This window comes from Bacillus mobilis (assembly GCF_001884045.1).
Classification (GTDB): domain Bacteria; phylum Bacillota; class Bacilli; order Bacillales; family Bacillaceae_G; genus Bacillus_A; species Bacillus_A mobilis.
Map to the genome: position 1 here is coordinate 1 of NZ_MACF01000051.1, position 57,671 is coordinate 57,671.

Below are 57,671 nucleotides of genomic sequence, written 5' to 3' on the forward strand. Positions count from 1 at the left end.
GTAGCGCCCGTGTTACCTTGAGGCCCTTGAGATCCAGTGGCACCAGTAGCGCCCGTGTTACCTTGAGGCCCTTGAGGTCCAGTGGCGCCAGTAGCACCCGCTGGCCCAGTAGGTCCAGTAGGTCCTTGAATGAATGAAGCAGAATTAACTAAAGCAGTTTGTAATGCTGCTATTAATTTAAGAAGCTCTTGAAGTGTGCAAGGGTCAATTCGGAATAGTTTTGTAATGTATAGTAAATAATTAATTAGATTTTGAAGCTCAATAAATACAGCGCTTGCTACGAAGGTTGGATTTTTTAATATAGTTATTAAATTTTTAATAATAGCTAACCCTTGTGCTTTCAGGGAGGAAGTAGCGTCTAGTGAACAAATAAATTTACTTAGTAAGTTCAATGTATCGATTAGATCTTCAATATTTTGAGGAGATGGATTTGCGAAAAGTTTTGGAATTATTTTTGTTAGATCGATAATGATTGCGCGGAATGTTCTAAGTTGTGCCTTAGTAACTGGGATGGATGGAGTATTTGGGATTCGTCCGGCGCTACTTGGAAAGCATGGTTTGGAGAATTTGTTCTGACTGTCGTTAAAATGAGACATTAAATCTCTCCTTTCTCATGAGGATATGAACGAAACTCATCATAGTAGATGCAAAAATTAGTTAAATGGTCATAGTAAAATCGTTTGTTTAAAGAAAAAATAGAAAAAACGCCTTAGGATAAGGCGTTTTTTCTATTTTCTGCGTATTGATAATATCGTTTGAGTGAAACTTTTGATTTAAATCCAACTAGTTTTATAATTTCTGATTCTGGAGTTTCTTTTTTTATTAAGTTTAAAATATAGGTGTTACGAAAGTGTTGTCCTGAGATTCCTTTACGTAAATTAGCTCTAGATACTTCAAGGCGAATCATTTTTTGGATAGCGATTTCTGTTAATCCCTTTGGTGCATCATTTTCGTATACCCATCTGTATGTTCCGCGATTAAAATCAAAGGCAATAAATAATGGATCATTACTATGGTATTTTGGACGAACGGGCTCTGGGATGCTTTTGTAATAAGTATATAGTTGTTTTTTGTCTTCGCTAGTCAATGTAATTGTTCTTTCTATCCCTGCGGTTGCTGGGATAGATAATGTGTTCGTTTCAAAGTGGACGTGCTGCATAGTTAATGCTGTAAGATCCTGTAAGGATAATCCGTAGTCGATTAATAAATTTAAAATAGCGATATTACGATCCATTAATAAAGGGCGCACAGGACGCTGTTTTTCTGAAAGTCCTTCTAATGAAGTGACTATATGTTTTAATCTTTTTTCTTCATCAGATGAAATGAAATCCTCATTACGAAGTGTGCGGTCTGGTTGAATAGAAATTTCCATGTTCTTTAATGGATTAGGGATGTTTAGAAAGTGATGCATTCTATTTAATACAATAAATACACGGTGCATCGTTTTCTCTGAGTAATGTCGATTCTTTTTTAAGTCGGAAAAGTAATCTTCATAGTCTTTTGTACAAAGTGTAGCCCATATATTACTGGAAGGGAGCTTTTTGTTTTTTTCTAACCAATGTCCGAAATCTTCAATGTCATAAACATAACGTTTAATGGTTGAAGGTTTTCGGCCTTTATTCAATAAAAAAATAGAAAAGGCTTGTATTGTATCATGGAATTCCGTTGTCTCCATAGTCCCACCACCTTCATTATTTCTTATATTATAGCAAACTTTTCTGAAAATAGTCATTTGCAAGGGAGACAGGAATAATAATATTTGGTGAGTGGATAAAGTGAAATTTTAATCAGTGGGGTATTTGTTCATCTCCCTTGATTATTAGTTGAACCAATCGGGCATTTACGGGTAGCTATCTCTCGTCTAACTTCCTCACGTTTACTGAATTTTGAGGTGGGAGTCTTACTGCTTGTTCATGCAGGATAAAATGAGGTGATTGTATGGAACAATCGATGCGAAAGAAAAATAATAATCAAATTAACATTGTGTTAAATCATCGAAAGAAAATTTCTTTACCGGCCGCGGAAAATAAAACGGTAATTTCAAGTGAAACTACTACGAAACATGAGATGCTGCAAAGAATTGAAGAAGAGATGGGAAAGCTCGTTGGGATGGATGATATAAAAAAGATAATAAAAGAAATATATGCTTGGATTTATGTAAACAAAAAAAGACAAGAAATAGGGTTGAAGTCTGAGAAGCAAGTACTCCACATGTTGTTTAAAGGGAATCCAGGTACAGGGAAGACAACTGTTGCTAGAATGATAGGGAAATTGTTGTTTGAGATGAATATTCTATCAAAAGGGCACTTAGTTGAAGCTGAACGTGCGGATCTTGTAGGAGAATACATCGGTCATACAGCTCAAAAAACAAGAGATTTAATAAAAAAAGCAATGGGAGGTATTTTGTTTATTGATGAGGCGTATTCATTAGCGCGAGGGGGAGAGAAAGATTTTGGGAAAGAAGCGATTGATACGCTAGTGAAACATATGGAAGATAAACAACACGGTTTTGTATTGATTTTAGCTGGATATTCAAGAGAGATGAATCACTTTCTTTCATTAAATCCAGGTCTGCAATCCCGTTTTCCGTTTATAATTGAATTTGCGGATTACTCGGTGAATCAGCTGTTAGAAATAGGGAAGAGGATGTATGAAGAACGTGAATACCAGTTATCGAAAGAGGCTGAATGGAAATTTAGAGATCACTTACATGCTGTAAAGTACTCATCGCAAATTACATCGTTTAGTAATGGAAGATATGTACGGAATATTGTTGAAAAATCGATTCGTACACAGGCTATGCGCTTGTTGCAAGAGGATACGTATGATAAATATGATTTAATTGGGATATCAAGTAGTGATTTGATGCTTGAAGAGGAGACGCACAGTACGTAAACTGTGCGTCTGTTTTTTGTATAAGTGCTGTTACTCTTTTTTTGCTTTGTCTTGATAAGATTTATGGAAACGTTCCATTTTAGCACTTTTTTCGTGTGCAGAATTAGGATCATGCTCAATTTGACCCACTGAGCTTTTTTGAGCACCTTTATTAACATGGTTTGTCATTTGTATTCACCTCGCTTTGAAGATTAGTATAAACATTATGTAAAGAAAAACTCGTTAGAAAAGAAAAACCTCTTTACGTTCTGTAAAGAGGTTGGATTGCTATTTATGCACTGAACGTTCGTTTGTGTCTATACGTCTATGCGGTAAATGCCATTTGTAGTGAATAGAAACCATGCGGAAGCAAACAATTAAAATGAATAAGGTGTATAAAGCCCAATCACTAACAATAATTTGAGCGCCGATTAAGAAACCTGCTAGAATCGTCCAAAAAGCATATACTTCAGCTCGAAGGACGAGAGGTTTTCTACGGGCTAAAAGATCGCGGATAATACCGCCGCCAATGCCAGTTAAAACAGCTGCTACAATTGTAGCGCTAATTGGTAAATTTAATTTCTGAGCATATAATGCTCCTTGTACGGCAAATGCTGATAAGCCGATAGCATCAGTGATGTTTTCCCACTTTTTCCAGTGTCTAATTAATTTATTTGGAAAAAGAAAAATAATTGTCATTGATAAAAGTGCGATTTGGAATAACATGTCTTGTTGCCAAAACGCGACAATCGGATAACCGATTAATAAATTACGAAGGGCACCTCCCCCAAATGCGGTCGCCATTCCTAAAATATACACCCCGAAAATATCATAATCCTCTTCCATTGCAACAATGGCTCCGCTTAGTGCGAAAGCAATTGTGCCTATGATGCTAAAAATCTCCCATGCCATGAATTTTCTCCCCCGCTAACTAGATGAAATGTGCTTCCTCTGCTATTATATTAGAAGGTTTAAATTTCGAAAAGGATGAGTGAACATATTTGATGGAAGAAAAAGAAAAAGTCATATTAGTGGGCTGTCAATTGCCGCAAGAAGATGATGAAAAATTTACGCATTCCATGAAAGAGCTTGCATCGCTAGCGAAGACTGCGCGAGCAGAATTGTTAGTGTCTACAACGCAAAAACGACCGAAGTTTCATCCGGCGACGTATATAGGTAAGGGTAAATTAGAAGAGCTTACAATGTTAACTGAAGAGTTAGAACCGGATGTTATCGTATTTAATAACGAATTAACGCCGAGTCAAATTCGGAATTTATCCTCGGTATTAGATGCGAGGGTAATTGATCGAACGCAACTCATATTAGATATTTTTGCGCAACGTGCGAAGTCGAGGGAAGGTAAGCTTCAAGTAGAATTAGCTCAGTTGCAATATACAATGCCGCGTCTTATGGGGCAAGGATTGTCTTTATCACGTCTTGGTGGTGGTATTGGGACGAGGGGACCAGGTGAGACGAAACTAGAGACGGATCGTCGTCATATTCGATCACGTATTGATGAAATAAAGAAACAACTTGCAGTTGTTGTGGAACATCGGAAAAGATATCGTGAGAGAAGAAAAGATAATAAAGTATTTCAAGTTTCGTTAATAGGATATACGAATGCGGGAAAATCTACGTTGTTTAATAGGTTGACGGAAGCTGATACATTTGAAGAAAACTTGTTGTTTGCAACGCTAGACCCGACGACAAGGAAAATGCCGTTACCTTCTGGTTATACAGTATTACTAACTGATACGGTTGGTTTTATACAGGATTTACCTACATCATTAATTGCGGCTTTTCGTTCGACATTAGAAGAAGCTGGTGAAGCGGATGTTATTTTACATGTAGTTGATTCTGCAGATCCTAATTATGTAGGGCATGAAAAAACAGTAAAACAATTATTGTCAGAACTTGAAATTAATCATATTCCTATTATTACGTTATATAATAAAAAAGATGAATTACATCAAAACTTTATTCCGTTTCCGAAAAGTGACTTCTTAATGACTAGTGCTTTTGAAGAAAAAGATTTATTACATATAAAAGAAGCGATAGAAACGAAAATGAAGGAAGAAATGAATTGTTATCAAGTGGAAATTCCTCCGAGTGAAGGTAAGTTGTTAACGTTATTAAAAACGGAAACACTTTTAACAAAGATGGAGTTTTTAGAAGATAAATTTGTATATGATTGCGTAGGGTATATTTTTGCTCATTCATCGCTTAATGTGCAATTAAAGAGATTTTTAGTGGAAGAAGGAGAAAATAAAAATGTTTGATCGTTTGAAAAATGGAGAAAAAATTGCTCCAATCGTAAAAGAAGTAGAGAGCCAAATTACAGAAGTACATAAACGTGCGGATGAAGTAATTGAAAGTAATCAGTTTCGTGTATTAGAAAGTTTTCGTAAACATAAAATTAGCGATTCGCATTTTATTCCGACAACAGGTTACGGTTATGATGATATTGGCCGTGATACGTTAGAAAAAGTGTATGCGGATGTATTTGGAGCGGAAGCTGGTCTTGTTCGTCCACAAATTATTTCAGGTACGCACGCTATTTCTACAGCGTTATTCGGAATTTTACGTCCAGGAGATGAGTTATTGTACATCACTGGCAAGCCGTATGATACGTTAGAAGAAATCGTTGGTGTACGCGGAAAAGGTGTAGGTTCATTTAAAGAATATAATATTGGTTATAATGCAGTTCCGCTTACTGAAGAGGGGCTTGTTGATTTTGGAGCTGTTGCGGCTGCAATTCATAGTAATACGAAGATGATTGGTATTCAGCGTTCAAAGGGCTATGCTACTCGTCCGTCATTTACTATTTCTCAAATTAAAGAGATGATAGCGTTTGTTAAAGAAATTAAACCAGATGTTGTTGTATTTGTAGATAATTGTTATGGCGAGTTTATTGAAGAGCAAGAGCCATGCCATGTTGGTGCAGATTTAATGGCAGGTTCGCTTATTAAGAACCCTGGTGGTGGAATTGTTAAAACTGGTGGTTATATCGTTGGTAAAGAACAGTATGTTGAAGCGTGTGCATATCGTTTAACATCTCCAGGGATCGGTGCGGAAGCAGGGGCATCTTTATACAGTCTACAAGAAATGTATCAAGGTTTCTTCTTAGCGCCGCATGTAGCGGGACAAGCGCTAAAAGGTGCAATTTTTACAGCTGCATTTTTAGAGAAGTTAGGAATGAATACATCACCAGCGTGGAATGCGCCAAGAACAGATTTAATTCAGTCTGTTCAATTTGATGATAAAGATCGTATGATTGCATTTTGCCAAGCAATTCAATATGCATCTCCGATTAATTCTCACTTCACTCCATATGCCAACTATATGCCGGGTTATGAAGATGATGTAATTATGGCTGCGGGAACGTTTATTCAAGGTGCAAGTATTGAATTGTCAGCTGATGGTCCAATTCGTCCCCCTTATGTTGCTTACGTGCAAGGTGGGTTAACTTATTCACATGTGAAGATTGCGATTTGTTCTGCAATTGATGCATTAATTGAAAAAGAATTATTAACAATTTCTTAAGGGGAAGCTGTCGATTTCGACAGCTTTTTTCTTGTGAAAGTAATGATTTATTTCATTAGAAAAAAGAATGAAAAAATTTATAAAAAATCATGTAAGAAAAGCTAACATCTATTGACACTAAACATAACATGGTATAAAATGAGAAGCAGTTAAGGCGAAGGAGGAACTGAAACAATGAAAGAAGATAGACGTTCTGCCCCGCTGTTTCCTATTGGTATTGTTATGGATTTAACACAATTATCTGCACGTCAAATTCGCTACTATGAAGAGCATAATCTTGTTTCTCCAACCCGTACAAAGGGGAATCGTAGATTATTTTCATTTAACGATGTAGATAAGTTGTTAGAGATTAAAGATTTATTAGATCAAGGCTTGAATATGGCTGGTATTAAACAAGTGTTACTAATGAAAGAAAATCAAACAGAAACAGTGAAAGTAAAAGAAGAAACGAAAGAAATTTCAAAAACTGAGCTTCGCAAAATACTTCGAGATGAACTACAACATACAGGTAGATTTAATCGGACTTCATTGCGACAAGGTGACATTTCAAGGTTTTTTCACTAAAGAGAACTGATTCTGAAGGTGTTTAGAGGGACTAAGGAGGAATTTATAATGGCTAGGTACACAAAAGAAGATATTTTCCGTTTGGCGGAAGAAGAGAATGTAAAGTATATCCGTTTACAATTTACAGACCTTTTAGGAGTAATTAAAAACGTAGAGATTCCAGTGAGACAATTAACGAAAGCTCTTGATAACAAAATGATGTTTGATGGATCTTCGATTGAAGGTTTCGTACGTATTGAAGAATCTGATATGTATTTATATCCTGACTTAGACACTTGGGTAATTTTCCCATGGACTGCTGAAAAAGGTAAAGTTGCTCGTCTAATTTGTGACATTTACAATGCAGATGGCACTCCATTTGATGGAGACCCACGTAACAACTTAAAACGTGTGTTAAAAGAAATGGAAGCTTTAGGATTCTCAGATTTCAATCTTGGACCAGAGCCAGAATTCTTCCTATTTAAAGTAGATGAAAAAGGAAATCCAACATTAGAATTAAACGATAACGGTGGATACTTCGACCTTGCGCCGATGGATCTAGGGGAAAACTGTCGTCGTGATATCGTTCTTGAACTAGAAGAGATGGGCTTTGAAATTGAAGCGTCTCACCATGAAGTTGCTCCAGGTCAACACGAAATTGACTTTAAATATGCAAGTGCAATTCGCTCATGTGATGATATTCAAACATTCAAACTTGTTGTAAAAACAATTGCTCGTAAACACGGTTTACATGCAACATTTATGCCAAAACCATTATACGGTGTGAACGGTTCAGGTATGCACTGTAACTTATCACTATTCAAAAATGGTGAGAACGTATTCTTCGATCAAAACGGTGACTTACAATTAAGTGATGATGCTCGTCATTTCATCGCAGGTATTTTAAAACACGCACCAGCATTTACAGCGGTAGCAAATCCAACTGTAAACTCTTACAAGCGTTTAGTACCTGGATACGAAGCTCCTTGTTACGTAGCATGGTCTGCACAAAACCGTAGCCCATTAGTACGTATCCCTGCATCTCGTGGTATTAGTACACGCGTAGAAGTACGTAGTGTTGACCCAGCTGCAAACCCATATTTAGTAATGGCTACATTATTAGCAGCAGGTCTTGATGGAATTAAAAACAAATTAACGCCACCAGCTGCAGTAGACCGTAACATCTACGTAATGACAAAAGAAGAGCGCGAAGAAGCTGGCATCGTTGACTTACCAGCAACATTAGCGCAAGCATTAGTTACATTACAATCTAATGAAGTAGTATGTGGTGCACTAGGTGATCATTTACTTGAGCACTTCATCGAAGCAAAAGAGATTGAGTGGGATATCTTCCGCACGCAAGTTCACCAATGGGAACGCGATCAATATATGTCTCTATACTAAGAGACTTAAACCCTTGACACATAATGTGTTGAGGGTTTTTTATTTATCGGGCATTTTTATAGGAGGAATATAATGGGACAAACAAATTCAAGAATGTACTTGCTAATACTTATAAGCGATGAATATCATTTGAAAAAGTGACCTATTTAAATGGGTTGAAAATCCTTGCTGAAATACGTTTCAATACAAAGAAAACCCCCCTGATAATGCAATAATAGGGGATTTTCGTCATTTATCTACAGTGAATTATGAAGAATGTTGTCGTAATCTTTGGGCTAAAATTAAGAAGAGGTTAAACGAAAATAAATTGTATTGACTCGTTCTATATAAAGAACTAAACTATCATTAATTAGAAGCTTTTGTATATTCGAAAGATAAAAATAATAATTTTATTTTTGTTCTTTTATAGAACGTTTAACTGAAATCTCATTGGTGTTAAATGAGGGGGAGAAGTAATGAATAAGGAAATAAATTTAAAAAATCTGTTTAATGTAATATGGAAAAGAGTATGGATACTGCTATTGTTTACGACTCTTACAACGGTAGGAGGAGCACTGTATAGTATGTATATGAAAACGCCTTTGTATGCTTCCTCAGCTAGGGTAATTGTTCAAGCTAACGCTGAAACGATGAATACATTGAAAGCGATGGTAAATGAGCCTGTAATATTAGAAAAAGTAGCTGCTGAATTGAATATAAATAGATCAGCAGGTGCATTAAGTGGACAAATAAGTACGGAAAGTGTACAAGGCTCTCAAATTATGAGGATAAATGTAGTGGATATGGATCCTGTGATTGCACATAAAATTGCAAATACTACAGCTGCTGTTTATAAGCAAGAAGTAGCAAATATACTGAATTTTAATAATGTGAGCATATTACCAGAGGATCCAGTTCAAAAGAATTCTATGCCTATAAATATAAATCACTTTAAGACGATACTAATCGCATTCACGTTAGGTATGGTGCTCAGTATCGGTTTTATTTTTTTATTGGATTCATTGGATGAGAGAATCAAATCAGAACGACGAATTGAACAATTGTTAGATATCCCTGTTTTAGGTGGAATTTCTAAAATGAATAAGAAGAATATGAAAGATAAATTTAGTGGGAAAAATACAGTGTTATTGGGGGAGGGAACAGAGTGGCATACAAAAATAGATGGAAAACAAATAAAGTTAAAGGAGAAAGTATGATTGCGTATACCGCCCCAAGATCGAAAATTTCGGAGCAGTATCGTTCGCTACGAACTAACATTCAATTATCTTCGTCGATTCATAAAAGTAGAACGATAGTGATTACTTCTCCGAGGTACGGTGAAGGAAAATCAACAATTACAGTTAATTTAGCGGTCTCAATAGCGCAAAAAGGCGAAAAAGTATTGGTAATAGATGCGAATTTACGAACACCAACGATTCATGAAATGTTTGGAGTGGAAAATACAATTGGATTAACTGACATATTGAACGGAAAAACAAATTTGGTGGGTGCTGTAAAAAAAACAAAGATGGAAAGTCTGGATGTATTAACTAGCGGGCCAGTGCCATTCAATCCGTCAGAAGTACTTAGTTCAGAGGCAATGGATATGTTGATTCAAAAGGCGATGGAACGGTATGACATCATATTATTTGACTCTTCCCCTGTATTAGAAGTAACAGATACGAGTGTATTAGCTGATAAGTGTGAAGGTGTACTTTTGGTGATCCGGTATAATCGCACTGTGAACGAAGATGCACTTGAAACGAAAAGGGCATTAAGTTTTACGAACAGTAGAATATTGGGTGCGATTTTGAATGGAAAAGTATAAAGGATAGTTTTAAATTAAATCTTTGTATGTGAAAGTGTTCGTTATAAAGAAAAAAACAATAGAATTGTGATGTGGTGATGTCTCCTAACCGCTATCAATGGAGGCACTCGATTATGCTGTGGGTTGTGAAAATAACCTTAGATGCCAGTCGTCAAAAGTGTAATGTGAGGGAGGGTTAGATGCCCATGTTTTATTAAAGTTTCTAACTATGTGTTTTTAATAAAGAGAATATAGTTAGAAACTTTAAGTTTGAAAGAGTTAAGTAAGGAATTGATTAAAGGAGGAAGTTATATGACGTATCGCCGGAGGATATTGTTATTGCTTTTAATGGATTCACTGATAGTATTAACTGCTATTTTTTTTAGTTATTTTTTTGTAAATGCTAGCTTCAGTGTTATCACTTTATCATCAGTTATTAGCTCGATCACTTTATTAGTTAGTCATCATTTGTTCGCTTTTATGTATAAGTTGTATAAAAAGGCATTGGAATATGCAAGTATAGGAGAATTGCTAATTATATGCAAGGTTGTTACATTTTCTATATTCACTACAGCGGCTGTGCAGCAACTAATCATGGGGAAAATGTATTTTCGATTGTTAGTTGTTACTTGGATGATTCATATTTTATTAATAGGTGGTTCTCGCTTTATTTGGAGAATGTACAGAGATATTTATTATGTGAAAAAAGGCGATAAGAAAAGAACGTTAATTGTTGGTGCTGGATCCGCTGGGACAATGGTTGCTAGACAGTTGTTGAAGAACAGTGCTACGGAATTAATGCCAGTCGCATTTATTGATGATAATATCAAAAAACATAATCTAGATATTTGGGGGATTCCGGTAATTGGTGGTATGAACCAAATTGATTACGTTATTAAAAAATTGAACATTGAAATGATAATTTTAGCAATTCCTTCTTTAAATAAAAAAGAAAGAAATATTATTTTAAAAGATTGTTTAAAAACAAATGTAAAAACACAGATTCTTCCAATGTTAGAAGACTTAGTGACAGGTAAAGTTTCAGTGAATGAATTCAGAGATGTTCAAGTAGAAGATTTATTAGGACGAGATCCTGTAGAGTTAGACGTGGATATCATTTCAGATTATATAACGGATAAAGTCATTTTAGTTACTGGTGCAGGTGGATCGATAGGCTCAGAAATTTGTAGACAAGTTGCGAAATTTAAGCCGGAAAAATTGATTTTATTAGGGCACGGAGAAAACAGTATATATTCAATAGAAATGGAATTAAATGAAAAACATAATGATAGGAAAGGCGTGTTTATACCAGAAATCGCAGATATACAAGATGAAAAGAAGATGCATGTAATAATGAAAAAACATCTTCCTCATGTTGTATATCACGCTGCTGCACATAAACATGTACCATTGATGGAACACAATCCTGAAGAGGCTGTTAAAAATAATTTGATTGGGACTATGAATATAGCTGAGGCGGCAAGAACGCATGGAGTAGGAACGTTTGTTATGATTTCGTCAGATAAAGCAGTGAACCCAACGAGTGTTATGGGGGCGACAAAGAAATTAGCTGAGATGGTAATACAACATAAAGATAAAATAAGTCATACAAAATTTGTTACTGTACGATTTGGAAATGTATTAGGGAGTAGAGGGAGTGTAATCCCGTTATTTAAGAAGCAGATTCAAAAGGGAGGACCAGTTACAGTTACTCACCCAGATATGGTTCGTTATTTTATGACTATTCCGGAGGCATCTAGACTTGTAGTACAAGCTGGTGCGTTAGCAAAGGGTGGAGAAATTTTTGTACTCGATATGGGAGAACCAGTAAAAATAGTGGATCTTGCTAAAAACCTCATTCGATTATCAGGAAACTCCGTGGATGAAATTGGAATAAAATTTACGGGTATACGCCCAGGAGAGAAACTTTTTGAAGAATTACTAAAAGAAGATGAAATGAATGAGCAGCAAGTCTACCCAAGAATTTATGTAGGACAAGAAATGAATGTTCGTATAGAAGAAATAGAGGAATTGATTTCTGAATATACAGAATTAGATAAATTTGAATTAAGAAAGAGATTGTTAAATTTAGTGAATCAACGTAAAACTTTAAAACTATTAATACCAGTATCAGGTTAATGGCAAAAATTCATAATAAGACGGGTGCGTGGGATGGTGTCTAAAAAAGTTCTGTTTTGTGCAACTGTGGATTATCATTTTAAAGCTTTTCATTTACCGTATTTGAAATGGTTTGCAGATCAAGGTTGGGAAGTACACGTTGCAGCAAATGGGGATATACACCTTCCGTATGTAACTGAAAAATATAATATGCCTATTCAAAGATCACCTCTTAGCATACAAAATCTTCATGCATATAAAAAACTCAAATCAATTATTCATCAAAATAAATATAATATCATTCACTGTCATACGCCTATGGGAGGCGTAATTGCTCGTCTAGCTGCTCGGAAAGCAAGGAGGGAAGGGACGAAGGTCATATATACGGCACATGGATTTCACTTTTGTAAAGGATCATCGTTTATAAATTGGCTTTTATATTATCCAATTGAAAGAAGTTTGGCAATTAATACAGATTGTCTTATAACAATTAACCAAGAAGATTACAATTTAGCAGTTAAACATCGTTTTCAAGCGAAAGATATTAAACTCGTTCATGGTGTAGGGGTAGATATAGAACGATTTATTCCTGTTACTGAAAGAGAAAAGAAGAAACTAAGAGATAAACATGGTTATCAGTCTAAAGACTTTTTAATGTTTTATGCAGCTGAATTTAATAAGAACAAAAATCAAAGCTTCTTAATTCAATTGTTGGCACAATTGAAAACTGAAATTCCTCATGCGAAGCTACTACTTGCTGGTGAAGGGCCTTTAATGGAAGAGTGCAAAAAAATAGCGACGCAACTAGGCGTGAGTAGTATGGTTCACTTTCTTGGTTATAGAAATGATATAGCCTCTTTGCTACAGATGTGTGATCTAGCTGTTGCATCGAGTTATCGGGAAGGTTTACCAGTTAATATTATGGAAGCTATGGCTTGTGGGCTTCCGGTTATCGCTACAAGTAACAGAGGGCATAGGGAGTTAATTATTAATAATAAAAATGGTTGGACTATAGAACGCGATGACATAAAGACGATGGCTGAAAGAATCAATTCTATTTCTAAAAATACTGAATTACAAGCGCAGTTTGGACATTATGGACGTACTATTATTACAAATGAATATTCAGTTAATGAAGTATTGAAAGAGAAAAAAGAAATTTATACAAGTTATATGGATGAAATGGAGGATTTAAATTGGGCGCTCCATTAAGAGTATTACATGTAGTCGTAAATATGAATAGAGGCGGAGCCGAAACTTTAATTATGAATTTGTATCGTAATATAGACCGCTCAAAAGTACAATTTGATTTTTTAACTTGTAAAGAGGGGGTATTTGATGAAGAGATAGTAAAGTTAGGCGGGAAAGTTCATAGAATTCCATACGTTACAGATGTTGGTCATAGAGGTTATATAAAGGCACTAGATACTTTCTTTAGCACTCATCCGCATTATAAAATCGTTCATTCACATATGGATAAAATGAGCGGTTTTGTACTTCGTTCAGCTAAAAAAGCAAGGGTGCCAGTTAGGATTGCGCATAGTCATAGTACAAGCAGTGAGGGTGGTGCTATAGCAAATATATATAAATGGTATGCAGGAGCATTTATTAAGTCGTGTGCTACGCATTTTTTAGCGTGTTCAGTAGCTGCAGCGCAATGGTTGTTTGCCAATAGAGAAAGTACAACAAAAATATTAAAAAATGGAATTGAATGTGATGAATTTACATTTAACCCAGACCTTAGAGAGCAGGTAAGAAAAGAACTGAAACTTCATGGGGATGTTTTTGTGATTGGACATGTGGGAAGATTTGCATATCCAAAAAATCATACTTTTTTAATTGATATTTTTGCTCAACTAATAGAATATAGGCCGAACTCTATTCTTCTATTAGTCGGAGATGGACCGCTTCGATTAGAAATGGAGAAAAAAGTAGAGAAACTGAATCTAACAGATAAAGTAAAATTTTTAGGAATACGTAGTGATATTAATCGTTTATTACAAGCATTTGATGCATTTTTATTTCCATCTATTTATGAAGGTTTGCCAGTTACCCTTATTGAAGCACAAGGGGCGGGTTTGCCATGTATTATATCGGATACTATTACACAAGATGTGGATTTGGGGTTGAATTTAGTTGAACAGTGCTCTTTGCTGCATATAAGAAACTGGGTAGGTCTATTACAAACTATAGAAAACAAGCAGGCATTGCGAAGTGTGGAACAATATGTATTAGCTGAAAAAGGATATGATATAAAAAATATTACAGGGTGTACCCAAGAGTTTTATGTTGAAGTATCGAGGTGAGCATATTGAAAAAGTTAACGATTTTTACCCCTACATATAATCGAGCATATTGTCTTCAGGGGTGTTATGAAAGTTTGAAGCAGCAAACGTGTCAAGAGTTTATATGGTTAATTATAGATGATGGGTCTGATGATTATACAAAGGAGTTAGTGCATTCTTGGATTTCTGAAGATTGCATAAGTATAAGGTATTATTGGCAAGTAAATCAAGGGATGCATGGTGCTCATAATACAGCTTACGAGATGATTGATACTGAACTTAATGTGTGCATTGATTCAGATGACTCAATGCCTAGTGATGCTGTAGAGAAAATCATTTCGTTTTGGGATGAAAATGGAAGTGATCAAGTAAGTGGAATCATTGCACTTGATTTATATAAAGATGGGACGGTGATTGGTTCAAAGCTACCGTTAAATTTGAAACGTTCTACACTGTTTAATCTTTACAATAAACATGGTGTAACTGGAGATAAGAAATTAGTATATCGTACAGAACTAACTAGGAAGTATCCTTATCCAGTTTTTAAAAATGAAAAGTATGTAGGTTTGGCATATAAATACTATATGTTGGATCAGAAATATGAGATGTTACTCATGAACGAAGCACTTTGTTATGTTGAATATATGCCTGATGGTTCTTCGATGAATATGTTAAGTCAGTATCGTAAAAATCCAAAAGGTTTTGCTTTTTATCGTAAGGAACTGATGAAGCTACCGTTTGCAAATAGGCTGTTTAAATATAGACAAGCTGTACATTATGTCTCAAGTAGCTTTATAGCGAAAAATAAAAAATTTATAAAAGAGTCACCATGCAAAGTACTTACCCTTTGTGCAGTGCCGTTTGGGGTTATTCTATATAGTTACATTACATTGAAAACAAGAATAAAAGTAAATATATAGGAATTTATTTAGGATTGATAAGAGGGAAGAATAATGACTATAATTTGGATGAATTTCTTTATAGTGTTCATACTAGCGTTTTTCGCACGGTATTTTGCTATGCCAGTAACTTCAGAAATGTTGATGTTAAAACCGAATCGACTATTGATTTTAATGGCGACGACCTCTCTTGTACTAGTATCTGGTTTTAGAAATAATATTGGTGATACGTATTTTTATATGCATGCTTTTACAGTTACTGATTTTAATTGGGAGTATATTCAAAGTAGTAAGGATGTTGGATTTAGCATTTTGCAAATGATATTAAAAACATATACGAATGATCCGCAAGTTTTGATTTTTATAACAGCTCTAATAACAAATATATTAATAGTAGTAGTTCTATATAAATATTCAAGAATGATTGAGTTAAGTTTATATGTGTATATCGCATCCGGTATGTATTTGGTTTCAATGAATGGAGTAAGACAGTATTTAACCGCAGCGATTATTTTTACTGCAACAAAATATATTTTAGATGGAAATTGGAAAAGATATTTTTTGATTGTACTATTTGCTTCTACTTTTCATCAAAGTGCCCTTGTATTAATTCCTATTTATTTTGTAATCCGAAGAAAAGCATGGTCGACAATAACATTTATACTTCTCTTTATCGCAGTACTTATAGTAATAGGGTTTAATCAATTTGCAGAAATTTTCTTTGCAACTATAGGAGATACACAATATGGTCACTATAAGGATTTTCAAGAAGGAGGAGCTAATATTCTTCGGGTTGCTGTGGATGCAATACCGCTCATTCTCGCTTATGTTGGAAGACATAAGTTAAGAGAGATTTTTCCAGAAAGTGATTACATCGTAAATATGGCATTGTTAGGTCTAGTATTTATGATTATTTCAACTCAAAATTGGATTTTTGCAAGATTCTCCATATATTTTGGGCTATATCACTTGATATTGATATCGTGGGTTATAAAGTTATTTAAAGAAAAGGATCAAAAGTTAATTTACTATGCAGTAATATTATGTTACTTTGTTTACTTTGTATATGAACATATTATTACTTTAGGAATAGTTTATAAGAGTAATTTCTGGGGATAAAATATATATTTGAAAATCGTTCTTAGATGGGAGTAATTTTCAATGTTTAAACAAGAACGACCAAAAAGAGTGTTACATATCGTTAGTGCGATGGACCGAGGTGGCGCTGAGGCATTATTAATGAATGTATATAGGAATATAGATCGAGAAATGGTGCAATTTGATTTTGTTTCCCATAAAAGTGAAGAAAGTGATTATGATAAGGAAATCATTGCGTTGGGTGGGAAAATACACCGAATATCTAGCTTAGGACAGTTAGGCCCTCTTTCATACATTAAAGAGCTTGTTAGGATAATGTCTAAGAATCAATATGTGGCGGCCCATGCACATACTGATTATCAGGGGGGATTTGTGGCTATTGCTGCTAAAATAGCGGGTATAAAAATAAGAATTTGTCATTCGCATAGTAATAATTGGCCGATGGGATCGGGGATAAAAGGGAAAGTTTTGTTGAGTTTTTTACGAACAATTATTACTTATGCGGGAACAAATTATTGTGCGTGCAGTGTAGAATCTGCACGTTTTTTATTTCAAAAAAACATTGATAATCCAAAGGTAAAGATAATGAAAAACGCAATAGATATTAATCAATTTGTTAATGCAAATATACAGGATGATAATGCAGTAAGGAATGAATTCAATATATCAGTTGAACAGAAAGTTATTGGTCATATTGGGCGTTTTTCTGAATCTAAAAATCATATATTTATATTGAAAGTTTTCAATGAGGTATTAAAATATGATCCTAATTTTATGCTTGTTTTAGTAGGAGATGGACCGTTAAAGAACTCTATTGAGCTAGAATCTAAAAGACTAGGTATCTATGAAAAAGTTAGATTTTTAGGAGTAAGAAAAGACATTCCGAGAATTATAAGGATGTTTGATGTTTTTCTTTTTCCGTCACTTTTTGAGGGATTTGGAATTGTTGCATTAGAAGCACAGTGTGCAGGTGTTCCGTGTGTAGTGGCAAATACAATAACTAAAAATGCTGATATGGGATTAGGGATAATATCATTTGTTAGCTTAGATGAAAATCTTAAAATATGGTCTGCAGAAATTCAAAGGGTTTTGGAAAAAGAAAAATTAAATACAGAAATAATAGCTGATACAATCTCGAAGCTCGGTTTTGATATAAAGAGTAATATTCCAGAGTGGTTATTATTGTATGGATTAGAGTATAGGGAATCATAGTTAAATGTACTTACTTTCATAAGAATAAAACTAGTAAAATAAATCGGATGAGGGAGTAAGCAATGAAAAAGAAAAAAATTCTCATTACATCATTTGATATGGCAATTGGAGGAGTAGAAAGAAGTTTAATTGGTTTATTGAATACAATCGACTATAGCAAATATGATGTAGATTTAATGTTATTTAAACATGAGGGAGAGTTTCTTTTTTTATTACCTAAACTGCCTAATTTGTTAAAGGAAGTAAAACAATATACTACTTTTAGAAAATCGATTAAACAAATATTGCAAGAAGGGCAAATTACAATTGGAATGGCAAGGACTTTAGGGAAAATTTTAGGAGATGTGCATGGGAGATATGTGAAAAGTGCAGAGGTGGGATATTTCGTTATTCAGTATGGATGGAGAATAACTTTACCATTTATACCGAAACTGGAGGAGGAGTATGATGTAGCAATTAGTTTTTTATGGCCCCATTATTTTGTTGGAGATAAAGTTCGAGCGAAACGAAAGATTGGTTGGATTCATACAGATTATTCGAATATAAATCTTAATGCAAACATGGAGTATAAAATGTGGGGCAAAATGGATAATATCGTAGCGGTTTCAGAAGGATGTCGAGATTCATTTCTTAGTATTTTACCAAATGTAAATAAGAATGTTGAAATTATAGAAAATATATTATCTCCGGAGTTCGTACGTGAACAAGCAAACAGGGAAGATGTTATGAAAGAACTACAGATGAAACCTGGAAAAATAAAGCTTGTTACTGTAGGGCGGTTATCATATGCAAAAGGAATAGACGTTGCTATGCATGCCTTAAGAAAGTTATTAGATGAGGGATATGATATGGAATGGTATGTAGTTGGGTATGGAGCACTAGAAGCTGAACTTAGAAAGTTATTAGCTGAACTTAAACTAGAAAAACATTTTTTTTTATTGGGTAAAAAGACAAATCCCTATCCATATATAAAAGCATGTGATATATATGTGCAGCCATCGAGGTATGAGGGGAAAGCTGTAACAGTTCGTGAAGCGCAAATCATTGGAAAGCCAGTACTTATTACTAATTTTTCAACTGCTAAAAGTCAGGTACAGGATGGAATTGATGGATTAATAACTGAGATGGGAATAAACGGGATAGTTAATGGAATAAAGAGACTTATTGAAGATAAAGAATTAAGGGAAGTATTGGTAGAAAATACTCTGAAAGGTGAATATGGAAATCGTAATGAAATCAATAAATTATATGCATTATTTTCGTAAAGGGAGAATAAGTAAATGGTTTTTAATATTTTGAGTGTAATAAAAACACTTTAGGGTAGTGATAGTTATGAAGAAAAAAATTTTATTCGTTATAGATTCGCTACAAAGTGGAGGAGCTGAAAAAAGTTTAGTTTCTTTACTTTCTTCATTTGATTATATGAAATATGAAGTTGATTTGTTAATGTTCTCTGCTAGTGGATTGTATTTATCATTACTTCCAAAACAGGTAAACGTTTTAGAAGTACCGACAATTATTAAAAGACAGGCTGAGAAATTTAATTATTTAATCAAACATAAATACTTTAAAGAGTTATTTCTTAGAGTTGGGGCTTCTATATCTCTTAGAAATCCATACATAAATAAAAAATTACATGCAGCTCAAGTAGTTTGGAGATGGGTATCTAAAGGGATGGATAGTTTAAAGGGGACATATGATGTTGCCATAGCTTATAGTCAAGGAATGCCAACATACTTTGTGGCAAATAAGGTTTACGCGTGCAAAAAAATCGCTTGGGTGAATACGGATTATAAGCTAGCTGCATATAATAAAGATTTTGACTTGAACTATTATGAGGAATTTAATGAAATAGTAGCTGTTTCCGATGGTTGTAAGGAAGTATTGATTCAAGAAATTCCTAAAATAGAATCGAAAGTTCAAGTTGTCTATGATATTATATCGCCGACGTTAATTAAATCGATGGCAAATGAGAGTAAAGGATTTAGTGATCAGTTTGAGGGATTACGAATATTAACGATTGGTAGGTTAGTCTATGAAAAAGGATATGAATTGGCCATAGAAGCTTGTTATAAATTAAAGCAAAAAGGCTATAGATTTAAGTGGTATGTAATCGGCGAAGGAAATCTTCAAAGTGAACTCGAGGATAGGATAAGTAAATATAATTTACACGATACTTTCATATTATTAGGTACATACAAGAATCCCTACCCCTTTATAAAACACAGTGATATATATGTACAACCCTCTAGGTATGAAGGATTTGGCTTGGCAATAGCAGAGGCTAGAATATTTCAAAAACCTATAGTGGTAACCGACTTTGTTACAGTTCATAATCAAATCAAACATAGAGAGAATGGTTTAATAGTGAAGATGGATTCGGAAGCAATATATGAAGGGGTGAAAGAAATTATAGAAAACGATTTGCTAAAAAAACGGTTATTTGAAAATTTAAAGAAAGAAAAGGTTGGAACGGAAGAGGAAATTGAGAAGATATATGCTTTTTTCAATTAAAGGATTTTATAAATAGAAAGAATGGGAGAACTATGAAAAAGAAAATACTTTTTATGGTTATAAATATGAATATAGGTGGTACGGAGAAGGCCTTATTAAATATGGTAGCAGAAATCCCAAAAGAAAAGTATGAAGTGACAATTTTAATGTTAGAGAAAAAAGGAGAATTTTTAAACTTTATTCCAAAGGGGGTTCGTATTGAGTATGTAAAGGATTACGAAGAAATGCAATGTATTTTGAATAAACCAACACGGTTAGTTATAGCGGATTTTATAAAACAAAGAAAAATTGTAAAAGCGCTGCAACTGGCAGTGTTGTACGTAATCTCTAAGGTTATGAAAGAACGGAGTGTTATTTTTAAATATTGTTTACAGAATTATGAAGGTGCTTATAAAAATTATGATATTGCTATCGCTTATGCTGGACCAATGGATTTTATTAGTTACTTTGTGGCAAATAAAGTAGAGGCGAGACGAAAGATTCAATGGATCCATTTCGATATTGAAAAGATATATTTTAATAAGCATTTTGTAAATAAAGTATATAAAAAATTTCAACATGTTTTTGTAGTTTCAGATTTAGGAAAGATGAAACTTACTCAAACTGTTCCGGAATTGATAAATAAGACAGAAACTTTTTTAAATATTATTTCACCTGAAATGATATGTAAGATGGCAAATGAAGGAATTGGGTTTGCGGATGATTTTGAGGGCGTAAGAATCCTTACTGTTGGTAGATTGAGTATAGAAAAGGGGCAGGATTTAACAATATCTGTGTTAGCTAAGCTAAGAGAAGCTGGCTTCAATGTTAGATGGTATTGTATAGGAGATGGAAAGGAAAGAGGAATGTATGAAAAGCTTGTGGAAAATTACGATGTCCAGGGTGATTATATCTTTTTAGGAGCAGTTTCGAATCCCTATCCATTTATGAAACAATGTGATTTATATGTTCAACCGTCTCGATATGAGGGATACTGCATAACACTTGCAGAAGCTAGATGTTTTAATAACCCAATTATTAGTACAGATTTTACAGGAGCAAGTGAACAGATAATTCATAACCACAATGGATTAATCGTTCAATTTGATGAGCAGCAAATGTATGATTCTATTGTAGAAATATTAAGTGATAAATTGCTGGATGGACGGTTGAGAAAAAATATAGAAAAAGAAGTGGTAGATACGAGAAAAGAGTTGAAAAAGTTATATAGAATAGCCAATTCAAATATGTAACTTGTTTTAGAAGGTATTATTATCGCATTACAGAAATATGGACGTTTCGCTATTATAAATTATGTTTTTTGTGAAAACATCTTCGAGGGTGTTTTTTTATTTTGATATAAAACTTTTAGGTGGTAGAAGGAGATAGTTATGAAGAGAGTGCTATTTATGGTAAGTAGTATGAATATAGGTGGTGTAGAAAAATCACTTCTTTCTTTGTTATCTGTAATACCAAAAGAAAAGTATGATGTCACAGTATTGATGTTGGAGAAGCGAGGGGGATTTTTAAAACAATTACCAAGTTGGATAAATATAGAAGAAGTTACTTGGTTTGAAAATATAAAACCTAAAATTATGCAACCACCAAAGAAAACGATTAAAGAATACTTTGAAAATACAAGATATATTAAGGGTTTAAATTTTTTATTCACTTATGTGGTATCAAAAAATTTAAAGGATAGATATGTTTTCTATAAAGAGATTTTTAAAGATATTCCGCATAATAAGAATAAATATGATATTGCAATTGCATATCAAGGTCCTACTGACATAATTGATTATTATATAGTTAATAGAGTGACTTCAGAAAAGAAAATTTCTTGGATTCATTTTGATGTTTTTCAACATCAAGTTAATACAAAATTATATGAGAAATTATATAATCAGCTGGATAATATATATGTAGTTTCTAAAGAAGCACAAAAACATTTAATAGAGAAGTTTCCTAAAGTAAAAAGTAAGACAAGTGTCTTTTTAAATATTGTACTTCCAGATGTAATAAATGAAATGGCGAAAGAAAAAGTAGAATTTGATAATGAATATAAAGGTATGAAAATAGTAACAGTAGGTAGACTTTCAAAAGAAAAAGGTCAAGACCTTGCAATTAAAGTTTTATCAATGCTACGTAAGGAGGGATACGAAGTACGATGGTACTGTATCGGAGAAGGAGAGGATAGAGAGTATTATGAGACATTAATATGTAAGTATAATTTGAAACAGGATTTTCTATTATTAGGATCAGCAATAAATCCATATCCATATGTAAATCAATCAGATATATACGTTCAAACTTCTAGGCATGAAGGATATTGCCTCACGTTAGCTGAGGCGAAATGTTTAAGAAAACCTATTGTAACGACTAATTTTACAGGAGCATATGAGCAAATAATAGATGGATATAATGGTTTTGTTGCTGAGTGTAATGAGGAAAGCCTATATTACAAGATTAAATATCTTTTGGATCAACAAAGAGTGCGTGAAGAGGTAACCACTAATTTGTTAGACGAGGAATTTAACAATTTAGAAAAGGTAAATCGTTTTCTAAGTTAATTGTAAATGAAAGGGTGCAATTATGAATCCTAAAATTAGTATTATTGTTCCCATTTATAAGGTTGAGCAATATATTCATAAATGTATTGATTCTATATTAAAGCAAACGTTCAAAGAGTTTGAGTTGATACTTGTTGATGATGGATCTCCTGATAGTTGTGGTGAGATTTGTGAAGGGTATGCGACTCAAGATAGCCGAATTAAAGTAATCCATAAGGAGAATGGTGGATTATCTTCTGCAAGAAATGCTGGATTAGAAATAGCACAGGGAGATTATATAGGATTTGTTGATAGTGATGATTGGATAGAAGTGGATATGTATGAATTGTTATATGGTATGTGTGTAGAACAGGATTGTGATATAGCTATTTGTAGTAGTGAAATTCATTACAAGGATAAAACAGTAATTTCAAGCAATCATCCGTTTGTTATTCATGATAGATATAGCGCGATGAAAGCAATGCTAGAAGGGAATTTGTATGATGAAGTTGTTTGGACTAAACTTTTCAAAAGACAATTATTAGAGGGTATTAAATTTCCAGTAGGTATGTCATATGAAGATACAGCGTTTACGTATAAAGTTATTCATAAGTGTAAAAAAGTATGTTTCATAGGAGAACCTAAATATCATTATATAAAGCGTGATAATAGTATGATGGACCAGGCTGTAAAAGAGATTAAAATTGATTCAGTCTTAATCTATGATGAAATGTGTAAATTTATGGGGCGATATTATAAGGAGTTATATAACTTAGTTATATTAAAACTAGGAAATTGTTCGATGGTAGTTTTAAATTTAATATCAGTGAGTGGAAAACTTAATGAGCATAAGAGTAAATATTATAAGGTTATTGGTATATTGAATCGTTATTTTTATAAAACAATGCGTTTAAAAGAGTATGGGAAAAGTGTAAAGTTTTTATTATTGGCGACCAAGTTACATCCATTATTGTATAAATTTTTAATTAATAATTTTGCAAAGAGGTGATGAGAATCATCCAGAATAATATAATTTGAATATTCACCTCTCGATGGTTTAGTTCAACTTATGAAGGGGATAAAAAATGCGAACGATGCATTCAATTAAGAATATATCAATAAGTATATGTTCTCAAATAGTTATTGTAATTCTGGGATTTATATCTAGGAAAGTTTTTTTGGATAGTTTAGGAATAGAGTATTTAGGGATAGATGGCTTGTTAATTAATGTTTTATCCATGTTAGTGTTAATTGAGGCTGGTATAGGAGCGAGTATAGTATACAATTTGTATAAACCGTTGGCAGAAAATAATCAGTATAAAATTATAGCCCTTGTTCAATTATATAAAAAAATTTATCGGATTTTAGCAATCATTATTTTAGTAATAAGTGCTATGATATATCCCTTTTTAAGTTATTTAATGAAAGATGGGGAGTCTATATCAAATGTTGCGATAATCTATTCAATATTCGTGGTGAAAAATGTAGTTACCTATTTAAATGCTCATAAGAGGTCTTTAATACAAGCTGATCAAAGAGGATACATATTGGCTAGGGTGGATCTCTTATTCCAAGTGGTAACTACAATATTTAAAATATTTATACTAATGTACACGAAAAACTATATATTGTATTTAGTTATAGAGTTGAGTATATATGTAATTCAAAATGTCGTAAACGGTAGGATTGTTAATAAGAACTATCCTTATATAAAGACAAAAAAGAAATATTCTATAGATAATGATACGAAAGAAAAATTAATTATAAATGTAAAGGCGATGTTTTTGCATAATATTGGAGGATATATTGTATTTGGAACGGATAATATACTGATTTCATCTTTTGTAGGCCTTGCTATGGTCGGGATATATTCGAACTATACAATGATAATAAATCAATTAGCAGCTGTAGTAAATCCTATATTAAATGGTATTGAAGCAAGTGTAGGAAATCTAATTGCAACTGAGAATAATGATAAAAACTATGCAATATTTAAAGTGACGTATCTAGTAAATTTTTGGATCTTTTCTTTTTGTACCATATTTTTATTTAATCTGTTAGAGCCATTTATAGGGTGGTGGCTTGATAAGAAGTATTTATTAAATAACATAGTTTTTGTAGTGATACTCATAAACTTTTATTTAACAGGGATGCGAACCGCGATAGCCATTTTTAAAAATAAAGCAGGATTATTCGTACAAGATAAGTATATTCCATTAGTTGAAGCGATAATCAATTTAAGCTTATCTATTCTATTAGCTAAAATGTTTGGATTGGTAGGTATATTCATAGGAACCGCGATTAGTACAATTGCTACTGTACTTTGGATTCAGCCTTATATTGTATATAGAAATCTTTTTAAGAAATCAGTTTGGAAGTATTTTATAACATATGTATTTTATGTGTTTTTAACTGTCGTAACAGGTTTCATTACTACAAGTATATGTAATTATTTTATAGAAGGTAGTACCTTTATTTCATTAGTTGGAAAAGGTGTGATTTGCTTATTGGTACCAAATGTAATATACGTTTTAATTTTTTATAAAAGCACAGAATTTCAATATATAAGGAATATCTTTAGTATGATGTTTTTACAAATTAAAAAGAAACGAAACGTTATTTAGGTATAAAAAGTATGCACATTATATTGGTTTGAGATATTAAGGAAGTATATTGTTGTTGAAGCCTATTAGTATGAAATGAAACTTGATTTTAATTAGAAATCGTGAATCATTAGCCCTAACATAGTATTTATATAATGCATAGTATTCTATTAAAGGGATACGTATGTAAGCAGAATATAAAATATTTGTCCCCATGCACTGATATAAGTTTGAATTTTTTGGTGAAATTCAGCTTGCATCTTAGTTGGAGGTTATATATAAATCATGGCAAAATTTCAGGTGACATGTGTTTTAAAAAGTAATCTTCCTGTGTTAAGCGAGGGAGAATTTTGTTTTTGTATAGATACTAGTGAGTTATTTATTGGGACGAAAAAAGGGAATGTAAAAGTATCAACAGAGAATACATTTGAGAGGTTAGTAAGTAAACTTAAAAGCAATACATTTGGAGGTTTTAAGTCCAGAAAATCACTGGTTGGAGAAACAGAATCTGCTAATGCGGTTTCAGGCACATATTTTCTTGAGTTAGAGAGATGGAATGTTAAAAATGATGGAACGGACGCTGATAATACTTCTAAAGGGATTAATAACGCATTATTATGGGCATCTCAACAAGGATTTATAGAAGTTGTTTTACCCATGGGGACATATTTAATTGATGAAAATACACCAATTGAGCCACAAAGTTTTATGACTTTAAATTTAGGTGGATCAACTTTAAAAATAAGAAGTAATGGATTAGTTAAATATGCAATCGTACGATATCAAAGAAATCAAAAATTTTCTCGGGTTACCAATGGCAGGGTTGAAGGTGATAAAGATACACACGATTATACAACGATTCCTCATACTCATGAATGGGGATATGGGATTGAAGTAGGAAATACGACTCCTGCCGAGGGGAGTAATATGAATTATATTTCAATAGATAATATGGAAATTTTAAATTGTACTGGCGATGGGATAGCAATGGAAAGTACATGGGGACAAATTGGAGAATATGATTTTGCCGGTACATTTGAAGTGGGGGGGATTAGTGATGTCAATGGTTCCCTAATAGTAGATGATAATAAAATTAGATCCAATTTAAAAATAGATTTACATCATAGTAGCATTATAAAATGGGGATATTTTGGTTTGTATGGAGATGGCTATGGTGGAATTGGTTCAGAAATATACACAGAATTATATGATGTGTTATTTTATAGAGCTGATAATACTTTTGTAACGGCTGCTAAGAGGGTAAAGTTTTTTGAAGAAGTGAGTGTTCCAAAAGAAGCAGATTATGCGAAAATCGTTCTTCATCAAGGTACAGTACCTACAGAAAACGGTTGTAAAATAACAGTTCGAATTCCGGAATTTTCCCGAAATGTATTTATCGAAAAATGTAAAATACATGATTGTAGAAGGCTTGGAATAAGTGTATCTGGAGCGAAACAAATTTATATTAGAGATTGTGAAATTTACAAAATGAAAGGTACAGCACCTCAGGGAGCGATAGATATTGAAGATGGATATCGATTAAATCAATATATAAACATTGAGCGTAATAATATATATGACAATCAGGGATATAACGTTGTTGTAGTCGGTGGTAGATATATTAATATCATTCAAAATAAATTAGTTAATAATTCTTTAGTAGTAGGCGAAAATGTAGAGAAAGTGATTATAAGTAATAATCACTTAAGGGAAGTAAGTTGTGTTTTAAGTGGAGAAGTAACTTTTACGAATAATCAAATGTATGCTACTCGAGTCACGATAGATCAAGGAGATAAGGAAGCGCTTATTGGTAACTGTATTTTCCATAATAGCGCATTGTTAATGGGAAGAGATAAAGCATATTGTATTCAAGTGAACCAATGTGAATTTTTTAGTGATCGAGATTTATTTCATTCTTTTTCACAGTTAGGTTCAATAATTGGTTTTTCAGCAGAACCGCAAACTATATCAAATTGTGTTATTAAAGGAGGGGCTGTAGAAGGTACAAGTTTGACAGGTGTATCACCTGGTATGAAAAATGGATGGAGATTAAATAATATTTCTTTTATAGATACGAAACATCCGCAAGGAATCATTACGAATTTACCACCAGGAGTATATACGGGATGTAAATTTGAGAACAGCGGTACAATATCATTTGTTACAAAAACTCCGCAAGCAGAATATGAATTTAATGGATGTTCATTTAGTTGGGATGCTTATAACCTTTTTACTGTTGAGTCTTCTCAAAGGATAGCGATGCTAAAAGTGAAAAATAGTAATTTTAGAGGGGGAAGATGGGGCTCGGCATTTTTTTTATGGGACATTGGGGGAAGAATAGAATTTAATAATAATGCATTTGAATACCTTAATTCGGAATCGACAGACAGTATAATTAATTTTTGGAATGAAACATTTACGAGTGAGTTTATGTTAATAGAAAATAATATATTTAGGTCAAATAAAAACATGATAGGCTTGAATGCAAATCAGATTTCATCCTCAATCACTTTGATTTTTAAAGATAATATTGTGGACACAGTAGTTATAAAGTTAAGGGATGAACATATAAAAAAGGATAATTATATTAATGGCGTCTTTGATCCGTACGTGTAAAGTTATAGGGACTAATAGAGTAACCGATCCTTTGCAAATAAGTAGAGATACCGCATAGGAATCAAGCTATGTTTAAACTATTTGATGAGATAAAATTAATGAAAGATGACGTAATTAAACAAAACAAGGGGCAACTAACTGTAGTTGCCTTTTGTTTTGTTTAATTGCATATAAAGTTTTAAATGGTTCTTCGTGTTAGGGGTATTAAACGTAAATAAGTAAGGAGGATAGTACATGAAAAGAATTTTTGATGTATGTATTTCTTTATTGTTATTATTTGTATGTTTGCTTCCTATTCTTGTTGTAGCAATCTTAGTTAGGCTGAAATTAGGATCTCCTGTACTGTTTAAGCAACAGCGTCCAGGACTACATGGAAAACCGTTTAATGTTTATAAGTTTCGAACTATGCTAGATAAGAAGGGGAGTGATGGGGAATTACTTCCAGATCAAAATAGATTGACTACTTTTGGGGCAATTCTTAGAAAATATAGTCTAGATGAGTTACCTCAACTGATGAATGTTCTATGGGGTGATTTAAGTTTAGTAGGTCCAAGGCCATTATTGATGGAATACTTACCCCTATATTCTAGTAAACAGGCTAAAAGGCATAATGTAAAACCAGGAATTACGGGATGGGCACAAATAAATGGTAGGAATTTGATTACCTGGGAAGAAAAATTTGAATTGGATGTATGGTATGTAGAGAATCACTCTTTTTTATTAGACTTGAAAATAATTGTACTTACAATATTAAAAGTATTTAAAACAGAGGGAATAAATCATGTAGGGCATGTGACAATGGAGAGATTTACTGGAGGGAAAATAGAAATAAAGGGTGAGGGAAAATGAAAATTTTAATAATAGGATGTGGTGGGCATAGCAAGGTTGTAAGGGATATAATCTTATCGAATGAAGGATATGAAATAGTCGGTTATTTAGATGATTTGTATACAGGTATAAATATTATAGATAACCTTTATTTTGGAGCAATTGCAGATGCGAGGGAAATTATCAATAATTTTAATGATGTAAAGCTCGTTATTGCTATAGGAAATAATGAAATAAGAAGGAAAATTGCAGAAATATTAAATCAACAAAGTAGCATATATGCTACTTTAATTCATAAAACAGCCATTATAAGTTCAAATGCTAATATAGGAAACGGAACGGTAATTATGCCAAATGTGGTTGTTAATGCGGATACTTTCATCGGTAACCATACCATAATAAATACGGGCTCAATAATAGAACATGATAATATAATTGATGATTTTGTTCATATTTCACCACATGCTACACTTACAGGTTCTGTCACTATAGCAGAGGGGGCACATATAGGAGCATCAGCTACTATAATTCCAGGTGTTCAAATTGGTAGGTGGTCTATTGTTGGAGCTGGTTCTGTTGTCATAAATGATTTTCCATCTAATTGTACTGCTGTTGGTAATCCAGCCAAAGTTATTAATGTAGTAAATTGAAAGGAGATGAAGAATGATGATAAAAAATAAGGAGAAAATCTACCTTTCCTCTCCACACATGAGTGGAAATGAACAAAAATATATAAAAGATGCCTTTGACTCAAATTGGATTGCACCTCTTGGTCCAAATGTAGATGAATTTGAAAGAGAGCTTGCTTCTTTTGTAGGAGCTAAAGGTGGGGCTGCGGTTAGTTCAGGTACTGCTGCCATTCATCTAGCTTTGCGATTATTAAACGTTCAAAAGGGAGATACAGTATTTTGTTCAAGTTTCACTTTTGTAGCGAGTGCGAATCCGATTGTTTATTTGGGAGCTGAACCGGTATTTATTGACTCAGAACCGGAAACATGGAATATGTCACCACAAGCTCTAGCACTTGCGTTGCATGATGCTGATAGGGCAGGAAAATTACCTAAGGCTGTCATTCTTGTTCATTTATATGGTCAGAGTGCGAAATTAGATGAAATTCTTTCGCTTTGTAATCAATATGATGTCCCTGTAATTGAGGATGCAGCAGAATCTTTAGGTTCTACATATAAAGGAAAAGCAAGTGGTACATTCGGGAGGTTTGGGATTTATTCATTTAATGGAAATAAAATTATTACAACTTCAGGTGGTGGAATGCTAGTTTCTAATGATACGGAAGCGATAGAAAAAGCAAAGTTTTTAGCAACTCAAGCAAGAGATCCAGCACCTCACTATCAGCATAGTCAAATAGGTTACAATTATAGAATGAGTAATATATTAGCTGGTGTTGGGAGAGGACAATTAGAAGTATTAGAAGATAGGGTGCGTGCTAGAAGGTCTATATTTAATCGGTACTATGAAGGGTTATCTCACATACCGGGATTTTGTTTTATGCCGGAATTAGAAAACACTCGTTCGAATCGTTGGCTGACAACTATGCTGATTGATGAAAAGGAATCTGGTATCACTATTAAAAAATTATTGACAGATTTAGCTGAGGAAAACATTGAAGCACGCCCTACATGGAAGCCATTGCATATACAGCCGCTGTTTAAAAAAAATAAATTTTATTTTCATCAGAAAGATAAGGATGTATCGAAAAAGTTATTTGAAAATGGGATTTGCCTTCCTTCTGGGTCCAATATGACGGATGAGGATCAGCGGAGAGTTATTCAGGCTATAATTAAATTAATATAAAATGGAATATGTTGAAGAGAAATAAGAAGTGAATGTTTTTGATATATAGATACTTCTTGATAGTTGGAGAAAGGGCAAAAAATATTGGAATCATATATCTGAATTATCGTTCTTTATAAAGGATGGTTATCCTGAATTAATTATTTGAATTTACTGTTTTTTTTTGATTGACTCACGATAAATATAATGCTATTTTTAGCATATCTATACCTTGGCGTAATTGGATTATTTACTTAACCAGGGGAGTATATGTTGATTTGTTCTTTAAAAAGAATTTATTACGAAGAGTGTAAGCGTTAAATAGATATATATATATAAGAATTTATAGCAACTTATTACACAATAGGAGGGAAAAATGAGTGCTATAGCTGGCATTATTCACTTTAATAACGAGCCTGTATCGATTGAACATGGAAGAGGACTAATGGGGTGTTTAAGTAAGTACCCTGCTGATGATATTCGAATATGGCATAAAGAACATATATTCTTTGGTTGCCATGCCCAATGGATCACACCAGAATCAATCGGTGAACAATTACCTTATTATGATGTTAAATCGAAATTAATTATTACTGCTGATGCAATCATTGATAATAGAACGGAATTGTTTGATAGGTTGCAAGTGGATAATGTTGAAAGAAAAGGGATTGCTGACAGTGAATTGATTTTACGTGCTTATCAAAAATGGGGGGAGGAGTCCCCGAAGTATTTAGTTGGCGACTTTGCTTTTATGATTTGGGATGAACGTAACCAAAAACTATTTGGTGCAAGGGATTTTTCAGGAAGTCGAACTCTTTATTATTTTCGTGACCATCAACGATTTGCTTTTTGTACGATAATAAGTCCGTTATTATCATTACCGTATGTACGTAAGGAATTAAATGAACTATGGTTAGCTGAGTATTTGGCGGTATCTGGAATGATAGATGCGGTAGATACTTCAATCACACCGCATAAACACATAGAACAAGTACCTCCAGCACATAGTATTGTGATAGATAAAAATAAAATAAAGCTTATGAGATATTGTACTCTAACTGTAAACGAGAGGTTGGAATTAAAGTCAAACGAAGAGTACATAGAAGCATTTCAAGAGGTTTTTCAAAAAGCGGTAGATGATAGATTACGTACAAACCTTAATGTAGGTGCTCAGTTAAGTGGTGGATTAGATTCAGGGGCTGTTGTGAGTTTTGCGGTAAATACAATGAGGAAAGAAAATAAACGGTTACATACTTTCAGTTATATTCCGCCACATGATTTTGTGGATTTTACACCTAAACAGCTAGTGCCTAATGAGAGTGTGTATATCAAATCAACTATAGAATATGTAGGAGGAGTTAGGGAGCATTACTTAGATTTTAAGGGGAAAAATTCATATTCAGAGATAGATAGCTTTTTAGAAATACTAGAGACGCCATATAAGTTTTTTGAAAACTCATTTTGGTTAAAAGGGATGTTTGAAAAAGCTCATGAGGAAGGCGTTGGCGTGTTATTAAATGGTGATAGAGGGAATTTCACCATTTCGTGGGGATATGCCTTAGAGTACTATGCTATCCTACTAAAAAAATTAAAATGGATTCGTCTTTATAAAGAACTTAATCAATATAGTAAAAATACAGGTGGAGATAGATTACGGAGAATACCAGATATATTTAGGATTGGATTTCCGGCTGTGAATCGAATTTTTTCGCAAAATAAAGTAAATAAAAAGCCAATGTTAATCAATCCGAAATTTGCAAAAAATACAAGGATTTTCGAGAAATTTAAAGAATATGGGTTAGAACAAACAGGATGGTATTCTGAGTCAAATATATATGAGGAACGCCGAAAACATTTTGAAGATGTTTTTCATTGGAATGCTGGTAGTACACTTGCAGCAAAGCTATCTTTACGCTATGGATTATGGAAGCGTGATCCAACTAATGATATACGTGTAATTCGTTTTTGTTTATCGGTACCAGAAGAACAGTATGTGCAAAATGGATTAGATCGAGCTTTAATCCGAAGATCTACAGAAAAAATGCTGCCAGATAAGATTAGATTGAATCAAAAAACTAGAGGTGTCCAAGGTGTGGATTGGGTCCATCGAATGATGCCATATTGGAAGACATTTATAGATGAAATAGAGCAACTAAGTGTAGATGAAACAGCTTTAGAGTATTTAAACGGTCAGGTCATAAAAGAAGCTCTATACAAGGTTAGAGAAGATGTGAGCCCTGAAAATGCGATTAATTTCGATTATAAAGTTTTAATGCGTAGTTTAATTGTTTATCGGTACATTAAAACGTTTATTTGAAGGGAGGTGATCATATGAAAAAAGAATGGGAGAAACCTATTTTAGAGGTGTTGGATGTGAAGATGACAATGTTGGGGAAAGAAGGAGAGTATACTGATGCTGCTTTTCCTGACCATACTCCAAAGGGTGATATAACTTTTAGTTAGATAATAGAAATAAAGTATTTAACTCATTTTGCTCAAATGTTTAAAGTTAAATGGATTTTATATATTTGATATGGATTGTTTGCATGCTAAATCTCCTTGTACGTGAAAATGTATAAGGAGATTTAATATTACTATCGTTATATTGGGGTGAAAAAATGTTAATAGCTAAAACCAATATAGTATATAATGCGTTTGGCCTATTTATTATTAGTGATATTTCATTACCAGAATTACCTAATGTGCAAAATAAAATGGATTCAATAGACATTGAGGTAAGGATTAAAGATTTGTCGGAATTATGGATGGATTTAGCTGATAAACAAGACGAATTTGTAATTAAAAAAGATTTAGTAATGTTTCAGGTTCCCGATATTGCAATATTTGCTATTCAAGATGGAAATAAAATATTTGTTTCACCTATGAAAGAGTATGAAGAGGATATGATTCGACTTTGGATTTTAGGAACTTGCATGGGTGCCATATTGATGCAAAGAAAAGTATATCCATTACATGGAAGTGCGGTAATTATTAATGGAAAAGCATATGCATTTGTAGGAGATTCAGGTGCTGGAAAGTCTACGCTTGCGTCAGCATTTATACAAGAAGGCTATCAATTTTTAAGCGATGATGTCATAGCGATAGCATTTTCAAGTGAGACAAATTCTCCAGTAGTCATCCCATCTTATCCACAACAAAAATTATGGCAAGATAGTTTGGATAATTTAGGAATGGGTACAAACAACTATCGATCGATATATGGTAGGGAAACCAAATACAATGTTCCAGTTCTTTCCAAATACATTGCTGAATCAGTCCCACTAGAAGGGATAGTAGAATTAGTGAAAACAGAGGATGGCAAGGTGGGAATTCGACATATAGAAAAACTTGAGCGGTTTTATACCCTATATCGTCATACATTTCGCAATTTCCTTATCCAAGGTTTAGGATTAATGGAATGGCATTTTAAGGCCTCTGCCGCTATTTTAAATAAGGTTGATTTGTATGAACTATGTAGACCAGCTAAAGGGTATAGCGCCCCGCAATTAGTGTCCCTTATATTAACAACTATAAATAAAGGAGAATAATTTATGATTAAAAATCAGGCAATATTATTAAATCAATGTGTTGCACAAGTTAAAGGGAATGTAGTAAGTGATATGGATGGGGAAAAAGTCATGTTAAGTATAAAAAATGGTAAATATTATAATTTAGGGAAAATGGGAGGAGTAATATGGGAACGTATTGAAAAACCAATACCAGTTACTGAGTTAGTTACTACTTTAATATCAGAGTATGAAGTAGAACAATTACAATGTGAGGGACAAGTTCTTTCCTTTTTAGAAATGTTATTAGAAGAAGGGCTGGTTGAAGTTAAGTAATTTGATCAAGTATTCTATCTAAAAAAAGAAGTAGGGAGATAAATGAATATAGTAAAAAAGTTAACTGTTTTTTTATCACTAGATATGAAGACAAGATTTTTATTTATGGAGGCATATATATATTTAGGATGGGCTCGTATTCTCAAATTTATGTCATTCTCTAAGTCTGCCCCTACATTAGGTATTTATATGGATGAAACATCTTTAAATTATGTTGAATCTAATATTAGGATGCTTAACAATATAGCTGAAGTTATTCAAATTACGAGTCGCCATACTCTTTGGGACAGTCAATGTCTTGTGAAAGCGATAGCTGGGATGAAAATGCTAGAGAGACGCCAAATTGAGAGTACACTTTATTTAGGAACTGCAAAGGATGAAGATGGGAAAATGGTTGCTCATGCGTGGCTACGAAGTGGTCCTTTTTACATCACTGGATCGGAAGGGATGGAGAAATTCACTGTAGTTGGAACGTTTGCAAAGAAAATAGATTGAAAAACAACTAAAGGAGAATAAAATGAGTAATGATTTTCATCTTAATGTAGAATGTCTGTCTAAAGAGTTAAAATTATTATTGGAAATTTTGAAGTTGCGTAATGATGATAGCGTACTTGGAAATCAAAGTGAGTGGCTTGTAGATATTGATTGGAATAAGTTTCTTGAATTGGCAATGCATCATCGGATGCATCCATATATTTATCCAAAGGTGAACGGAGTAACTAAAGGATTAATTCCATCTCATGTTATGAATATATTGCGTCAAAACTTTAAAGAGAATATGTTTCGAATGCTCTTTTTAAGTGCTGAAATGGAGCAAGTAAGTAAATGGTTTATTGAAAATGAGATTAATACTCTTTTTTTAAAAGGACCAGCACTTGCGCATGATCTTTATGGTGATGTCTCCTTGAGAACATCTTGTGATTTGGATATTCTTATCCCGATTAACCAGTTGGAGAAAGCCGAAAGAATTCTTTTAGAACAAGGGTATGTGAAGGATGAATATATTCAAACCATATTAAATGATTGGAAATGGAGACATCATCATATAACGTTTTTTCACCCTGAAAAGAAAATCAAACTGGAAATTCATTGGCGATTAAATCCAGGTCCTGGGAAGGAAATGAAGTTTGTTGAATTATGGAAGAGGAAAAGAAAAAGTACATTAGTAAGCAATCCTGTATATGTATTAGGGAAAGAGGATTTATTTGTATTTCTTTGTTCTCATGGAGCACGTCATGGATGGTCAAGGTTACGCTGGTTGGTAGATGTAAATAAAATGATAGAACAAGAGCTGAATTGGTTAGAAATTAATCGGCTATTAAATAAATATCAATCTGGACATATAGTGGGGCAGGCGTTGATTCTGTCACATCAATTGTTAAACTCAACAGTTATTGAAGAAATGAAAATATGGGCAAACAAAAAGCATGCTAGGAGATTAGCGCAGGATGTACTGTTTTATTTAAAACAAATGATAAATCTACACACGCCACCAATCCCGGAAGAAGTATCAAAGTATCACAGTCGTCATTTATATTTATTAATGTCAAAACGTCAAAGATTTTTATTTATACTGAGTCATTTGTATCCTTATCCGATAGATGCAAAGACTTTACCGTTACCTAAATACCTTCATTTTTTGTATTTTCCCTTACGACCTTTTCTATGCACCTGGAGAAGGGTGAGGAAGCATGAGCTAACATAGGAGGCAATAAAAGTGAAACATCTCTTGTATTTTGTGAATAAATTATATGCTTTTTCTGGGAAAATACTTTATGTAAATTTATTTGGGATGGCATTAGTTAGTTTATTGGAAGGGATAGGGCTTCTTTTATTACTTCCTATGATTAATATTAGTGGCATTATCGAAATAAATATGGGTTCAATACCGGGTATAGCGATATTTGAAGTTTTACATGAAATCCCTGAAACGGTAAGGTTGTTACTTATCCTAAGCATTTATATTATATTAGTGGTGGTCCAATCGCTTTTACAACAACATCTTGCTCTTCGAAATATGAAAATTATAATGCGCTTTACAAACTATTTAAGGTTACAAATTTATCATGCCCTATTACGAGTTAATTGGAGTTTCTTTGTGAAAAAGAGAAAGTCAGATTTGATTAGTTCACTGACTGAGGAACTTGGACGAGTTATGGTTGGAACCAATTTATTTCTTCAACTTTTAACATCATTTATTTTTACTATAATACAAATTGGAATTGCTCTATGGTTTTCGATAAAAATAACAATTTTTGTGTTATGTACAGGCTTAATACTTGCATATTTTTCTAAACATTATATAAAAAAGTCAAGGGTATTAGGAAACCAAACATCTGAAATAGCAAGAGATTATCTTAGTGGTATAACAGATCACTTTAACGGGATTAAAGATATAAAGAGTAACATGTTAGAAGAGTCTAGGTATACATGGCTCAGTACTTGGTGTGAAAAAATGGAAAAGGAACAATTAGCATATATTAAGTTGAAAAATCAATCGCAATTTTTTTATAAGTTTGCATCTGCTATTCTAATTGCGTTACTTATTTTTACATCAATAAAATTATTTCAGGCTCAGCCAGGACAATTAATAGTCATTGTTCTTATTTTTTCTAGACTATGGCCTAGGTTTACTGGGATTCAATCTAATTTGGAGCAATTAGCTGCAAATATTCCTGCTTTTAAGTCTTTATTAGAATTGGAGAGAGAATGCAACGAAGCAATTGAATTGGGAGATGTAAGACAATCATCTAAAAATATAAAACCGTTACTTATACAAGAAGGAATCAAATGTAATAATGTTAGTTTTCGTTACAACCAAAACGAACCTATATATGCTCTTCAAAATATTAATTTGCAAATTCCATCGAATTGTATGACAGCAATTGTTGGGCGATCGGGTGCTGGAAAAAGTACATTAATTGATATTTTGATGGGACTGATTCAACCGGAAAAAGGACAAGTATTAATAGATGATGCGACTATTGCAAGTGATAATTTATTGGGTTTAAGGAAATCTATTAGCTATGTTCAGCAGGACCCCTTCCTATTTAATGCAAGCATAAGAGAAAATTTATTGATGATTGAACCAAATGCAAGTGAAGATCAGATTTGGGCTGCATTAAATTTTGCTGCCGCTGCTGAATTTGTACAAGCACTTCCAAATGGACTTGATACTTTTATTGGAGATAGAGGAGTTAAGCTTTCGGGTGGGGAAAGACAGCGATTAGTTTTGGCACGAGCAATTTTGAGAAAACCTTCCATTTTAGTTTTAGATGAGGCAACAAGTGCGTTAGATGCAGAAAACGAAGCGTTAATTCAAAGTGCATTAGAGGAGTTAAAGGGTCAAATGACTATTATCGTAATTGCCCATCGTTTATCAACAATACGTAATGCTGATCAAGTAATTGTATTAGATAAAGGAGAGGTTGTTCAACAAGGGGAGTTTAGCCAACTAGCTCGAGAAAGAAAAGGTGTGTTTCGTAATTTATTAGGTAAACAAGTAGAAGTTGGTTCTTAGAAGGGAAAGAGTGAATGAATTTTTGTATTCATACAGTTCGAATCGAATAAAAGCCTGAGTGATGGCCAGTTAAAACAGGACATTATTCAGGCTTTTATTTGTACGTTTTCTACATTTAGGGAGTAAATATAAATGAGTACCTTGCAATGAATAATACCGAGTGGTATATTATGGATATAAGGGTACCGTGTATTGAACAGTACTGAAATGAGAAAGGGGGATTGACCTTGAACGTTCAGTTTAAAAAAGGTGTGTTAGAACTGTGTGTTTTGGCACTTGTGAAACGTAAAGATTGTTACGGTTATGAACTTGTACAGCAAATCTCAAATAAATTTTTAATATCGGAAGGGTCAGTGTATCCTTTATTACGTCGTTTAACGAAAGAAGGGTATTTTCAAACGTATTTGAAAGAATCTACGGAGGGGCCGCCTCGTAAATATTATCAACTAACTGAGCAAGGGGAAACGCAACTGAATTTGTTAGTAACAGAGTGGCGTGATTTTGCAAAAGGCGTACAAGAAATTATTGAAGGGGTGGAATGGGATGAGTAAAGAGCAGTTCCTTAAAGAATTATCAAGTCATCTTAGAAAGTTACCGGAAGAAGAGAGGAAAGATATTTTATTTGATTATGAAGAGCATTTTCAGTTTGGGATAGAAGAAGGAAAAACTGAATCGGAAATAATAAAGGGCCTTGGCTCTCCGAAAGTAATTGCGAAAGACTTACTTGCTTTGTATCGCTTTGACGAAATGAAAAAAGACCCATCAACTACCAATATAACAAGGGCTGTTATGGCAGCGATTGGACTTAGTTTGTTTAATTTCATAATTGTATTAGGCCCGTTAGTTGCAATTATCGCTTTTATATTTTCTTTTTGGGTCGGTGGGATTGCTAGTGTAGTGACACCATTTTTCGTTATTGGAAAAGTATTTATGGGTACTTTTATATGGTTGGATGTATTCGTTAGTATAACGTTTGTTGGAGTAGGTTTGTTGTTATGTATTATCGCTTATTATAGTACGAAGTGGTTTAAAAAGTTATGCGTACGTTATGTAATATGGAACTTCAAAATGATAAAAGGGGAGTAGATGATGAAAAAAATATTGTTAGTAGCAATCGCTTGTATCATTATTGGAGTAATAGGGATTTCACAAACGTATGAAAAAGCAGTACAAACTGCAGAAAAAGGAAACAAAGAAGACGTTATTAAAAACGAAACATTAAAAAATATAGAAGTTAAGTTAGACGCTGGGGAAATTGTTGTCCAAAAATCTCCCGACTCTTCTTTTTATGTAAAGCACACAGGAGATGCACGTAAACAAGAGGTTCGTATTGCAGAAGATGGTGACACATTAAAAATTATTGGGGAAAGAGAAAAAGGTGGTTCATTTGATTTTTCTTTTTACGATTTTAGGTTTCAAACGTCTACAATAACTCTCCTTGTACCTGAACGTTCTTACCAAGAGATAAAAGTAAATTCATCCGCTGGACAAATAGAAATAAGTGATGTGAAAAGTGATCGTGTAACTGTTGGGACACTCGCTGGAGAAGTGAATTTAAAACATGTCACAGCTAAGAGTGTGGAGGGATCTACAAAAGCTGGTGAGGTGAACTTTAAAAAAGTAATAGGGAAAGTAACAGCGAAGTCGGCTAGTGGGGAAGTGCACATTATGGATCATGATCCTAAATATGATGTAGAGGCAAGTTCAACTGCTGGTGATGTAGATATAACTTTATTGGAAAAACCACAAGATGCAGTTATAACGGGGCAAAGTGCTGCTGGTGAAGTGATGATTTTTAATGAAGAAAATAAAAATATAACGATTGGTAATGGTAGTAAAAAGATTAGCGGTAAAACAGCTGCTGGCGATGTGACGATTGAAACTCGTTTATAAGCAATAGAATATATTAAAATCTATCAAAATACAAAAAAGAAGATAATTACCGTATATAAATAAGGTAATTATCTTCTTTTATTATGCTTAATGTAAATCACGATATACGCCAATTACTTTTCCGATAACTGACACTTGTTTTAAAATGATAGGTTCTAATGAAGAGTTTTCCGGTTGTAGACGGAAATGGTCTTTTTCTTTATAGAAACGTTTAACAGTTGCTTCGTTATCTTCTGTTAAAGCGACTACAATTTCACCGTTGTATGCAGACTGTTGTTGGCGAACAACAACTAAATCCCCATCGAAAATACCAGCCTCAATCATACTATCTCCAGAAATACGTAACATAAACACTTGGTCTGCTCCAGCAACAATGCTAGCTGGAAGTGGGAAGTGATCTTCTACACTTTCAACTGCTGTAATCGGTAATCCAGCAGTAACTTTTCCGATAATTGGAACTTGAATAACAGATTGTGTTTCTGCATCCATTCGATCGTCACCTAAAATTTCAATTGCTCGTGGTTTTGTTGGATCGCGTCGAATATATCCTTTTTCTTCTAGTCGTGATAAATGTCCGTGCACTGTAGAACTAGAAGCGAGACCGACCGCTTGACCAATTTCACGTACGGAAGGTGGATATCCTTTTTCTTGTACTTTTAGCTTAATAAAGTCGAGAATGTCTTGCTGGCGTTTCGTTAACTTTTCCATGTTTTCTAACACCTCGTTTTCTTTCATTTTTCTTATTAATAAGTATAACATGCGAAAAAACATTCTACAAACATAAGTTCGAACAAAAGGCGAATTTATGTTACACTGGAGGGAAATAATAGTGAGAAAGAGGGGTTCATAATGAATGCAATTATTTATGCACGTGTGAGTACAACGAAAGAAGCGCAAGAAACGTCATTATTACGTCAAAAAGATGAATTATTGCATTTAGCTGAGCGCTATCAAATGAATGTTGCTAAGGTAATTGAAGAACAGGCTAGTGGGTATACGATTGAACGTGACGGTATATTAGAAGTGCTGGATACCATTCGAGACGAACAAATTGATGTGCTACTCATACAAGATGAAACGCGCCTTGGTAGGGGGAATGCAAAGATTGCATTAATGCACTGTTTACATAAAGAGGGAATAAAAGTATACACGCATACGCATAATGGAGAATTACAATTATCGGATTCTGATTCGATGGTATTAGATATTATTGGTATTGTTGAAGAGTATCAAAGAAAGATTCATAACTTGAAAATTAAACGTGGTATGCAACGTGCAGTAGAAAAAGGTTATCGTCCAGAAAATAATTTGAAGAATCGTCATTTAAGCGTAGGACGAGAGAAGAAAGAAGTGCCGATTGAGGAAATTGTACGTTTGCGCAAGAGTGAACTTACTTTCGAAGAAATTGCGGCAACGCTTCGCGGCTTTGGTCATAATGTTTCAAAAGCGACTGTACATCGTAGATATGTAGAGTATACAAAGCAATTGCTTGATAAAGAGGACTAACTATTGTATGATAATAATCAGTTTTGAGTAAAAGGGGGATTCGAGATGCAAAGTCACGAACTCATTGAACGCATTAACTTCTTAGCGAAAAAAGCAAAGGCTGAAGGCTTAACTGAAGAAGAACAACGTGAGCGCCAATCGCTACGTGAACAATATTTAAAAGGATTTCGTCAAAATATGTTAAACGAACTTAAAGGAATTAAAGTTGTTAACGAAGAAGGTACTGATGTTACACCGGCGAAATTAAAAGCTTTAAAAAAGCAAGATAATGCAAAATTAAACTAAAAGATGGGCGAAGCCCATCTTTTTTATTTATTATATCCGTTATTTAATAACTTTCCAGTTATTATTGACTGATGCTTCTATCTTTTTGTGCTTCAATATATAGTTAGCGATAAGTTCAGACATATCTGTTGGTATGTCTTTTATTACGGGCTTATTTTGAAACATAAAGAAGTTTCCTCCGCCGCTTGCGCGATAATTATTCATAACGACGTCATATTCTTCATCCATATTAAGAGGAGCGCCTTTATACTGTAAAGATTCTACTCTCTCGCCAATAGGTTTGGAAATGTTTAATATGTACGAAATCCCTTCCCACATATCATAATTATAGTGCTGTGGCTTCGGTTCTATGAAGGTAGGGTTTACGATGATAGTTCCATCTGCATGTAATGTGAAATAAGAAGCAGAGAGTTCAAGGGCGTTTTTTATATCTGCTCCAGTTATTTTAATTACTTTTAATGTATTTGGATAAATATAATTAGAAACGATGTCACGCATTGTTACATGACCAGGGAAACCTGGAGATGTATTATGGAATAAGCTTGTACAAGAAATAGAAACATTAGCTATATCCATCTGTATCTTATTTATGAATTCAATAAAAGGATGGTCTTGCAAACGAGTTTGCATAGCGTCTGAAATTTGCATATCCCCATAGATTAGTCCAATAGGTTGATCGAGCCAATTTTGTGTTTTCTCTTCATAATCGGTAACCAAGGAAAGCATATGTTGGTCCGCTGCAATTCCTCGCACGGGCAATAATTGTGAATAACTCTCTTTTTTTACCCATTTTTGTTCTGTTTTCTCGAATGTTACTGTTATTTTTCCGACGGAGTGTCCATTGCATCCAGTCTGTAAAACTGTTACACCATTTATTACGGTGTGAGCGATTTCCCGGTGTTGGTGGCCTGTTAGTAAAATATCTATGCCTTCAATTTCATAGCACATTGCATAACCTTGGTTTTCACCTGTTAAAACTTCAGTCGGTACCCCGGTTTGTAAATCGCGTTCAAATCCTCCATGATACGCTACGACTAGTAAATCTGGTTGCTCTTGTTCGCGAATGTAAGAAACCCATTTTTTTGTTGTTTCTAATGCATCTTCAAATTGTAAATCTTGAATGTGATGAGGTTGTTCCCAATTAGGAATGTAATGCGTTGTCATTCCTAAAATAGCGATTTTTATATTTGATTCAATATGTTTTATTATATATGGTTTCCCGAAATAAGGTTCTTTTCTGTTTGTATCTAAAATATTTGCTGATAGATACGGGAAGTTCGCAGTAGAAATAGCGTGGTTTAATACGTCCATTCCATAATTAAATTCATGATTCCCGATAACTGCAGCATCATAACGTAAATAGTTCGCTAATAAGGACATTGGATTTTTCTTATCTTTTGCATATGTAGCGTAATGATAAGTAAAGGGTGTACCTTGTATGAAGTCACCGTTATCAATTAAAAGAACGTTTCTGTTTTCGGAACGTTCTTTTTTTATAAGAGTAGAGATTTTAGCTAAACCAATTTCAGCTTGAGAGTTATCTTGGTAGTCAATTGGATACACAGTACCGTGTATATCACTTGTTAATAAGATGTTTAAAGTTACAGTTTGATTTTGATTCAATATCATTCACCTTTTCTATTGTTATCTACTAGTTAAGCATATCAAATATATGAAGAGAATTTTAATGAAAATGTATAGAATGTGTAAAGATTCTGTAAATAAACAATTATTAATAAAAATGTGTGATATATTTCTTCATGTTTACGGAAGGTAATTTATAACAACAAAAATGGAGGCTTTAATATGTTGAAAAAAGTTTTTGCAATGAGCACGACAGTTGTACTGGCGGCGGGATTATTAAGTGGCTGTGGAACGAAGGAATCTAGTGCAAGTAAAACTGAAGATACGAAAAAAGGTTATGTACCGAAGACGTTAAATGTACAATTTGTTCCTTCTCAAAATGCAGATACGTTAGAGGCGAAGGCGAAACCATTGGAAAAGCTATTAAGTGATAAATTAAATATCCCGGTAAAAGTTAGTATTTCAACGAATTACAATACAATTGTAGAAGCGATGGCATCTAAGCAAGTAGATGTAGGCTTTTTACCACCAACAGCATATGTGCTAGCACATGAGAAAAAGGCTGCAAACGTAATTTTACAAGCACAACGTTTTGGGGTGGATGATGAAACCGGAGCTCCTACAAAGGATTTAGTAGACTTTTATAAATCTGAGTTTGTAGTTAAGAAAGATTCAAATATTAATAGTGTAAAAGATTTAAAAGGTAAAAAAATTGGTTATCAAGATGTAACGTCATCAGCGGGATACGTATGGCCTGCGGCTGTATTGTTAAAAGAGGGTGTTGATCCGTTAAAGGATGTGAAACCTGTTACATTAAAAGGTCACGATCAGTCGCTTATTGCACTTTTAAATGGTGATGTAGATGCAGCGGTTGTATTCCAAGATGCTCGTAATATTGTGAAAAAAGATTATCCGAATATATTTGATCAAACGAAAATAGTGAAATTTACAGAGAAAATTCCGAACGATACGATTTCGGTACGCTCTGATTTAGATGAAGAGTGGAGCAAGAAATTACAGGATGCTTTCATTGAAATAGGAAAGAATGAGGAAGGTCACAAAATCATTAAAGAAGTATATTCACATGAAGGCTATGTTAAATCTGATGATAGTAAATTTGATATCGTTCGTGAATATGGAAAGAAAGTAAAAACGCAATAATACATATGGAAATGGCGGCTAACTGGAAGGATTTATTTTCAGTTAGTTTGCCGTTTTGAATACATAGAAGGTAGGTAAGATGTGTGATAGAGTTTCGAAATGTTTCCAAAGTGTATCCAAATGGTACAAAAGGATTGAATAATATAAACTTGAACATTCAAAAAGGCGAGTTTGTTGTAATGGTAGGGCTGTCTGGGGCTGGAAAGTCTACACTTCTAAGATCGGTAAACCGCCTTCATGAGATTACAGAAGGCGAAATTATGATTGAAGGTGAGTCTATTACTGCAGCGAAAGGAAAAGGATTACGCCGCATGCGCCGAGATATTGGTATGATCTTTCAAAATTTTAATCTTGTAAAGCGATCAACGGTATTGAAGAATGTATTAGCGGGGCGTGTTGGGTATCATTCGACACTGCGTACAACGTTAGGGCTATTTCCGAAAGAAGATTTGGAGCTTGCCTTTCAATCGTTAAAAAGGGTGAATATTTTAGAAAAAGCATATGCGCGAGCTGATGAATTATCAGGAGGACAACAGCAACGTGTATCGATTGCTAGAGCGTTGGCGCAAGAAGCGAAAATCATATTGGCAGATGAACCTGTTGCGTCGTTAGATCCGCTAACAACAAAGCAAGTGTTAGATGATTTGAAAAAAATTAATGAAGATTTTGGGATTACAACAATTGTAAACTTACATTCTATTGATTTAGCTAGGCAATATGCGACACGCATTATTGGATTACATGCAGGCGAAATTGTTTTTGATGGATCAGTAGAAGAAGCAACGGATGAAAAATTTGCTGAAATTTATGGAGACGTAGCGCAGAAAAGTGAATTATTAGAGGTGGCAGTTAAATGAATGACGTGACGATATATTCGAAATCGATACCGAAGCCGCCGAGTAAGTTGAAACATATGTTAACGGCTATTCTAGTCATTTTACTGTTGTGGGGAAGTAGTGTACAGGTCGACGCATCATTTTCAAAACTAGTAGTTGGTTTTCCTAATATGATTGATTTGTTAAAAGAGATGGTGCCGCCTGATTGGAGTTATTTTCAAGTTATTACAACAGCGATGTTAGATACAATACGTATGGCGATTATTGGGACGACTTTAGGAGCGATTTTAGCTATTCCACTGGCACTATTTGCGGCAAGTAATGTGTTTACTAGTACATTTTTGTACGGTCCAGCTCGATTGGTTTTAAATTTTATCCGAACGATACCAGATTTATTATTAGCGGCGATTTTTGTAGCTATTTTTGGAATAGGACCACTTCCAGGTATTTTGGCTCTTACTTTTTTCTCAATTGGGCTCGTGGCGAAATTGTTGTATGAGTCAATTGAATCGATTGATTCAGGTCCATTAGAAGCGATGACAGCAGTAGGAGCAAATAAAGTGCAATGGATTGTGTATGGGGTAATGCCGCAAGTGAAAGCACATTTTGTCTCCTATGTTCTTTATACATTTGAGGTAAACGTACGTGCAGCAGCTGTTTTAGGTTTAGTAGGGGCAGGTGGTATTGGATTATATTATGACCGTACACTTGGGTTTTTACAATATCAACAAACCGCATCTATTATTATCTATACCCTTGTTGTTGTATTGTTAATTGATTATGTAAGTACATTGTTGCGGGAGAAATTATAATGAGTAAAACGACGTTAATCGTACCAAAACCGAAGAAACCGAGTATGTATCGCTGGTTTATTTTTATAGCACTTGCATTTGTTTATGTATGGGCTTTTTCAGGAGTCCCGCTAGAGGGAATAAAGGATACGGCAGGAGAAATTACAAAAGCAATTATGACAGGTGTATTGAATCCAGATTGGTCGTATGTATCTTTGCCAGATGGTGAAGATTTATTACATGGTTTAATTGATACGTTGGCAATTGCGATATTAGGTACATTTATTTCTGCCTTTTTATCTGTTCCATTTGCTTTTTGGGCTGCAACGAATATGAGCAGTGGAAAATTAACTTCAGGAACTGGGAAGTTTGTACTTAGTTTTGTTCGTACATTTCCGGAATTAGTTATGGCGCTTTTATTTATAAAAGCTGTTGGACCAGGCTCTTTTGCTGGAGTTCTAGCTTTAGGGTTACACTCTATTGGGATGTTAGGAAAACTATATTCAGAAGGAATTGAAAATATAGATAAGGGACCGACGGAAGCGTTAATAGCGACAGGCGCAAATCGCTTCCAAATACTTTGGTATGCGGTATTACCACAAGTATTACCGGATTTTCTATCGTATACGTTATACAGGTTCGAAATTAATGTACGATCCGCTGCTATTTTAGGTGTTATTGGAGCAGGTGGGATTGGTACGCCTTTAATTTTTGCACTGAGTTCACGCAATTGGTCTCGTGTGGGTATTATTTTATTAGGCATCATTTTAATGGTAATTATCATTGATTTTATTTCAAGTTCGATACGGAAGAAAATTGTATAATTTATTTTAAGCACCTATAAAAGGTGCTTTTTTATATAATAAGAATAATAAATGTGAGCAATAGGGGGGATAATTTGGCTTTACAGCATGAGTTTGTATTTGTTTCGAATGAAAAAAAAAGATTGGATTTTATAGATATAGATTGGATTGAACGTTGTTTTCTATATAAAGAAGAGGCAACGATAGATGAGTATGTTGTATTAAGTGATGAGCTAATCGTATATCTATTAGATTTTACTCATTGGATTCCGACCTACTATCCAGCGAAAAGAGCAGAAGGATTTGGAATTCACTATTATGGTATTACGAAAATAGAACAGCAAGGGGCAGTGATAGCAGAACAGTTATTTTGTTCGCTAGTTAGCATGTTTTCTTTAGCGCCAGAAACAATCGAATTGACAGGACAGTTTCAATGGGAAAATGATAAAAATACGGATGGAGAATATGAAAGATACGTATTTGATCGAGATAAATTATGCCAAGATTTACAGTCGTTTATTTATTTGCTTCGTAGAGTGAAAAATGGGGAAGGATATATTTTGCATTATGGAATTTGAAAATGATGAATAAATATACAGATAATTCCCTTTCTTTTTAAAATAAAAACAATGAAAAAGTATGTCATATTGAATGCCCATACATTCCTGAAAACCTTGATTTTTTTATGAAAAACCAAAAAAATATCAACATATTTGTCGATACATGTTGTATAATCTTGCGTGGGAAGCTATCATATAAATGTATAAAACGTTTACTAATATAAGCGAAGGGAAGAATAGCATGTCACATTCAATCGAACAACTTTCTATCAACACGATTCGCACATTATCCATCGATGCGATTGAAAAAGCAAACTCTGGTCACCCAGGAATGCCAATGGGTGCAGCACCAATGGCTTATACATTATGGACTCAATTTATGAAACACAATCCAAATAACCCAACGTGGTTTAACCGTGATCGTTTCGTATTATCTGCAGGTCATGGTTCAATGTTATTATACAGCCTACTTCACCTATCTGGTTATGATGTAACAATGGATGACTTAAAGAACTTCCGTCAATGGGGAAGCAAAACTCCAGGACATCCTGAGTACGGTCATACAGCTGGTGTAGATGCAACTACTGGCCCACTTGGACAAGGTATTTCAACTGCTGTAGGTATGGCAATGGCTGAAAGACATTTAGCTGCTAAATATAACCGTGATGCGTATAATGTAGTAGATCATTATACATACGCTATTTGTGGTGATGGAGACTTAATGGAAGGCGTTTCTGCTGAAGCATCTTCATTAGCTGCTCATTTACAATTAGGTCGTCTTGTTGTGCTTTACGATTCAAATGATATTTCATTAGATGGCGATTTAAATCGTTCATTCTCTGAAAGTGTAGAAGATCGTTACAAAGCATACGGATGGCAAGTAATCCGTGTTGAGGATGGAAACGATATTGAAGCTATCGCGAAAGCAATTGAAGAAGCGAAAGCTGACGAAAAACGCCCAACGCTAATTGAAGTAAGAACGACAATTGGTTTCGGTTCTCCAAACAAATCAGGAAAATCAGCTTCACATGGTTCTCCACTTGGTGTAGACGAAACAAAATTAACGAAAGAAGCATATGCTTGGACTGCTGAGCAAGACTTCCATGTAGCAGAAGAAGTATATGACAACTTCCGTAAAACGGTACAAGATGTTGGTGAAACTGCGCAAGCAGCGTGGAACACTATGCTAGGTGAGTATGCACAAGCATACCCAGAATTAGCAAACGAATTGCAAGCAGCAATGAATGGTCTTCTTCCAGAAGGTTGGGAGCAAAACTTACCAACTTATGAATTAGGATCAAAAGCAGCAACTCGTAATTCTTCAGGTGCTGTAATTAATGCAATTGCAGAATCTGTACCATCATTCTTCGGTGGATCTGCTGACCTTGCTGGTTCTAACAAAACATACATGAATAACGAAAAAGACTTTACAAGAGATGATTACAGCGGAAAAAACATTTGGTACGGTGTACGTGAGTTCGCAATGGGTGCAGCAATGAACGGTATTGCACTACATGGCGGTTTAAAAACTTACGGTGGTACGTTCTTCGTATTCTCTGACTACTTACGCCCAGCAATTCGTCTTGCAGCATTAATGCAATTGCCAGTAACGTATGTATTCACACACGACAGTATCGCTGTTGGTGAAGATGGTCCAACACATGAACCAGTCGAGCAATTAGCAGCGCTACGTGCAATGCCAAATGTATCTGTTATTCGTCCAGCTGATGGTAACGAATCTGTTGCAGCTTGGAGACTAGCTCTAGAATCTACAAACAAACCAACTGCTTTAGTATTAACTCGTCAAGACCTTCCAACATTAGAAGGTGCAAAAGACGATACGTATGAAAAAGTAGCAAAAGGTGCATATGTAGTTTCTGCAAGCAAGAAAGAAACAGCTGATGTAATCTTACTTGCAACTGGATCTGAAGTAAGCCTAGCTGTTGAAGCACAAAAAGCTCTAGCAGTAGACGGCGTTGATGCAGCTGTTGTCAGCATGCCATCTATGGATCGCTTTGAAGCTCAAACTGCTGAGTACAAAGAATCTGTATTACCAAAAGCAGTAACAAAACGTTTCGCAATCGAAATGGGTGCTACATTCGGATGGCACCGTTACGTAGGTCTTGACGGAGATGTGTTAGGTATCGATACATTCGGTGCTTCTGCTCCTGGTGAGAAGATTATGGAAGAGTATGGATTTACTGTAGAGAACGTTGTTCGTAAAGTAAAAGAAATGCTTTAATGATTTTAGAAAAATCTCTCCGGCATGGAGAGGTTTTTCTATGTAAATGAGTTTTTTCGACAGAAAAAGTTTTTTATCTCTCCGCAGTCAGACAATCATTGCAAAGTTTCTTCTATATAATGAAGGGAAAAGGTTGTCCAGATTGGGAGGCAAAAGATGAAAACGTATGAATTGTATTTAATTCAAGAGGATATTGCGAAAGCTTACTTTGGTCGTGAATATTTGTTTTTTGATTTATTTGCTCGATTTTCAGAATCTGGGTCCCTTTCGGAGAAAAAAGTGTTATATAAACAAATGATGTATATAACGAGGCCATTACAAGTAATGAAAATTCATCATAAATTAGAACAAGCTTTGCGTGTTCTTGGTAAATATGATCGAACACATCATACACATACACTTTATACAGGGGCGGAATACGGCGAAATAATGGTGAAACCGCACTATATTCGGATGAATACCTCTGGAAATGTTTCTATGGAAACGACTTTCTTTGAGGTGTTGAGAAAGTGTGAATTAACATTTTTAGCTATGGATTATGAAAATACAAAGTACGGATGGCTGAATCCTCTAAAACAAGTACGAACATATGTGTAAAAAATGTCGAATTGTATCTTGTCTTATTGAAAAGGTTTTAGTACACTGTAAGGTAGACAACATGAAGGAGGAAAATATATGCCAATTTGGTTAGGTATTCTAGTGGGCGTAGTAGCACTAGTAGCAGGCGTGGCGTTAGGATTTTTCATTGCCCGCAAATACATGATGAACTACTTAGAAAAAAATCCACCAATTAATGAACAAATGTTAAAAATGATGATGATGCAAATGGGACAAAAACCTTCCCAAAAGAAAATCAATCAAATGATGAGCGCGATGAGCAAGCAACAAACAAAATAAGCGCTAAAGGGCACTCGATAAGAGTGCCCTTTCTTATTGGACTTTTAAAGTGTTTAAAACTTTTAAAAATTCTGCATCTTTGGTAAACTGAAAACATCGCTCATTTTAAGGGAGGAGGATAAAAATGAAGGTATTTATTAATTTAGCTTGGTTTTTTAAACAAGAAAAACGAGCGTACATAATCGGAATTATTATGTTATTTGGTGTCGCGCTTCTTGAACTTGTAGCTCCGAAAGTACTAGGTATTGTAGTAGATGAAATTAATAATGGAACATTAACATCTGAGAAGTTGTTGAAGTGGGTTGTTTTATTAGTAGTTGTAGGGATTACTATGTACATATTACGTTATTTATGGCGTATTATGATTTTTGGATCTTCGTTAAAACTAGCTCGTCAATTACGAAAGAATTTATATGAACATTTTACAAAGATGAGCCCATCTTTTTATCAATCACGTCGTACGGGTGATTTGATGGCGCATGCGACCAATGATATTCAGGCGATTCAACAAACGGCTGGATCGGGCGTTTTAACACTGGTTGACTCATTAGCGGTTGGGGGATGTGTACTCGTAGCGATGGGTTTTACAATTAGTTGGAAGTTAACATTGTTAAGCTTAATTCCAATGCCGATTGTAGCGATTTCGACAAATTATTATGGAACGTTATTACATAAAAGGTTTCATAAAGCGCAGCAATCGTTTTCGGAAATCAATGATAAAGTGCAAGAGAGTATGAGTGGGATGAAGGTAATTCGATCACTTGGACAAGAGAAAGAAGATTTACAAGCATTCCGAAAAAAGTCAGAAGATGTTGTACATAAAAATATGTTAGTTGCACGTATTGATTCGTTGTTCGATCCGACAATCTCACTTATCGTTGGATTTTCTTTTTTAATTGCAGTATGTTACGGGTCAGTATTAGTTGTGAGAGGGGAACTAACTGTAGGGGATCTCGTTACATTTACAACGTATTTAGGTACCCTCGTTTGGCCAATGTTAGCCTTTGGATGGTTGTTTAATATTATGGAGCGTGGGCGTGCTTCGTATGACCGTGTAGAAAAAATTCTCTCTCAAAAATCAGATGTAGTAAATAGAGAAGATGCTGTGCATACAATAGCGAGCGGTGATGTTACATTTGCGGTTGATTCATTTTCCTATAAGAAAAATGAACTGTTACAGCTAGTAGATGTTCATTTTGATTTAAAGAAGGGTGAAACATTAGGAGTTGTCGGACGTACAGGTGCAGGGAAAACGACTTTATTAAAATGTCTAATTCGGGAGTATGATCATTTTAATGGTGGATTAAAAGTTGGGGAGCGGGATATTCGCGATGTAACACTTTACGGTGTCCGTTCTGCCATTTCATACGTGCCGCAAGATCACTTTTTATTTTCAGCGAGTATTGGGGAGAATATTGCCTTCGGAAAGGCGGATGCTACATATAATGAAATTACCCGAGCTGCAGAGATCGCTTGTATTCATGATGATATCCTCCAATTTTCAGAAGGGTATGAAACAGTAGTAGGAGAAAGAGGTGTTTCGTTATCTGGAGGCCAAAAACAGAGGATTTCTATTGCGCGTGCTTTATTAACAAATGCAGAAATTTTAATTTTAGATGATTGTTTATCAGCAGTAGATGCAAAAACAGAAGAAACGATTTTAAATGCATTAAAGAGAGAAAGAGCAGGGAAAACGACGATTATTACTGCTCATCGTTTAAGTGCAATTCAACATGCTAATCTTATACTTGTTGTGGATGAAGGTAGAATTGTGCAACGAGGTACACATGAGCAATTAATGGAAGAAAACGGTTGGTATAAAGAGATGTATGAGAGCCAGCAGTTAGAAGCATTAGTTGAGAAAGGAGGCGTATGATGACTGAGAAGAAGCAGAGTGATTTAAGTAGATTGCTTTCTTATATGAAGCCATATAAAGGGTTGCTATCTTTAGCATTTATCTTTTTAGTTGGTGCAACAGTAACTGAAATGATGGGTCCTTTTTTAATTAAACAATTTCTTGATGAACATTTAGTACCACGAAACTTTGATCAATCGGCACTTGTGACTCTATTTGTTGTATATCTAATTGCTCACTTATTAAAAGTATTATTTACTTATTTAGACTTATTGTATTTTCAAAATATCGCTTTTAAAATTGTTCAAGATATGCGTGTTGAAGTATATGATCATGTTCAAAAGTTGTCATTAAGTTTCTTTGATCGTACGCCGATTGGTACGCTCGTATCGCGCATAACGAATGATACGGAAGCAATTAAAGACTTTTATGTCAGTGTATTATCCACATTTGTCAAAAATGTAGTCTTTTTAATAGGTATTTTAGTAGCAATGTTTTTATTAAATGTAAAACTAGCTCTATTTTCTCTCATATTAATTCCGATCATGTTTGCAATTATGGTGCTATATCGCCGAAAAAGTGCAGCTTTTTATTTAGAAGTACGTAATCAATTGAGCGTGTTAAATGCAAAGTTAAATGAGTCTATTCAAGGAATGAATATTGTTCAAGTGTTCAGACAAGAAAAGCGTATGAGAAAAGAGTTTGAAGAAGTGAATAATAAACATTATAGTGCAGGGCGACGGACGTTAAAGTTAGACGCATTACTTTTACGCCCAGCAACGGATTTAGTTCATATTATAGCAATTGCGTTAGTACTTGGTTTATTTGGAATTGATGCGCTGAAGAGTCCTGTTGAAGTAGGAGTTCTATATGCGTTTGTTAACTATATACATCGTTTCTTCCAGCCTGTAAACGAGATGATGATGAAATTATCATTTTTCCAACAGGCACTTGTTTCATCATCACGTGTATTTCATTTAATGGATGAGAAAGATTTAGCGCCAGTTCAAAAAGGGGATGGAAATCCTCAAGTCGTTAATGGAGAAATAGAATTTAAAAATGTTACTTTTTCGTATGATGGAAAACGTGATGTTTTAAAAAATGTATCTTTTCAAGTGAAACAAGGACAAACGGTTGCTTTCGTTGGACACACTGGTAGCGGAAAAAGTACCATTATGAATTTATTAATGCGATTTTATAATATTAAGTCCGGAAATATTGTAATAGATGGTGTGGATTTAGAGGGATTTGAAGAACGAGAGATTAGAAAGAAAATAGGACTCGTATTGCAAGATGCATTTTTATTTGCGGGAAATGTAAAACAAAATATTCGTATGTACAATGAAGAAATTACGGATGAAGAAGTAAAAGAAGCAGCACAATTTGTGCAAGCCAATACGTTTATTGAAAAATTACCAGAGCAGTATGAAACAGAAGTAGTAGAAAGAGGAGCTGCATTTTCTAGTGGTCAACGCCAATTAATTGCTTTTGCTAGAACGATAGCAACGAATCCGAAAGTATTAGTATTAGATGAAGCAACAGCTAATATTGATACAGAAACAGAAGATGCAATTCAAACAGCATTACAGCAAATGAGAAAAGGGAGAACGACGATAGCCATTGCGCACAGATTATCTACAATTCAAGATGCGGATCAAATCTTTGTTATGCATGATGGAGAAATAGTAGAAAGAGGTACACATCAAGAATTACTGAGTGAACAAGGGTTGTATTATAATATGTATTTACTACAAAATAAAGGAAGTTTACAAAAGGCCTTGTAATTACAAGGCCTTTTACTTTGTTTATAAAATATATTTGTTCTCAATGTCTATAGTATAAACGTCGTGACCCTTTAATAAAGTTGTACATATTGTATGTATACGATATGAAAAAAATTGATAGGAGCTTTTATATGCAAGATAGATCTAGTTCAAATATTACGTTTATCGATGTGTCTCATTGGGAAGGGAATATTGATTGGAATGCAGTGAAGGGGTCCGGTATTTCAGCGGCGTATGCAAAAGCGACAGAAGGTGTGAATAATCTTGATCCTACTTTGGTTCAAAATGTACAAGCAGCGCGAAATGCGAATGTATTAATCGGTGCATACCATTTTGCACATCCAGAACTAAATGATGCAATTTCAGAAGCGAAACATTTTGTGAATATATTACAAAGCAATCAGACAGACTTAATGCCAGTTCTAGATTTAGAATCACCAGTAGATCCGAGTAATAGTAATTTAACTGGTACTGCTATATCTAATTGGGCAAGAAGTTTTATAAATTATGTGAAACAGGCTACTGGAAAAGATGTTATGTTGTATACAGGAGTTTGGTATATTAATGAGTTCGGAATTAGCGGGTTAAGTGATATACCACTTTGGATTTCCAAATATTCTAGTACTCCGCCTGCCGATGCTGGTGGATGGACAGAGTGGACAGCGTGGCAATATACAGATTCAGGACAAATTTCAGGTGTAGGAGGAAATTGTGATGTATCAGCAGCTGTTTCATTAGAAGCTTTACAAGGGAATGGAACAAATGGTGGTGGAAATGTTTCCCCGCCTAGTACTGCTACAGCAGTCTATGGCGTTGCTGTAATTAATGGCGATAATGTAAATTTACGGAGTGGACCTTCTTTGCAATCTAGTGTAATCCGTCAGCTAAAGCGTGGCGAATCATATGAAGTTTTGAACGAACAAGGTAGTTGGCTTGCTTTAGGTGGAAACGAATGGATATACTATGATCCAAGTTACATTCAGTATAAACATTATGTGGCGACTATTACTGGTGATAATGTGAATCTGCGGGATGCTCCATCAATAAATGGAAATGTTATAAGACAGTTACATCATGGTGAGGCTTATAGAGTGTGGTGTAAGCAAGATGGATGGCTTGGTTTAGGTGGAAATGGCTGGATATACTATGATCCAAGTTATATTCAGTATGGTGTACAATAAAATGCACGTAAAAGGTATCTCGCCTGAGATGCCTTTTATTCAGCTATTTGAGGGCAAGCTGAAACGATCAGTAGGGCATGGGGAATACAGTCTCGCTTCATTAAAAATATGTAATTTTTACAAAGTGTATATTGAAAGCATAGTATAATATAATGGATGTTTATAAAAATAAATGAAAATGAAATGAAGGAGTAAAAATATGGATTATGTGCTAATAGGTGTGATTTTATTATTATTAGCTGTAGTATTCGTGCTGTTCTATAAAAATAAACAGCTAGAATCAGAGAGTCAGCAAGTAGAGTTTGAAAAGAAACAAGCAATTGAAACGTATGAAACTGAAATTGCAGCTACGGTTACAGAGCATAAAGAACAACAAAATACATTGAAAAGTATGGAACAGAAGAAATACAATGATTTACAAATAAGTGCAGCTAGAGAACTTGAAAATATGCGTATGATGAAAAATCAATTAGCTGTGCAACATAGTAAAGAACGTAGTGAAGTGCAAGAAAAGCATAGTAACGAAATACATATGTTTCAACAATTAATTGCAAATTTGCGAGAGTATACGAAAAATGGAGCTGAAGTGAATACACACGAAACATTACATTATATGAAGCGAGGCTTTGTAGATCAAGGCATGATACTAGATAATGAATTTCATATTATGCCGAATGTTTTTATTAGAAATCAGCACGGCGGAAATGATTTTCGAATTCATCATCTTGTTTTAAGTAAAACGGGCATGTATCTACTTGAGACGAAAGAATGGACAGGTAAATTAATTCATGGCTTAACGAAAGACAATGCTAGTATTTATTCATTTATGATTGATGAAATTGGCAAGTATCAACAAGAGGAAGAGAAAGAAGAGACGTTTGAATGCATAACAGGTGAAGAGTCATTAACGATACAAGTGAAAAATGAAGGGAATCCAGTATATAGAGCGAAGAAACTATCTCATATTCTATACAATTGTTTGAAAGAAATCCAAGTTGATATTGTAAAGGAAAACGTAAAACCGATTGTATATTTTTATAATGAGAGTGGGAAAGAAGTGCTAGATCTTTCTGAAGAAAAAACGCCGAGATTAAAGGATAGAGAGCAAATTGTAACGTTCTTCAGAAATGAGATTTTAACAGGGAAAGTAATATATACAGATCAAGAGTTAGAAAAGCTCCGAGAAATCATTAACCGGATGAATTATAAAATGAATTAAAAAGAGGTGGGATTTCTGAGTGCTATATTAAGGGGTATTTTGTATGTTTATGTTTGTTTGTATATACTAATGTATCTTGCGTTTATGTTTGTTATTGATTCGGTTCATATGTCAGTAAGTGTAAAAAGTATGTTTGTAGTAGTCATGCCATTAGCTATATTAGTTGTGATTCAAAAGTTCGTCTTACGTACGTCTGTAAATCGTAATACAGAAAAGAAGCAAATGCTAGGTGTAATGATAGTAGGATGTATTCTATTGTTGGTGTGCACTGCACAATTAAGTATGAATACATACACCTCAAAGTTTAATCAAGATCGGTGGTTACATGCTGAAGAAAAACGGGTACATATGGTAGATGATCTAATGCGAAAATATAAATTAGCAGGGAAATCAAATGAAGAAATTACAAAATTACTAGGAACGCCTACTGAAACAAGAAATGGAGAAGAAGGGATTATCACTTCGTACTATCTTGGAAATGAACGTGGTTTTATTTCTATCGATAGTGAACAGCTTGTTTTACAATTTGATAGAGATGGTAAAGTTATGGAATATAAGGTGCATAGAGATTAAAGAAACGTAGAAAGAAGCTATATATTATAGCTTCTTTTTATATTCCAATATAGTAAATGTATGCAAATAGTAGTCATTCCTATCTATACGAATCGGAATGAGTCTGTTATATTGTAAATGGTTATGTAGTTTAATAGTTTACTAGATGATTTATATTTTAGTTGAGGAGGGGGAATTTAACACGAATTTAATTATGACGTGTTAAGTATTATGATGAAAAAAAGATTTTATAATGTTTTAGCTGCATCGATTGTATTTAGTATGGTAACGATTCCAAATTATTCCTATGCTAGCGAGCTTGAAAAAACTGTGACAGTTTCAACTGATGAACAAGCTTTAAAAAGTATTGAAAACCAAATGAAAGATGAAGATGGTCGAGGAGAAGATAAAGGAGTACAAAATGAAGTGCCAGGTGAATTTCTTGTACATATAGTGAAAGAGGTACCTTTATATGATTCTAGTAATCTTCAAAAAGAAGCAGGGGTTCATATTTCGAA

General features: G+C 34.1%; 55 protein-coding genes (1 of these 55 running past the window's edge). 49 read left to right on the top strand and 6 right to left on the bottom strand.

Annotated elements, in window-relative coordinates; genetic code table 11:
• Together BAQ44_RS08340 and BAQ44_RS08345 are read right to left on the bottom strand one after the other, a co-directional pair.
• Nucleotides 1-596, bottom strand: a 596-nt coding sequence (locus BAQ44_RS08340; protein WP_131801851.1) for a collagen-like protein, incomplete at its 3' end; no start/stop codon positions are given.
• Between the two features lie 113 nt (nucleotides 597-709).
• Entirely contained in the window at nucleotides 710-1,675 is a 966-nt protein-coding gene (locus BAQ44_RS08345; RefSeq protein WP_048544247.1) for a tyrosine-type recombinase/integrase, read from the bottom strand.
• 263 nt (nucleotides 1,676-1,938) lie between these two features.
• Between BAQ44_RS08345 and spoVK the strand changes: the two genes are divergently transcribed.
• Entirely contained in the window at nucleotides 1,939-2,895 is a 957-nt protein-coding gene (spoVK, locus tag BAQ44_RS08350; protein ID WP_061677942.1) for a stage V sporulation protein K, read from the top strand.
• A gap of 30 nt (nucleotides 2,896-2,925) precedes the next feature.
• On the opposite strand, the gene BAQ44_RS30980 is transcribed toward spoVK, so the two are convergent.
• Nucleotides 2,926-3,063, bottom strand: coding sequence for a hypothetical protein (locus BAQ44_RS30980; RefSeq protein ID WP_071721468.1), 138 nt, complete (start codon nucleotides 3,061-3,063; stop codon nucleotides 2,926-2,928).
• A 99-nt stretch (nucleotides 3,064-3,162) separates the two neighbouring features.
• Nucleotides 3,163-3,786 carry a trimeric intracellular cation channel family protein gene (locus tag BAQ44_RS08360; RefSeq protein WP_048544241.1) on the bottom strand — a complete coding sequence of 208 codons (624 nt, stop codon included), beginning with the start codon at nucleotides 3,784-3,786 and terminating at the stop codon, nucleotides 3,163-3,165.
• Between the two features lie 92 nt (nucleotides 3,787-3,878).
• Between BAQ44_RS08360 and hflX the strand changes: the two genes are divergently transcribed.
• The 32 genes from hflX to BAQ44_RS08520 all read left to right on the top strand — a co-directional run bounded on the left by hflX (nucleotide 3,879) and on the right by BAQ44_RS08520 (nucleotide 39,897).
• Nucleotides 3,879-5,153, top strand: coding sequence for a GTPase HflX (gene hflX, locus BAQ44_RS08365; protein WP_071721469.1), 1,275 nt, complete (start codon nucleotides 3,879-3,881; stop codon nucleotides 5,151-5,153).
• Nucleotides 5,146-6,417: a methionine gamma-lyase family protein gene (locus tag BAQ44_RS08370; RefSeq protein WP_000460296.1), complete on the top strand. Its 1,272-nt coding sequence runs from the start codon at nucleotides 5,146-5,148 to the stop codon at nucleotides 6,415-6,417. The genes hflX and BAQ44_RS08370 overlap by 8 nt, the downstream gene beginning before the upstream one ends.
• Nucleotides 6,418-6,591: 174 nt before the next feature.
• The gene (glnR, locus tag BAQ44_RS08375) at nucleotides 6,592-6,981 is read left to right on the top strand and encodes a transcriptional repressor GlnR (protein WP_000656784.1); all 390 of its coding nucleotides are present in this window, start codon (nucleotides 6,592-6,594) and stop codon (nucleotides 6,979-6,981) included.
• Nucleotides 6,982-7,029: 48 nt separating this feature from the next.
• Nucleotides 7,030-8,364: a type I glutamate--ammonia ligase gene (gene glnA / locus BAQ44_RS08380; protein ID WP_061677946.1), complete on the top strand. Its 1,335-nt coding sequence runs from the start codon at nucleotides 7,030-7,032 to the stop codon at nucleotides 8,362-8,364.
• 455 nt (nucleotides 8,365-8,819) lie between these two features.
• On the top strand, nucleotides 8,820-9,560 hold the full coding sequence (locus BAQ44_RS08385; RefSeq protein ID WP_063260595.1) for a YveK family protein: 741 nt from the start codon (nucleotides 8,820-8,822) through the stop codon (nucleotides 9,558-9,560).
• Complete coding sequence (locus tag BAQ44_RS08390; protein WP_063260596.1) at nucleotides 9,509-10,171, top strand: CpsD/CapB family tyrosine-protein kinase; 663 nt, start codon at nucleotides 9,509-9,511, stop codon at nucleotides 10,169-10,171. Before BAQ44_RS08385 ends, BAQ44_RS08390 begins: the two co-directional genes overlap by 52 nt.
• Before the next feature lie 291 nt (nucleotides 10,172-10,462).
• A complete protein-coding gene (locus tag BAQ44_RS08395) occupies nucleotides 10,463-12,289 on the top strand; it encodes a polysaccharide biosynthesis protein (protein ID WP_071721470.1) in 1,827 nt (608 codons plus the stop codon).
• A 33-nt stretch (nucleotides 12,290-12,322) separates the two neighbouring features.
• Nucleotides 12,323-13,480 (top strand): glycosyltransferase family 4 protein, encoded by a 1,158-nt coding sequence (locus tag BAQ44_RS08400; protein WP_071721471.1) that lies wholly within the window; start codon nucleotides 12,323-12,325, stop codon nucleotides 13,478-13,480.
• Nucleotides 13,465-14,574 carry a glycosyltransferase family 1 protein gene (locus BAQ44_RS08405; RefSeq protein ID WP_071721472.1) on the top strand — a complete coding sequence of 370 codons (1,110 nt, stop codon included), beginning with the start codon at nucleotides 13,465-13,467 and terminating at the stop codon, nucleotides 14,572-14,574. Before BAQ44_RS08400 ends, BAQ44_RS08405 begins: the two co-directional genes overlap by 16 nt.
• Before the next feature lie 5 nt (nucleotides 14,575-14,579).
• Nucleotides 14,580-15,473, top strand: coding sequence for a glycosyltransferase family 2 protein (locus BAQ44_RS08410; RefSeq protein WP_071721473.1), 894 nt, complete (start codon nucleotides 14,580-14,582; stop codon nucleotides 15,471-15,473).
• A 33-nt stretch (nucleotides 15,474-15,506) separates the two neighbouring features.
• Nucleotides 15,507-16,571: an EpsG family protein gene (locus tag BAQ44_RS08415; protein ID WP_071721474.1), complete on the top strand. Its 1,065-nt coding sequence runs from the start codon at nucleotides 15,507-15,509 to the stop codon at nucleotides 16,569-16,571.
• A gap of 42 nt (nucleotides 16,572-16,613) precedes the next feature.
• Nucleotides 16,614-17,762 (top strand): glycosyltransferase family 1 protein, encoded by a 1,149-nt coding sequence (locus BAQ44_RS08420; protein ID WP_071721475.1) that lies wholly within the window; start codon nucleotides 16,614-16,616, stop codon nucleotides 17,760-17,762.
• 62 nt (nucleotides 17,763-17,824) lie between these two features.
• The gene (locus BAQ44_RS08425) at nucleotides 17,825-19,027 is read left to right on the top strand and encodes a glycosyltransferase (RefSeq protein WP_071721476.1); all 1,203 of its coding nucleotides are present in this window, start codon (nucleotides 17,825-17,827) and stop codon (nucleotides 19,025-19,027) included.
• Nucleotides 19,028-19,094: 67 nt separating this feature from the next.
• Nucleotides 19,095-20,276, top strand: a complete 1,182-nt coding sequence (locus BAQ44_RS08430) for a glycosyltransferase (RefSeq protein WP_071721477.1) — start codon at nucleotides 19,095-19,097, stop codon at nucleotides 20,274-20,276.
• A gap of 32 nt (nucleotides 20,277-20,308) precedes the next feature.
• Entirely contained in the window at nucleotides 20,309-21,508 is a 1,200-nt protein-coding gene (locus BAQ44_RS08435) for a glycosyltransferase (RefSeq protein ID WP_071721478.1), read from the top strand.
• Between the two features lie 138 nt (nucleotides 21,509-21,646).
• Nucleotides 21,647-22,825: a glycosyltransferase gene (locus BAQ44_RS08440; protein ID WP_071721479.1), complete on the top strand. Its 1,179-nt coding sequence runs from the start codon at nucleotides 21,647-21,649 to the stop codon at nucleotides 22,823-22,825.
• Between the two features lie 22 nt (nucleotides 22,826-22,847).
• Nucleotides 22,848-23,813 carry a glycosyltransferase family 2 protein gene (locus tag BAQ44_RS08445; RefSeq protein WP_071721480.1) on the top strand — a complete coding sequence of 322 codons (966 nt, stop codon included), beginning with the start codon at nucleotides 22,848-22,850 and terminating at the stop codon, nucleotides 23,811-23,813.
• A gap of 76 nt (nucleotides 23,814-23,889) precedes the next feature.
• Complete coding sequence (locus tag BAQ44_RS08450; RefSeq protein ID WP_071721481.1) at nucleotides 23,890-25,428, top strand: lipopolysaccharide biosynthesis protein; 1,539 nt, start codon at nucleotides 23,890-23,892, stop codon at nucleotides 25,426-25,428.
• Nucleotides 25,429-25,692: 264 nt separating this feature from the next.
• Entirely contained in the window at nucleotides 25,693-28,023 is a 2,331-nt protein-coding gene (locus BAQ44_RS08455) for a right-handed parallel beta-helix repeat-containing protein (RefSeq protein WP_071721482.1), read from the top strand.
• 234 nt (nucleotides 28,024-28,257) lie between these two features.
• Nucleotides 28,258-28,872 (top strand): sugar transferase, encoded by a 615-nt coding sequence (locus BAQ44_RS08465; RefSeq protein ID WP_000821041.1) that lies wholly within the window; start codon nucleotides 28,258-28,260, stop codon nucleotides 28,870-28,872.
• Nucleotides 28,869-29,501 (top strand): acetyltransferase, encoded by a 633-nt coding sequence (locus tag BAQ44_RS08470; protein WP_071721483.1) that lies wholly within the window; start codon nucleotides 28,869-28,871, stop codon nucleotides 29,499-29,501. Before BAQ44_RS08465 ends, BAQ44_RS08470 begins: the two co-directional genes overlap by 4 nt.
• A 16-nt stretch (nucleotides 29,502-29,517) precedes the next feature.
• A complete protein-coding gene (locus BAQ44_RS08475) occupies nucleotides 29,518-30,663 on the top strand; it encodes a DegT/DnrJ/EryC1/StrS family aminotransferase (protein WP_071721499.1) in 1,146 nt (381 codons plus the stop codon).
• Between the two features lie 355 nt (nucleotides 30,664-31,018).
• On the top strand, nucleotides 31,019-32,959 hold the full coding sequence (locus BAQ44_RS08480; protein ID WP_071721484.1) for a lasso peptide isopeptide bond-forming cyclase: 1,941 nt from the start codon (nucleotides 31,019-31,021) through the stop codon (nucleotides 32,957-32,959).
• Nucleotides 32,960-32,973: 14 nt separating this feature from the next.
• Nucleotides 32,974-33,105, top strand: coding sequence for a paeninodin family lasso peptide (locus BAQ44_RS30280; RefSeq protein ID WP_116758355.1), 132 nt, complete (start codon nucleotides 32,974-32,976; stop codon nucleotides 33,103-33,105).
• A gap of 155 nt (nucleotides 33,106-33,260) precedes the next feature.
• Nucleotides 33,261-34,190 carry an aldolase gene (locus BAQ44_RS08485; protein WP_071721485.1) on the top strand — a complete coding sequence of 310 codons (930 nt, stop codon included), beginning with the start codon at nucleotides 33,261-33,263 and terminating at the stop codon, nucleotides 34,188-34,190.
• Nucleotides 34,191-34,193: 3 nt separating this feature from the next.
• Nucleotides 34,194-34,484 (top strand): lasso peptide biosynthesis PqqD family chaperone, encoded by a 291-nt coding sequence (locus BAQ44_RS08490; RefSeq protein ID WP_061677965.1) that lies wholly within the window; start codon nucleotides 34,194-34,196, stop codon nucleotides 34,482-34,484.
• A gap of 42 nt (nucleotides 34,485-34,526) precedes the next feature.
• Nucleotides 34,527-34,979, top strand: coding sequence for a lasso peptide biosynthesis B2 protein (locus tag BAQ44_RS08495; RefSeq protein ID WP_071721486.1), 453 nt, complete (start codon nucleotides 34,527-34,529; stop codon nucleotides 34,977-34,979).
• Nucleotides 34,980-35,001: 22 nt separating this feature from the next.
• Nucleotides 35,002-36,189: a nucleotidyltransferase domain-containing protein gene (locus tag BAQ44_RS08500; RefSeq protein ID WP_071721487.1), complete on the top strand. Its 1,188-nt coding sequence runs from the start codon at nucleotides 35,002-35,004 to the stop codon at nucleotides 36,187-36,189.
• Nucleotides 36,190-36,201: 12 nt separating this feature from the next.
• Nucleotides 36,202-38,004 (top strand): ABC transporter ATP-binding protein, encoded by a 1,803-nt coding sequence (locus tag BAQ44_RS08505; protein WP_071721488.1) that lies wholly within the window; start codon nucleotides 36,202-36,204, stop codon nucleotides 38,002-38,004.
• A 227-nt stretch (nucleotides 38,005-38,231) separates the two neighbouring features.
• Nucleotides 38,232-38,555 (top strand): PadR family transcriptional regulator, encoded by a 324-nt coding sequence (locus BAQ44_RS08510; RefSeq protein WP_001102620.1) that lies wholly within the window; start codon nucleotides 38,232-38,234, stop codon nucleotides 38,553-38,555.
• Complete coding sequence (locus BAQ44_RS08515) at nucleotides 38,548-39,090, top strand: DUF1700 domain-containing protein (protein ID WP_071721489.1); 543 nt, start codon at nucleotides 38,548-38,550, stop codon at nucleotides 39,088-39,090. Before BAQ44_RS08510 ends, BAQ44_RS08515 begins: the two co-directional genes overlap by 8 nt.
• A complete protein-coding gene (locus BAQ44_RS08520; protein WP_071721490.1) occupies nucleotides 39,091-39,897 on the top strand; it encodes a DUF4097 family beta strand repeat-containing protein in 807 nt (268 codons plus the stop codon).
• Between the two features lie 87 nt (nucleotides 39,898-39,984).
• Here BAQ44_RS08520 and lexA read toward each other — a convergent pair whose 3' ends face one another.
• The gene (lexA, locus tag BAQ44_RS08525; protein ID WP_016086752.1) at nucleotides 39,985-40,605 is read right to left on the bottom strand and encodes a transcriptional repressor LexA; all 621 of its coding nucleotides are present in this window, start codon (nucleotides 40,603-40,605) and stop codon (nucleotides 39,985-39,987) included.
• Between the two features lie 141 nt (nucleotides 40,606-40,746).
• Here lexA and BAQ44_RS08530 point away from each other — a divergent pair, with 141 nt between their 5' ends.
• Both BAQ44_RS08530 and BAQ44_RS08535 read left to right on the top strand, forming a co-directional pair.
• Entirely contained in the window at nucleotides 40,747-41,403 is a 657-nt protein-coding gene (locus BAQ44_RS08530; protein ID WP_061677970.1) for a YneB family resolvase-like protein, read from the top strand.
• A 45-nt stretch (nucleotides 41,404-41,448) separates the two neighbouring features.
• Entirely contained in the window at nucleotides 41,449-41,688 is a 240-nt protein-coding gene (locus BAQ44_RS08535; RefSeq protein ID WP_001190582.1) for a DUF896 domain-containing protein, read from the top strand.
• Between the two features lie 39 nt (nucleotides 41,689-41,727).
• On the opposite strand, the gene BAQ44_RS08540 is transcribed toward BAQ44_RS08535, so the two are convergent.
• Nucleotides 41,728-43,311 carry a bifunctional metallophosphatase/5'-nucleotidase gene (locus tag BAQ44_RS08540; protein ID WP_071721491.1) on the bottom strand — a complete coding sequence of 528 codons (1,584 nt, stop codon included), beginning with the start codon at nucleotides 43,309-43,311 and terminating at the stop codon, nucleotides 41,728-41,730.
• Between the two features lie 183 nt (nucleotides 43,312-43,494).
• Between BAQ44_RS08540 and BAQ44_RS08545 the strand changes: the two genes are divergently transcribed.
• From BAQ44_RS08545 to BAQ44_RS08610, 14 genes are all read left to right on the top strand, one after another.
• Nucleotides 43,495-44,433: a phosphate/phosphite/phosphonate ABC transporter substrate-binding protein gene (locus BAQ44_RS08545; RefSeq protein WP_000915073.1), complete on the top strand. Its 939-nt coding sequence runs from the start codon at nucleotides 43,495-43,497 to the stop codon at nucleotides 44,431-44,433.
• An 83-nt stretch (nucleotides 44,434-44,516) separates the two neighbouring features.
• Complete coding sequence (gene phnC, locus BAQ44_RS08550; RefSeq protein ID WP_061677974.1) at nucleotides 44,517-45,290, top strand: phosphonate ABC transporter ATP-binding protein; 774 nt, start codon at nucleotides 44,517-44,519, stop codon at nucleotides 45,288-45,290.
• Nucleotides 45,287-46,081, top strand: a complete 795-nt coding sequence (phnE, locus tag BAQ44_RS08555; protein WP_063260623.1) for a phosphonate ABC transporter, permease protein PhnE — start codon at nucleotides 45,287-45,289, stop codon at nucleotides 46,079-46,081. The genes phnC and phnE (BAQ44_RS08555) overlap by 4 nt, the downstream gene beginning before the upstream one ends.
• A complete protein-coding gene (phnE, locus tag BAQ44_RS08560; RefSeq protein ID WP_063260624.1) occupies nucleotides 46,081-46,884 on the top strand; it encodes a phosphonate ABC transporter, permease protein PhnE in 804 nt (267 codons plus the stop codon). Before phnE (BAQ44_RS08555) ends, phnE (BAQ44_RS08560) begins: the two co-directional genes overlap by 1 nt.
• A gap of 74 nt (nucleotides 46,885-46,958) precedes the next feature.
• The gene (locus BAQ44_RS08565; RefSeq protein WP_071721492.1) at nucleotides 46,959-47,441 is read left to right on the top strand and encodes a coproporphyrinogen III oxidase; all 483 of its coding nucleotides are present in this window, start codon (nucleotides 46,959-46,961) and stop codon (nucleotides 47,439-47,441) included.
• A 223-nt stretch (nucleotides 47,442-47,664) separates the two neighbouring features.
• A complete protein-coding gene (gene tkt / locus BAQ44_RS08570; protein ID WP_063260626.1) occupies nucleotides 47,665-49,665 on the top strand; it encodes a transketolase in 2,001 nt (666 codons plus the stop codon).
• A 156-nt stretch (nucleotides 49,666-49,821) separates the two neighbouring features.
• Complete coding sequence (gene sirA, locus BAQ44_RS08575) at nucleotides 49,822-50,262, top strand: sporulation inhibitor of replication protein SirA (protein ID WP_048562540.1); 441 nt, start codon at nucleotides 49,822-49,824, stop codon at nucleotides 50,260-50,262.
• 78 nt (nucleotides 50,263-50,340) lie between these two features.
• A complete protein-coding gene (locus BAQ44_RS08580) occupies nucleotides 50,341-50,562 on the top strand; it encodes a YneF family protein (protein ID WP_001123316.1) in 222 nt (73 codons plus the stop codon).
• 124 nt (nucleotides 50,563-50,686) lie between these two features.
• On the top strand, nucleotides 50,687-52,438 hold the full coding sequence (locus tag BAQ44_RS08585; RefSeq protein WP_071721493.1) for an ABC transporter ATP-binding protein: 1,752 nt from the start codon (nucleotides 50,687-50,689) through the stop codon (nucleotides 52,436-52,438).
• Nucleotides 52,438-54,201: an ABC transporter ATP-binding protein gene (locus BAQ44_RS08590; RefSeq protein ID WP_063260629.1), complete on the top strand. Its 1,764-nt coding sequence runs from the start codon at nucleotides 52,438-52,440 to the stop codon at nucleotides 54,199-54,201. Before BAQ44_RS08585 ends, BAQ44_RS08590 begins: the two co-directional genes overlap by 1 nt.
• A gap of 131 nt (nucleotides 54,202-54,332) precedes the next feature.
• The gene (locus BAQ44_RS08595) at nucleotides 54,333-55,382 is read left to right on the top strand and encodes a GH25 family lysozyme (RefSeq protein WP_071721494.1); all 1,050 of its coding nucleotides are present in this window, start codon (nucleotides 54,333-54,335) and stop codon (nucleotides 55,380-55,382) included.
• A 199-nt stretch (nucleotides 55,383-55,581) separates the two neighbouring features.
• Nucleotides 55,582-56,601 carry a nuclease-related domain-containing protein gene (locus BAQ44_RS08600; RefSeq protein ID WP_071721495.1) on the top strand — a complete coding sequence of 340 codons (1,020 nt, stop codon included), beginning with the start codon at nucleotides 55,582-55,584 and terminating at the stop codon, nucleotides 56,599-56,601.
• 6 nt (nucleotides 56,602-56,607) lie between these two features.
• Complete coding sequence (locus BAQ44_RS08605) at nucleotides 56,608-57,174, top strand: hypothetical protein (protein ID WP_084669487.1); 567 nt, start codon at nucleotides 56,608-56,610, stop codon at nucleotides 57,172-57,174.
• A 213-nt stretch (nucleotides 57,175-57,387) separates the two neighbouring features.
• Nucleotides 57,388-57,671, top strand: the beginning of a protein-coding gene (locus tag BAQ44_RS08610; protein WP_071721501.1) for an S-layer homology domain-containing protein. Its footprint extends 1,444 nt past the window's final position; the window shows 284 of its 1,728 coding nt (coding positions 1-284); the start codon lies at nucleotides 57,388-57,390; its stop codon lies off the right edge, out of view.

Coding starts and splice junctions, on each gene's coding strand:
- BAQ44_RS08360 (WP_048544241.1), bottom strand. CDS start 3,786: ATGGCATGGGAGATTTTTAGCATCATAGGCACAATTGCTTTCGCACTA.
- BAQ44_RS08535 (WP_001190582.1), top strand. CDS start 41,449: ATGCAAAGTCACGAACTCATTGAACGCATTAACTTCTTAGCGAAAAAA.
- BAQ44_RS08400 (WP_071721471.1), top strand. CDS start 12,323: ATGGTGTCTAAAAAAGTTCTGTTTTGTGCAACTGTGGATTATCATTTT.
- BAQ44_RS30980 (WP_071721468.1), bottom strand. CDS start 3,063: ATGACAAACCATGTTAATAAAGGTGCTCAAAAAAGCTCAGTGGGTCAA.
- BAQ44_RS08480 (WP_071721484.1), top strand. CDS start 31,019: ATGAGTGCTATAGCTGGCATTATTCACTTTAATAACGAGCCTGTATCG.
- BAQ44_RS08495 (WP_071721486.1), top strand. CDS start 34,527: ATGAATATAGTAAAAAAGTTAACTGTTTTTTTATCACTAGATATGAAG.
- BAQ44_RS08545 (WP_000915073.1), top strand. CDS start 43,495: ATGTTGAAAAAAGTTTTTGCAATGAGCACGACAGTTGTACTGGCGGCG.
- BAQ44_RS08590 (WP_063260629.1), top strand. CDS start 52,438: ATGACTGAGAAGAAGCAGAGTGATTTAAGTAGATTGCTTTCTTATATG.
- BAQ44_RS08580 (WP_001123316.1), top strand. CDS start 50,341: ATGCCAATTTGGTTAGGTATTCTAGTGGGCGTAGTAGCACTAGTAGCA.
- BAQ44_RS08500 (WP_071721487.1), top strand. CDS start 35,002: ATGAGTAATGATTTTCATCTTAATGTAGAATGTCTGTCTAAAGAGTTA.
- BAQ44_RS08485 (WP_071721485.1), top strand. CDS start 33,261: ATGTTAATAGCTAAAACCAATATAGTATATAATGCGTTTGGCCTATTT.
- lexA (WP_016086752.1), bottom strand. CDS start 40,605: ATGGAAAAGTTAACGAAACGCCAGCAAGACATTCTCGACTTTATTAAG.
- hflX (WP_071721469.1), top strand. CDS start 3,879: ATGGAAGAAAAAGAAAAAGTCATATTAGTGGGCTGTCAATTGCCGCAA.
- BAQ44_RS08435 (WP_071721478.1), top strand. CDS start 20,309: ATGAAAAAGAAAATACTTTTTATGGTTATAAATATGAATATAGGTGGT.
- BAQ44_RS08445 (WP_071721480.1), top strand. CDS start 22,848: ATGAATCCTAAAATTAGTATTATTGTTCCCATTTATAAGGTTGAGCAA.
- BAQ44_RS08395 (WP_071721470.1), top strand. CDS start 10,463: ATGACGTATCGCCGGAGGATATTGTTATTGCTTTTAATGGATTCACTG.
- BAQ44_RS08455 (WP_071721482.1), top strand. CDS start 25,693: ATGGCAAAATTTCAGGTGACATGTGTTTTAAAAAGTAATCTTCCTGTG.
- BAQ44_RS08530 (WP_061677970.1), top strand. CDS start 40,747: ATGAATGCAATTATTTATGCACGTGTGAGTACAACGAAAGAAGCGCAA.
- BAQ44_RS08345 (WP_048544247.1), bottom strand. CDS start 1,675: ATGGAGACAACGGAATTCCATGATACAATACAAGCCTTTTCTATTTTT.
- BAQ44_RS08385 (WP_063260595.1), top strand. CDS start 8,820: ATGAATAAGGAAATAAATTTAAAAAATCTGTTTAATGTAATATGGAAA.
- BAQ44_RS08520 (WP_071721490.1), top strand. CDS start 39,091: ATGATGAAAAAAATATTGTTAGTAGCAATCGCTTGTATCATTATTGGA.
- BAQ44_RS08465 (WP_000821041.1), top strand. CDS start 28,258: ATGAAAAGAATTTTTGATGTATGTATTTCTTTATTGTTATTATTTGTA.
- BAQ44_RS08430 (WP_071721477.1), top strand. CDS start 19,095: ATGAAGAAAAAAATTTTATTCGTTATAGATTCGCTACAAAGTGGAGGA.
- glnR (WP_000656784.1), top strand. CDS start 6,592: ATGAAAGAAGATAGACGTTCTGCCCCGCTGTTTCCTATTGGTATTGTT.
- phnE (WP_063260623.1), top strand. CDS start 45,287: ATGAATGACGTGACGATATATTCGAAATCGATACCGAAGCCGCCGAGT.
- BAQ44_RS08490 (WP_061677965.1), top strand. CDS start 34,194: ATGATTAAAAATCAGGCAATATTATTAAATCAATGTGTTGCACAAGTT.
- BAQ44_RS08515 (WP_071721489.1), top strand. CDS start 38,548: ATGAGTAAAGAGCAGTTCCTTAAAGAATTATCAAGTCATCTTAGAAAG.
- BAQ44_RS08370 (WP_000460296.1), top strand. CDS start 5,146: ATGTTTGATCGTTTGAAAAATGGAGAAAAAATTGCTCCAATCGTAAAA.
- BAQ44_RS08440 (WP_071721479.1), top strand. CDS start 21,647: ATGAAGAGAGTGCTATTTATGGTAAGTAGTATGAATATAGGTGGTGTA.
- glnA (WP_061677946.1), top strand. CDS start 7,030: ATGGCTAGGTACACAAAAGAAGATATTTTCCGTTTGGCGGAAGAAGAG.
- tkt (WP_063260626.1), top strand. CDS start 47,665: ATGTCACATTCAATCGAACAACTTTCTATCAACACGATTCGCACATTA.
- BAQ44_RS08450 (WP_071721481.1), top strand. CDS start 23,890: ATGCGAACGATGCATTCAATTAAGAATATATCAATAAGTATATGTTCT.
- BAQ44_RS08595 (WP_071721494.1), top strand. CDS start 54,333: ATGCAAGATAGATCTAGTTCAAATATTACGTTTATCGATGTGTCTCAT.
- BAQ44_RS08470 (WP_071721483.1), top strand. CDS start 28,869: ATGAAAATTTTAATAATAGGATGTGGTGGGCATAGCAAGGTTGTAAGG.
- BAQ44_RS08420 (WP_071721475.1), top strand. CDS start 16,614: ATGTTTAAACAAGAACGACCAAAAAGAGTGTTACATATCGTTAGTGCG.
- spoVK (WP_061677942.1), top strand. CDS start 1,939: ATGGAACAATCGATGCGAAAGAAAAATAATAATCAAATTAACATTGTG.
- BAQ44_RS30280 (WP_116758355.1), top strand. CDS start 32,974: ATGAAAAAAGAATGGGAGAAACCTATTTTAGAGGTGTTGGATGTGAAG.
- BAQ44_RS08475 (WP_071721499.1), top strand. CDS start 29,518: ATGATAAAAAATAAGGAGAAAATCTACCTTTCCTCTCCACACATGAGT.
- BAQ44_RS08425 (WP_071721476.1), top strand. CDS start 17,825: ATGAAAAAGAAAAAAATTCTCATTACATCATTTGATATGGCAATTGGA.
- sirA (WP_048562540.1), top strand. CDS start 49,822: ATGAAAACGTATGAATTGTATTTAATTCAAGAGGATATTGCGAAAGCT.
- BAQ44_RS08415 (WP_071721474.1), top strand. CDS start 15,507: ATGACTATAATTTGGATGAATTTCTTTATAGTGTTCATACTAGCGTTT.
- BAQ44_RS08585 (WP_071721493.1), top strand. CDS start 50,687: ATGAAGGTATTTATTAATTTAGCTTGGTTTTTTAAACAAGAAAAACGA.
- phnE (WP_063260624.1), top strand. CDS start 46,081: ATGAGTAAAACGACGTTAATCGTACCAAAACCGAAGAAACCGAGTATG.
- BAQ44_RS08600 (WP_071721495.1), top strand. CDS start 55,582: ATGGATTATGTGCTAATAGGTGTGATTTTATTATTATTAGCTGTAGTA.